Source organism: Paludibacterium paludis (assembly GCF_018802605.1).
GTDB lineage: Bacteria > Pseudomonadota > Gammaproteobacteria > Burkholderiales > Chromobacteriaceae > Paludibacterium > Paludibacterium paludis.
The window spans coordinates 3,192,419-3,247,150 of sequence record NZ_CP069161.1; the positions used below are offsets into that span (position 1 = coordinate 3,192,419).

Genomic DNA, 54,732 nt, shown 5'->3' on the forward strand with positions numbered 1-54,732 from the left:
CCGACCAGGGTGAACGTGGCTCCGCCCTTTGACAGGCTGGCGAAATCCCCGCCGGCAAAATCGAAGGAATAGCTGCCGCCCCCGATATTCGGCATGATCCAGTTTTCCCCTGCGGTGGAGGACAGCACCCAGTCGCCCAGGCGTCCCCGAGAATGCGCTCCGTCACTCCAGGCACCGCTCTTCATCAAAAAAAAGTCCGCACCCCAGGATACCCCGCCGTGGCCTGGCGCCACCTGATTGAGCGGAATGCGGTCCGCCGCGTTGCGGATATGTTCAAAACCGATTACCGCCCCATGCACCGGGAACGCCGCCACGCAAAGCAACAGCGCCGGCAGTGCGTTTGCAATCTTCATCGTCAGATCCCTCGTGATGTCTGCACCACGGATGAGCCGGGATGTCGGGCACCCGACGACACAGATCGCCGTGCAGCGGACGAACCGGGCTGCATGCATCATCCATCTCCGCCGCGAGCCGGGCCGAAATACGGGATACCTGTTGGAGCAGTCATGCCCGGTCGACCGGCCCGAAGCGGGGAGTACTATTCATCATAGAGCCATGGGCACCGTTATGCACGCAATCCACGAATACGGCAGGCCCACTTCCCGGCTCGGCGCGGGCAGGCACCGGCCGCCGCGGTTGGCGACGCCGGAGCGCCGCTAGGGTTATCGGGCAGGATGGGGAAACGCGGGCGAGCGCAGCCGGCGCCTCAGCAGCAGCGACGCCAGGCCAAGCCCCATCAACGCATAGGTTTCCGGTTCGGGTATCGCCGGCGCCAGCATGCGGCTTGTGGCGAGCGGGCTGAGCCGCAGATTGTCCAGAATCAACTGATCCCCGTCGTTCACGTAAATGACGACACCGTTGGTGTTTTTCCAGTTGAAGGCAAAGTACTGCGGATTGGTGCCGACATGGATCTGCTGCGACCAGGTCTGGGCGCCGCTCCTGTAGCCGACCAGAGTGAACGTCGTACCGCCCTGGGAGAGGCTGGCGAAATCTCCACCGGTGAAATCGAAGGAATAGCTGTTGCCGCCGATATTCGGCATGATCCAGTTTTCCGACGCGGTGCTGGCCAGCACCCAGTTGCCCAGCCGGCCGAGGGCGTGAGCGCCGCCGTTCCAGCTATTGCTTTTCTTCAGGAAAAAATCGGCGCCCCAGTTCACGCCTCCATACCCTTGCGCCACCTGGCTGAGCGGAGCGTGATCGTAGGCTCCGGGAACATGTTCGAAATCGGTCAGGGCCCCGTGCGCCGGCAAGGCCGCCGCGCACAGGCATAAGGCAGGTACCACGATTGCAGTCTTCATCGTCAAATCCCTCGTGATGTCAGCACCAAGGATGAGCCGGGGTGTCGGGCACCCGACGACACAGATCGCCGTGCAGCGGACGAACCGGGCTGCATGCTCCATCCATCACCGTCGCTTCTAACCTAGTTGACATACATGCAGGACCATTGACGCGGCAACCATATCATATAAGCCAGTTTTGAAGCATCGACTACTAGTTATCATACAACCATGGTTCCATTTATGCACCAAATCCTTGGCAACGACTTGCCGGCCGAGGCTTTCGGTACAAAAAACAACCCCGGCACCCGCTTGAGCAGTATGCCGGGGTTGCCGAAAACAGCCGAACCGGATCAGGCGAGGCGGGCGGCGGCGGTTTTCTTGCCGCGACGCATCTTCAGCGCGACCGCGACCATGCCGATCCCCATCAGCGCGTAGGTCTCCGGCTCGGGAACCGCGGGAGCCGGGCTAAACCCGGAAAGCTGCACATTGTCGAAGACCAACTGGTGGCCGAACCCCGCCGTCACGGCGCTGAACGATACTTTGTCGACGTTTTTCCAGTTGAACTGGTACAGCAGCGGCAGACGGTCGCCATCGTTGGTCACGTTGACGGTGGAGGTGTACGCGGCCACGCCGTTGCGGTAACCCGTCACGATCACGTTTTCGCTGGAGTACCAGGCCGAGGCCAGGTACAGACCATAGAAGGTGAAACGCTGGCCGGCATTGCTGCCGAACGAGACGGGGTTTCCCGCGCTGCTGAAGCCGACCCAGTCACCGATCGCGCCGAAGTCGTAGCCGGAATTGGGGATATCGCTGGCGCGAACCACACCAAAGGAATCACTCCACTTCAATCCGCCGTAGCTCGGGTTGACGTCCTTGATCATCGCGCCGGAATACGCTCCGGACACGTTTTCAAACCCTAGGGTTACCTGGTGGGTGCTGGCCAAAGCGGCCGTGCCAAGCGAGGCGAGCGAGAGCGCCATCACAAGTTTTGCAAGTTTCATCGTTTTGTCCTTATAAGTTTCCAACAATAACGATGGGCCGGGGTGTCAAGCACCCGACGATTGCAACATCGCCGTGCAGCGGGCGAACCGGGCTGCATGCTCCATCCGCTGTTATCCCATGGGTGGTTCTCTTTATAACGACATGAAGAGGGATAACAGCACCGCGCAAGTTATCACATAGAAAACGACGTACAAATAGAATTCTGGGAACCCGCCCCAAAAAAAGTTGCATTTGTGCACTCAATATCAAATACAACATTCATCTACAAGTCATTACTTTAATTTTGGCGGGAATTGGCCGTTGCAACCCTTGCTTTCCTGACCTTTGTGTCAGGCAAAAAATCCGTCGGCGGGACGCGGAGGAACGGCCGGAGCGAAGCATCAAGGCAGGGGACGGCGCCCGCCCCGAAAGGGGTCGGGGCATGAGTTCATCCGTGCAGACATTTCATGAACACGATGATACCGACCAGCACGATCGATATCGAGTTGGCGATGACCAGCGGCCATGCGCCCAATGCCAGACCGTAAACAAACCACAGCACAACCGTCGCCAGCAATAGCACATTGCTCCACAGCGAGAGACTTTTGGTGTCTTTGGTCCGAATCGTGCGAACCGCCTGGGGAAGCCAGCACAGGGTGCCAAGGACGGCCGCCGCGCTTCCAATCGTTTCGATAATCCAACTGGACATTTTTATTATCACTTTGTCAGTACATTTGGATAATACCTCGCGGATTCGCTCCGGGCCAGCCCGCTTTGCTTTAACGTCCCCCTGCCAAGGCCATGCCTTCGGTACATGGCGATGATAAACCTTGATCAAGCAGGCAGGACTTTTGCTCTGGCCGGAGAGTTCAAAACAGGCCACAGAAGGCGGATGACGGCTTGAGCCGTCACCCACTCATGAATGGATGCGTTCCGGCTTATTTATAATGGTATTATTTTCATACAAAAATTATGCCATAAGCAAAGTCGTTGATATTCATCCTGGCCGGCATTCCTTTAAAGGTGCCCGGCACGAAAACCAGGCAACCCCGTTCCATTCACTCCCCCTGAAAACGGGAACTCACCATGCTCAGACGAATTGTCGTACCGCTAACCATTGTGCTGATGCACTCCACGGCCACCGCGCAAAACGTGCCAAAAGAAACGAGTGCCGCTTCGGCCGTGGTGATGCCGGTCAAACAGATCAGCCTCTACGTCTTGCCCTACTACGAATCGGCCTCATCGCCTGGGGGACGTCCGTCCGTGAATGTCGGGTATGGCATCGCGGATCAACGCCTGCCATCCGGCAAACAGGAGGACATCCTGGCGGTCCGTGACGCCATTGAGGCCAACCCTGAACGCATCACGCCAATGACCATCATGGCATTGGCCTTCCGTCTCTACGACGTGGGCTTGCGTGACGACGCGGTTTTTTGGTTCTATGTGGCGAAAAACCGTTATGCAACCCTGTTGCAGGTACTCGACATGACAGCCCCGGGCCTCGTACAAGCCGCCGAGGCCAGCAACGCCTTTGTCCTCCTCGGGGGCGAAACCATCAATGGCTATGCTTTTTGCGATATCGCCAAGCAGCGCGACATTAAAATGAGAGCGATTGCCTGGGTCGAGCAGCATCCGTACGCACCATTGTTTTTCAAACAGCTTCCCGCCCTGCCCGGCGATCGCGCCGAGAATTTGAAGCAATCCATTGCCAATCTCAAAACGTTCAGCGAAAAAGAACAGCAATTTCTGGATGATGCGAAGAATCTCGAACAGTTTCAGAAAAAGCGCCGGGAATGGCATGCCCAAGAGAAATTCTGCTGGTCTTGAAGAGTCACGAAAATTCAATCAAGGCATTCGCATGAATGCCGGCTGTAAATTACAGATAGGGCCATAAAACAGAGGCTTGAGGAGGACGAACGGAAACACGAACCACGAAAAAGCAAAAACCCTTGTCGGGCATGCCGGACAAGGGTTTCGCATTTGGTTGCGGGGGCAGGATTTGAACCTACGACCTTCGGGTTATGAGCCCGACGAGCTACCAGACTGCTCCACCCCGCGTCAGAAATCTTTCGCCACTTGAACTTGCGTCCAAGTGAGAAGTGCATGATAAAGAAAACCGGAAGCCGTGTCAACAAAACCGTAAAATATACTTATGACATCATAAAGAATACAAAATACCCGCACATACTTATTAACATGTACCTAAGCAAACTACATAGACTGGAAAATAATCTGTTCTAAAGTAAAAACGTAACGAAATAGCGGGCCTGGACAGCCCCGGTTTTCACGAACCGTTTCGTTGCGATGCAACTGCTAGTTTTCCTGTCGTTTCCTTATCTCTCATTAGCAAGCTTGTCGGGCCGCCTTAGCGGCCCGTTTTTTTTCCGGCCGCGCTCGGCCGCAATGCGCCGCTTCGACACCCAGCCATTTCGCAATCGTTACACTTAGACAATTATTAACAGTTGACCGGCACAAAGAAACACTATTGCAATGCTTTCAGGATAAAGTGATGGCGTGCGGGGCGAGTCGGGATCTGGACAATCCCGAAGCCGCAAGGCAAGCCGCGCATTGGCATTGATTGTGCAACTGCCAGTTTTTCCTGTCGTTTCCTTATCTCTCATTAGCAAGCTTGGGCCGCCTTCGCGGCCCTCTTTTTTTGCCCGCGAAAAAGCAAATGGCCTGCCGGAGCAGACCATGGTTGACGGAAAAGAAGCGAGAGGGAATTACGCGGCGGCGTGTACGAAAGCGCTGGCCGGATACAGGGCGCTGCTGACACCCTCGTCGGAACGGAACGTCACCTCGAACATCTTGCCGACAGGCTTGATGTCGACCACTTCGTAATTGATGACCAGACCGCAGTCGCGGTGTTCGATAACGGAATCGCCGGGTTTCAGTTGACTGATTTGCATGATTATCCTTTTTATTATCGATAACAAAACAAGCGTTGCAATGTGCGGTATCTCTACCCGCGGATAAGACTGCATGGGATTTGGAATGGTTCCCGCAGAGTGCCTCATGGCTGGCCACGCCACTCTAGCAAGGCCATGTGAAGCTTTGGTGAAGAAAACAGGGTATGCGGTTTTCTTACACATGGAGATACCAGATAGGTATAGCAGAATACTTACGCGTATTGCAAGAGATTATTGTTTGACAATCATCCAATTGTGATTAATATCAAGCGAGCCCCCCCCCTGCAACGGGCAAAAAAAACCCCGGCACAGACCGGGGTTCGCGTTGTGACGGCATCGTGAGGTCAGCCGATGCGCATGCCTGGCAGAGCGCCTTCGTCGGTATCCAGCAGGAACAATCCCTGGCTGTCATCCTGGCCCGAGGCGCAGACAATCATGCCCGAGGAGACGCCGAAACGCATCTTGCGCGGCGCCAGGTTGGCGACCACGATCACGTTGCGGCCGACCAATGCCGCCGGATCGGCGTACGCCTTGCGGATCCCGGAGAAGATCGTGCGCGTTTCGAAGCCCAGATCCACGGTGAATTGCAGCAGCTTGTCGGACCCCTCGATGAAGTCGCAGGCCAGCACCTTGCCTACCCGCAAGTCGATCTTGGCGAAGTCATCGATCGTAATGGTTTCCGCAAGCGGTTCATGGCTCGCCGACGGCTCGGCAGCCGCCTGGATACTTTGCTTGTTCGCCTCGATGAGCTTGTCGATCAGGACCGGATCGATGCGCTGCATCAGGTGCTGATAGGCGTTGATGCGTTTGCCCAACAACAGCGTTTGCGCATCGCTCCAGGCCAGCGGATCGATGCCGAGGAAGGCTTCCACGCCTTCCGCGAGCCTGGGCAACACGGGCTTCAGATACAGGGTCAGCAAGCGGAATGCGTTGAGCAGCACCGTGGAAACTTCTTGCAGGCGCGCTTCCATGCCTTCCTGGCGCGCAAGCTCCCAGGGCTTGTTGGCATCGACATAGGCGTTGACCAGATCCGCGAGCGCCATGATGTCGCGCAAGGCGCGGGCGTACTCGCGCGACTCGTAGGCCTCGGCCAGCTCCGGCGCCGCGTCCTGCAATCGCTTGAGGATGTCGAGGTCGGACACGCTGGCGGCCAGTTCGCCGCCGAAGCGCTTGGTGATGAAACCGGCGGAACGGCTGGCGATATTGACGAACTTGCCGACCAGATCGGAGTTGACGCGGGCGACGAAGTCGTTCAGGTTCAGGTCGATGTCCTCGATGCGGCCGTTGAGTTTGGCGGCGATGTAATAACGCATCCATTCCGGGTCCAGCCCGCAATCAAGATAACTCTTGGCGGTAATGAACGTGCCGCGCGACTTGGACATTTTCTGACCATCGACGGTCAGGAAACCGTGAGCGAACACGCCGGTCGGCGCGCGCAGCCCCGAGAAGTTGAGCATCGCCGGCCAGAACAGCGCGTGGAAATAGAGAATGTCCTTGCCGATGAAGTGGTACATCTCGGTGTCGGAGCCGCGCGCGAACCAGGCGTCGAAATCCAATCCGTCCCGGTCGCACAGGTTCTTGAAGCTGGCCATGTAGCCGATCGGCGCATCCAGCCAGACATAGAAATACTTGCCCGGCGCGTCGGGAATTTCAAAACCGAAGTACGGTGCATCGCGGGAGATGTCCCAGTCCTGCAGACCGCCCTCGATCCACTCGTTCATCTTGTTGAGCGACTCGGGCTGCAAGTGCGGCTGAACCACGCCGTCCTGGCGCGCCGTGGAACCGGACGTCCAGTCCTTGAGGAAGTCGGCGCACTCGCCCAGCCGGAAAAAATAATGCTCGGACGTCTTGAGCACCGGTTTGGCGCCCGACACCGCTGAGTAGGGGTTTTTCAGCTCGGTCGGATTGTAGGTCGCGCCGCAGACTTCACAGTTGTCGCCATACTGGTCCTTGGCCGAACATTTCGGACACTCGCCTTTCACGAAACGGTCGGGCAGGAACATCTGCTTTTCCGGATCGAAAAGCTGCTCGATGGTGCGGGAGGCGATCTTGCCGTCGGCCTTCAGCGCGCGATACACCTGCTCGGCGAGCTGCTTGTTCTCCGGGCTGTTGGTGCTGTAGTAGTTGTCGTGGCCGATCAGGAAGCCGCGGGAGTCGGCCATGTGCATCTCGCGCACCGACTCGACCAGCGCCTCGGGGGTCACTCCCTGCTTCTCGGCGGCCAGCATCACCGGCGCGCCGTGGGTATCGTCGGCACAGACGTAATAGCACTGATGCCCACGCATCTTCTGGAAACGCACCCATATGTCGGTCTGGATCTGCTCCAGCATGTGGCCAAGGTGAATGGCACCGTTTGCGTAGGGCAATGCGCTTGTAACCAGAATCTTTCGTTGCGTAGTCATCTAGGGGTTCCTTGATCCGTATCTCTTGACCGGTAAGTATAACAGCCTATCAGGCCGCGTCGGCAGCCACATTCCCGCCGGTTTCGCGCTCCGCCATGGCGACCTTGACGAGCGGCCGCGAAACGAGGCGGAACACCACGGAAATCACCAGCGCCAGCACCGCGAAGCCGGCCACGCCGGCGGCCAGCCAGGCATGCTTGAGCGCCTCGATGCCCGCAGCGTAGGCCACCATGGAAATGATGGTCATCGCCGCCGAAACGGTGCCCTTGGCGACTGGGGAAGCCATCAGGGCGAAGCGGTAGAGAACGGCGAACGCGAGTCCTTCGCCCAAAGCCATCAGGCACATGCCGGTCACCAGGAATACCGCGTCGTGATTCGTGAGCAGGGTTCCGGCCGACATCAGCAGCATGCCGCCGATCACCGGCACAGAGCCGACTTTCACGGAATGACCGAGCGGCCAGCGATCCGCCACCCGGACCAGCAGCAGGTTGCCGAGGATGAGGGAGCCGAACACCGGGATCTGGCACAGGCCGTACTGCAGGGTCGTCAGGCCGGCGTTCTCCACCAGCATCAGCGGCGACAGGGCGATCCAGCCGAGCATCGGCAGGGCCAGCAACGGGATACACAGCGCGGAGGCCACGAAACGACGGTTGCTGAACACTTGAACATAATCGGTCAACATCTTGCCCAGCGGTTCGCGGGCGCGATCCGGCGCGACCGTCTCGGGCATGCTGGACACCAGCCCGGCAAAGGCGATAGCCGACAAAACGGCGATGAAAACGAACGAGGCGCGCCAGGGGAGCACTTCGATCATCGCGGCGCCGGCGACCGGCCCCACCAGCGGCGCGATCAGCGCGACGTTGGCCATCAGCGCCGTGACCTTGACCGCGGCTTTTTCTTCATAGGCTTCCTGGATCGTGGCATAACCCACGGCGGAAATGAAGCACAGGCCCATGCCTTGCAATACGCGCAGCAGGGTAAAGCTTTCGATGGAACGGCACAGGAAGGTCGCGAGGCACGCGGCGATGAAAAACACCACCCCGCCGAGCATCACGGGACGACGGCCGACCCGGTCGGAAACCGGACCGACAAGCCAGGACAGCACCGCGCCGCCCAGCAAGAAGGCGGTCATCGCGGACGGCACCCAGGACGCGTCGGCGCCGAATTCGCGCGTCACGGCCAGCATGCCGGGCTGGATCATGTCATTGGCGATATAGACGGCGAATTCGAACAGGACGAGCGCCATCGGAAACAGCAGTGTCGACGGAGTCAATCGGGAGAGCTTTTGCATCGGGTGCCTTTTCTGGTTTAAAGAACAAAGGAGGCCGGTATCCATGTCCCGGATGCCGGCCTCCCGTGCCATGGCGAGCCGCAAGCCAATCGCCATGACATAAGAATTCAAGTCGCTGAATTATATCGGAAAAGCGACCGGAGCACCAGTTGTCTTTATGTAAAAACGACTCGCCACTGCAGCGCCGGCACCGGGTGGGCTATGATTGTCCGGTGCGCGGCGGATGCCCGGCACCGGAAAACGGAGTAAAATTGTCGGCTATTCCCGAACCGGCGGCGTACAGCATGTTTTCCCGACTCACCGAACTGTTTGCAGGCAAACCCTCTTCCCAATCGTCCGAGACCATGGCCCAGATCGAAGCCCTTGTGACGGAAGCCCTCGCTTCCCTGATCGACCCCGATACCGGCAAAACCTATGTATCGGCGCGCGCGGTGCGCAACATCCGCGCCACCGACACCGTCCTGTCGCTCGATGTTGTTCTTTCCTACCCGGCGCGCAGCCGGTTCGCCGATATCGTCGACACCTTCGGCCATGCACTGGCGGATGTCGCTCAGGGACGGCGCATCGACATCACGGTATCCAGCCAGATCACCTCGCATGCCGTGCAACGCGGAGTTCCCCTGCTGCCCGGCGTCAAGAACATCATCGCCGTGGCATCGGGCAAGGGCGGCGTCGGCAAGTCGACCACTGCGGCCAACCTCGCCCTGGCGCTCGCCGGCGAAGGGGCCCGGGTCGGCATCCTGGATGCCGACATTTACGGTCCGTCGCAACCCTTGATGATGGGCCTGCAAGGCCGGCGCCCAACGGTGACCGATGGAAAGTCCATGCTGCCCGTCATCAATCACGGCATCCAGACGATGTCGATCGGCTACCTGGTCGACACCGACCAGGCCATGGTATGGCGCGGTCCGATGGTCAGCCAGGCGCTGCAGCAGCTGCTCAACGACACGCAGTGGGACAATCTCGACTACCTGATCATCGACCTTCCCCCGGGCACCGGAGACATCCAGCTGACCCTGGCGCAAAAAGTCCCGGTGACAGGCGCTCTGATCGTCACCACGCCGCAGGACATCGCCCTGCTCGACGCCCGCAAGGGCCTGAAGATGTTCGAGAAGGTCGGTGTGCCGATTCTCGGCCTCATCGAGAACATGGCCATTCATATCTGCTCCTCGTGCGGCCACGAGGAACACATTTTCGGCGAGGGCGGCGCGGCGCGCATGGCTGCGGACTACCATGTCGACGTACTGGGCTCCCTGCCGCTGGATATCGGCATCCGCCTTGCCGCCGACGAGGGCATCCCGACGGTTGCCGCCGATCCGGAAGGACGCATCGCGTCCATCTACAAGGCCATTGCCCGCAAGGTCGCGGTCAGGGTCGGAGAAAAAGCCCAGGACTTCTCGGGGAAATTCCCCAAAATCGTTATCCAGAACAACTAGCATCATGATCGGAATGTTTGATTCGGGGCTGGGCGGCCTGTCCATCTGGCAAGCCGTGACCCGTGCCCTGCCCGACTGGCCCGTCACCTATCTGGCCGATCAGGCCTACTGTCCCTACGGTCCGCGCTCCCAGGTCGAAATCGCCGCGCGCACGCTCGCCATCTGCCGCTACCTCGCCGATCAGGGTGCCAGCCTGATCGTCATCGCCTGCAACACGGCGACCAGCGCCGGTGTCGATCATGTCCGGGCCGCGCTGTCCATTCCGGTGGTCGGCGTGGAGCCGGCCATCAAGCCCGCGGCGGCGGCGAGCCGCAGCGGGCGTATCAGCGTGCTGGCGACCGAGGCCATGCTCAAGAGCCGGCGCTTCGAGTCTCTGGTTCGGCGTCATGCGGGGGATGTGGACGTGCTGCCCAGACCGGGCGTCGGCTGGGTGGAAAAAGTCGAGGCCGGCGATCTGACCAGTCCGGATACGCGACGGCTGATCAGCGAAGTGGTCACGCCGCTCTTGAGCGAGAATGTCGACCACATCGTGCTCGGCTGCACCCACTACCCATTTCTGGCTCCCCTGATCCGGGAAATGGCCGGCGACGGCATCGTGCTCGACGATCCGGCCGAGGCCATCGCCCGCCGCGTAGTGACCCTGATCAATGGAAAGACTCCATCCGCCACGGCTGGCGCGCCTTACCGCTTTCTGACGACAAGCGGCGATCCGCATCCGATGGCCGCCGTTTTACCGGCGCTGATCGGTCACCGGTACGCCGTCGAAAGCCGCCCCCTGCCCTGACCAGTCATGCCATGCCTGCCGCCGCCGCGCCCCGGCGTCCGGCGGGCATGTTCGCTTTTGAAACAAAAAAGTTCGCAATCAGAAGAGGACAGTACCGTCCCGGTTCATTATAATGCCGTCCATGTCCGGCCGCTGGCAGGGCCTTCCTATTGCCACGTCGGACTTTGCCGATAAAACAAACAAGAATAACAACGACATATGACAAAATCATCGGCAGACAACGCCGTTGCTGACGCCATTCACCTCATTTCAGAAATGATCGAAATGGATAACGATCCGTTTCGAATGTGCAATGGAGCGGCAATGAGGAATCAAACGCTCTCTCGACAATTCTGGAACACCTTATGAAGTCATCAAAACTGACGACCTGGATCCTGATCGCCATGGTTCTGGGCATCCTGACCGGCTATGCCGTTCGCTCGCTGAACACGTCTCCCGATGCCGTCAAATCCTTTGCCGACAACATCAGCATTCTGACCGACATCTTCCTGCGACTGATCAAGATGATCATCGCGCCGCTGGTTTTCGCCACGCTGGTTGCCGGTATCGCCAAAATGGGCGATGGCAAGTCGGTCGGCCGCGTCGGCGGCAAGACCATGCTGTGGTTCATCACCGCCTCGCTGATTTCCCTGCTGCTCGGCCTGGTGATGGTCAACCTGCTCAAGCCGGGCATCGGCCTGTCCCTGCCCCTGCCCGATATCCACGCGGCAACCGGCATCGAAACGACCAATCTGACCTTCAAGGAATTCATCACCCACGCTTTCCCGAAAAGCGTGTTCGAAGCCATGGCCAAGAACGAAATCCTGCAGATCGTGGTGTTCTCGGTATTCTTCGGCAGCGCCGCCGCCGCGCTCGGCCCGCGCGCCAAGCTGCTGGTCGACATGATGGATGTCGTCGGCCACGTGATGCTGAAAGTCACCGGCTACGTGATGAGCCTCGCGCCGATCGCGGTGTTCGCGGCCATCTCCGCCGTGGTGGCCAAGCAGGGCCTTGGCATCCTCGCCAGCTACGGTACCTTCATGGGCGAGTTCTACCTGTCCATCGCCATCCTGTGGGGATGCCTGATGCTGATGGGCAGCCTGTTCCTCGGCCGCCGCGTCATCACCCTGATGCGCTCGGTGCGCGAACCGTCGCTTCTGGCGTTCACCACCGCCAGCTCGGAAGCCGCCTACCCGAAAACCCTGGAACAGCTGGAACGCTTCGGCTGCTCCAACAAGATCGCCAGCTTCGTGCTGCCGATGGGCTACTCGTTCAATCTGGACGGCTCCATGATGTACTGCACCTTCGCGACGATTTTCATCGCGCAGGCCTATGGCATCCAGCTAACGCTCAGCCAGGAAATCTCCATGCTGCTGATTCTGATGCTGACCTCCAAGGGCATGGCCGGCGTGCCGCGCGCCTCGCTGGTGGTGATCGCCGCCACCCTCGCGCAGTTCAACATCCCGGAAGCCGGTCTGCTGTTGCTTCTCGGCGTGGATCACTTCCTCGACATGGCCCGCTCGGCCACCAACGTGGTCGGCAACTCCATCGCCACCGCCGTTGTCGCCAAGTGGGAAGGCGAGCTCAAGCATTGACGCACGCAGGGCTGACACACACTTTTCGCGCCACGGCATGCCGTGGCGTTTTTGTTTTATGGAAACCGTAAAGTAAAGCAAGGTCAGTGTTGACAAGCCAAACGACCCTATTTACAATGCGCTTCTCTGATCGCGGAGAGGTGCCGGAGAGGCTAAACGGCCCTGACTCGAAATCAGTGGGTGGAGCAATCCACACGGGGGTTCGAATCCCCCCCTCTCCGCCAGCCAAACCCAAGCCCTGCAAGCCTTTGCGGGGCTTTTGGTTTTTTCGGGCGGGACGATTATATTGCTTTCCGCTATTCTAATATTCCGGACTCTGTTCTAATATTTTTTCAGCCGAAACCGCGTGAACAACGGCAAATCAAGGGCTCTTGGCTCGATGGCAGTTCCATCACTGGGGGTGTCGGGTAGCGGTAACGCCCCGGCGGTCTGAGGCCGTAGGAGCACCCCCACCCACGATGCATTCTGCTTGACGATGGGAGGCGAAGGCATTACGCTGGAATCTCTCAAAAGCCGTTGCAGCAACCCGCGACTGTATCGCGGTATTTTTACGCCCTCTTTCTTGGCACACGAACGTCTGTGCGCGTGCAGCATTGATCAAGGGGGGTGTCGGGTATCCGCAAGGCCCCGGGCGGTCAACGGCCGCTGAGAGCACCCCCACCCTATTTTGGTGGTTTTTTCTCTCAAATCCGTTGGAGCCCATCATGGCTAAAGTTCTCCGCGCGCTGGCGCACATCTTCCCGGCAGTCGCCTGCCCTATCGCACATTTCCCGCTTGAAATTGAGGCCATCGGCTTCGCTCGCAGCTATCTCGCCCAAACAGGCAGCCGCGTCACGGTGGTGCCAGCCGAGGCCGGATTTGCCGTAGTTCGCGTTGGAGGACTGTGATCATGGCCACCCCCAACCTTTGCCACTTGCTGAACGTCCAGACACGCATGGAGCGGCTGCGCGGCTTGGATAGCGATGTTCTGAGGGCCGCAGGGTTTGATGAGATGCTGGACGAGCTGCAGGCCGTCGCATCCAATCTCTCGACGCTGCGCGATGTGGTATCCGAAGTTGCCGGCATCGATGAAGCCATTGCGCTGCTGCTTGGCCTTTTGCAGTCCGCCGAGGACAAGCCGTTGCACGCCGCCAGCCTCAAGCACCTGCTGGAACCTCTGCATGGCAGCCTTCACCAGCAAACCGAACGGCTCGGCGTATTGATCTGATGAAATCCGGTGCCGATATGGCACCACAACATATACATAGTGATATCATTACTTTTGATATCACTTGCTATCGAAGGATAAATCTGATGTCTATTATTCTCATGGGTGTTGAAAAAGGCGGTTGCGGCAAGTCGACCATGGCAACGAACATGGCTGTAGTGCTGGCGCAGCGGGGGTTGGATGTGATGCTGCTGGACGCCGACCCGCAGGGCTCGGCCAGCAACTGGGTAGCAAGACGCAACAGCCGCGGGCAGGATCTGCCAGTGGTGAACTGCGTGCAAAAAACGGGCGAAGTCTTCGCCACACTGCGCGACCTGGCCAACCGCTACGACGTGGTGATTGCCGATGCAGGTGGCCGCGATAGCAAAGAACTTCGATCGGCCATGGTGGCCGCCGACGTCCTGCTGATGCCATTGCAGGCCAGCATCGCCGATCTGGAAACGATGGATCGCATGGCCAAGGTGATCGAGCTGGCCAAGGCAATGAATACGACCCTGCAGGTGCAGGGCTTTGTGAGCCGGGGCTCCACCAACATCACCGGCCGCGAGACGCAGGAAGCCCGGGCATTCCTGGGCGATTGCGATGGGGTAAACGTCCTGGACACGGTAATTCGTGACCGCAAGATATACCGCGATGCCCTGCTTGAGGGGCTGGGTGTAACGGAAATGAACAACAGCAAGGCGCGCGCCGAAGTGCAGTTGCTGGTAGACGAAGTGTGGAGAACCCTGACATGAGCGACAACAAGTTTCGCAAGGCGCTGGCACGGCCGGAAGTAGACCCGGCACAGCTGGCCAAGTTTGTTGGCAACAGCAGCGACCAGGTCGACGTCCCGACGCCTGCCGGCACGGGACAGGAGGAGCCAAGTTACGGCTATGTCTCGCTGCCGGAGCAGGAGCAAGGCGGCAAGCTGACCGACAGCGTGCTGTTCCGCTGCACGCCGGCGGTGCTGGCCGAGCTGGACTTTGTGTTCAAGCACTGCACGGCCAAGAGCCGGCAGAAGATGCTGGAGTCGATCATCCTGCCGCAGATCAACGAGCTGGCGAAGAAGATCAGGGGGAGCGGAAGCAATGGCGAATAGACATGAATCTATCAACCCGCGAAAGTCGAAGCGGTCCAGCCTGCGACGGGCAAGATCCAGAAAGCTGGAGTGGGACAAGGCGATGCGGGAAAAGGCCAACCAATACACCATGCTGCTGCAGGTTGAAACGAACTATGGTGTCCGCTTCAACCTGCATTGCCTGCTTGGTCTGTGCAACAAACACCTTGGTATTGAAACGCCACCCCTGAGCACATTCGGACTGAAGGAGCCGGTATGAGCATGCTGATCCAAACCATTAAGCGCCCCGAGGGTGACCTAGTTGATGCCCGAACCCTTCACGCAAAACTAGAAGTCCAGACTCGGTTCAACGATTGGATAGAACGCCGAATTGAAGAGTATGGCTTTGAAGAAGGGACGGACTTCTGGACAAATTTGTCCGGAAGTAACGGAGGCGGCAATCTTGATTACTCAAATTTGAGTAATCAAGAACGACGTCATGGCGGTGACCGACGAAGCATGGACTATCAGCTGACCCTGCGCATGGCGATGGAGCTGGCCATGGTTGAGCGCACAGAGGTTGGCCGCAAAGTACGCCGATACTTCATCGAGATGGAACAAAAAGCCCGCGAGCTGCTTGAAACCAGGGCCAATCGCACACTGTCGGTGGAGCAGGTAAAAGCGAAGCTGAAGGATACGCCAAGCCTGCGCACCATGGTCAGCATGCGCAATCAAGCCATTGATCTAGCTAAGAAACTTGACAACGCAGAGGGAGAAAACGAGCGGCGTGTCATCTACTCGATACTCTGCTATGTGCTCGACACGATAGGCCAACCAGCACCTGAGCTGCCCACAAAGGCTGGGCAAGCGAAACACCTGGACGTCTGAGCTTAGCGACACATAAAGCCCCGAGCGATCGGGGCTTTTTTCATGCACGAAAGATACCTCACGCATGCGCGCCCTTACGCGTGTAGGACGGCTGTTTTTCAAAGTCATGGCTGGGGTAGAAAAAATAGTAACATCGGTAACTTGGAACGAACAATCAGGCTAAAACCTATGCCAGACAAGGATTCCAGCGGTTTTGAAAAAAGTAACATCTGGGTAACTTTGAGGTAATCATGTTACCTTTGTAGAAGTAACATTCACTCATTTTCACACCTATACAAATCAATGACTTACATGCATGTTACCTTTTGTGTTACCTCTAATTACCTGTTCCGGTAACATTTTTTTCCATTCAATATCAACAGCTTAAATATCACAGCGTGCCGTATTTACTGCTGGTTACCATTTCAGGATGGCCCTACCCAGCTTGGAAAGCGCGCGCATGCACTTGGGTGCATGAATCCGCAAGCCTTTGAGCTTGCCATCACCCGCCGACACCGCCAGCACTGGTGGGCTTTTCAGCAGTCATGCGCCTGCAGCGTAAGCCACACATTTAGCGCGCGGGCGTGGCGGGGTCACGAGCGCGCGCGCTGGGGTCTGGCAGGGGTAGGAGGTCGGGTCGGGTCGGGTCGGGTCGGGTCGGGTCGGGTCGGGTCGGGTCGGGTCGGGTCGGGTCGGGCATAGGATGGTGGCACCGAGGCGACGGGCTGAAAGCCTAGCGCCCACCAAACGGCACCACGTAGAATGGACAGATCATTACCATCGAAGTGGAACAGAAACATCATGGCAATCGCAAATGCAGCCAAGGCATACACCCTCACACTATCTGAGCTTGAGGCCAGCGCCCTACTCGGGGCGCTTGGATGTGTTCAGTTCAGCGAGACGACCGCGTTTCAGGCTTGCGAGGATATCTGCGAAGCGTTATATGGCGCAGGGGCAAAAGAATGGGGGGCGGATGGAGCGGTGTCGTTTGCAGGCGCGCATACTCTTCCTGAATAAGTGAAGGAGCCGCCTTTCGGCGGCACACGTCACGCATCGTTCACGGAGGGTATCGCCAGGGAATACGGATCGAACGCCACCACTTCCTCGCCGATCCACTCGTTGAGTTCCTGGAAGCGCGCTTGCAGCGGTTTGATCTCGTTGTGGAAGAAAACCTCGGCCGCTTTTGCCGCATCCCCGAATCCTCCAGTGTTGCTCGGGATGATACCCATCAGTTGTGGCGGCACCCGATGCGCGGCCAGTACGTCGTCACGGGTCACATTCTTGATGTTGAAGAACTCGTCCTTTGCCGCCACTTCGCTGATCGGGATGATCTGTATGCCGTCCTTTTTGCCGTTCGGCGAATACATGAACAGGTTGCGGAAGTTGCCCGGCCCCTTGCTGTCCTTCAGCGCCTTGCGCAGCGCATCAACATCGTCCTGCTGCTGGGCCGGGTCCGTCATGTACAGGATGAAGCCGGCGTGGGAGCCATTCAGGTAATATTTTCGCCGGAACAGAGTCGCCGACTCGTTGAGCCATGCCGAATTGAGCGCGGCCAGGTATTCCGGCAGACCGTATATCTCCTGGTTGATGTCGTGCTCGAGCAGGTGGAACACCTCCCCGAGTTCCCGTTCCAGGCTGGTACCCGGCACCCACCAGTATGCGGCATGATCGTCAACGCCGCGCCGGGTGAACTTCGCCGGCGTCGGATTCACCCGCAGTACCGTTCCCAGGCGATTCTTGATCTTCTCGCCGTACAGATTCCCGAAAATCAGATAGTCCAGTGCCATCTGCGAGAATGCCGAGCGCGTCAGCCACGGGTGCGGCTTGAATGTCGAGACCAGAACGTTGCGCTTCACCGCAATGGCACTTGAATGGTGGGGAGAGGCCCGCCAGCTGCGCGCCAGCCCCTCCCAACTGATCGGCGGGTTATACCAGCGGCCCATCGTCAGGCACTCCGCGTAATCGAGGATTTCCCGCCTGTCGAGTACCGGCACCGGCTCGCCAAAGGTAAAGGCTTCAATACCAGCAGCGACGGCTGGCTTTTCCTGAGTGGTGGTGCTCATGAGTAGATCTCCATCATGCTCGAGTTCGAGGCGGTCTGCCCTTCGAGCGGTTCGTTATAGAGGGCGTGCATCGTTGCCCACGCGATGTCGGCATGGCTCGTCTGCTCAGAGCGGCCGGCCTGGTACGTTGCTTGGCGCTGGGATGGGGTGAGGGTTTTCTTGATCGACATGAAACTGGCTGCGATATCGGTGTGACCGGCGTCATACTCAAGACGGCCATTGCCCAACACGTTCAGCGCCTTGAGCACCATCTTGGTTTTCAGCTCGACGTTGTAGCTGAACGCCACCGTATCGGGGCGGAACTTTTGCACCAGTTGGTAGACGGCTGACCCGAGCCCGCTCACGTCCATGCCGATGTAGGTCACATTGAAACGATCGCAGGTATCACGGATGAACTTTGCCTGGGCTTCATAATCGGCGCCCTGGAACTGATGGCGCTCCAGAATCCGGAACTTGCCGCCCGGCACCAGTGGTGGAGCCAGCACGACAAGTGCCGCCTTGTCACCGGTGTTCGACGGATCGTAGCCGAGCCATACCGGCCGGTTGGCAAACGGCCTCAGCGTGAACGGCTTCCAGTCTTCCCATACCTCCCAACTGTCGACCATGCCGCGCTGCATCAGCGCAAAACCGAAAACCGATTCCCCGTCATCGATAAACTGGCACATGAACAGCTGAGCGAATTCCTGCGGCGTGTTTTCCAGCTTGAGGCGCTCGAGGTCGAAAAGATCGCACCCGCCCTTCATTGCGTCCAGGATCGTCACGATTTGGCGCCACTGCCCGTCTGGGCAGCGCAGGCCGGCTTCGAGCGCGGCATGGCTGACATCCAGTCGGATATGATCCGACCGCGGCCGGCCATCGTTGAAGGCCTCCCCGGTCCATACCCGGTATGCCTCATGGCTCATGGCGGAGGGCGTCGAGAAGTGGGTCTGACGGTACTGCTTTTGCGACGCCATGCCGCCAGCCAGCTTCTTCAACTCGCGGTAGCGTGGGATCCAGAAATACTCGTCAAGGTATAGGTTGCCGTGGCGCCCCTGGGCGGTACGGGAGTTGGTGCCGAGGAACATCAGTTCGGCGGCATTCGGCAGTTTGATCACCTCGCCCTTCAGCTCGACATCCGCCACTTCTTTGGCGAAGTCGATGATGTAGCTGCGGAACTGGAATGCCTGCGCCTTCGAGGCAGACAGGAATATCTGATTGCGCCCGGTCTTCAGCGCATCGATGAACGCCTCGTGAGCGAAGTAGTAGGTAGCACCGATCTGCCGTGACTTCAGGATATTGCGGATCCGTTCCTCGAGGCCGGCCCGGTACCAGTGTTTCTGGTAGCCGAACATCCGGTCGAGGAATGCCTCCTCCAGCTTCTGCTGCTGCTCCTCGCTGATGGCATTCTTTTCCGGCTGACGCTTCGGCGCCGCGTTGCGCCGTTCGATATTCGGGTTGAGGTCGGTCTCTCGCCCGGTTTTCTGGTATCGGTCGACCCGGGCCATGCGCTCGACTTGCCGTCCGAGCAAGTCGATTTCCTTGAAGTCTTTCCCCTCCTTGTCTTCCTTCAGGATCAATTGCTGCAGCCGGGATTCGATCGTCGATGCGATGCGCTCCGCCGGGTCCGACTCGTCCCAGGCATCGCGGCGCTTCCAGCTGTGGATAGTGGCCGGTTTTACACCAAGCTGCTCGGCGATACGCGCGATACGCCAACCCTGCCAATACAGGGAACGGGCATGACGTCGCGGATCGGCGTCATGGGTGGGGAGTGGGGATAGATCGCTCATGCCCGCCAGTCTGCCCCGCCGCTTGCCACGCACGGACGCATTCCAGTTGTCGCCCGTTCCGACACAACGCCGACGTGTTGAGAGAAGGCCTCCCCGGTTTCAGGATGGGCGCATCACGCCGATCAAACGAACCGCAGAGGACAACATGGCTGGCAAATCGAAAGCGTTTTGCGTGGCAACCGAGGGCGCCACGACGGACGGCCGCATCATTGAGCGCAGCTGGATCACCCAGATGGCCGCAAACTACGACCCGAAGGTCTATGGCGCACGCGTCAACCTGGAGCACATCAAAGGCTACACCCCCGACAGTCCGTTCAAACGCTATGGCGATGTTTTGTCGCTATCTACCAAAGATGGCGATGACGGCAAGTTGCGCCTGTATGCCGTGATCGATCCGACCGAAGAACTGATCGCGATGACCAAATCGCGTCAGAAAGTCTACACCTCGATCGAAGTGAACCCGAAGTTCGCGGATACCGGAGAGGCCTACCTGGTAGGGCTCGCCGTCACCGATGACCCGGCCAGCCTCGGTACCGAAATGCTGACCTTCGCGTCGACCGCAAAATCGAACCCCCTCGCGGCACGTAAGATCGCACCGGAGAATCTGATCTCCGAGGCCATCGAGTTCACCCTCGAGATCGACACCCCGGCAGACAGCCTGCTGGAAGGATTCAGCAACAAGATCAAGGGACTGATCAGCGGATTCAAAAAAACCAGCGATAGCAATTTCTCCGAAATCCAGACGGCTATCGAAATCATCGCCGACAGTCAGCGCGAGCTGCTCGAAAAATTCAGCCAGATCAAACCTTCGCCGGATATCGCGCCGCTACAAGCGCAGCTGACCAAACTCAGCGATGACCATCACGGCCTGGTCAAGCGGCTCAGCGAGCAACCCGCAACCGAGACGCGCACGCTGACCGCCGGCGGCAACGGCTCCAGCCTCGAAACCGACTGCTGATCGCAACCACCCAAGAAAGAGATACCGATGCGCAACGAAACCCGTCCCTACTACGAAGCCTTCGTAGCCGCCATTGCCAAACTGAATGCCGTTCCCTCGGCAGAAAAGTCGTTCACTGTCAGTCCGTCGATTCAGCAAAAGCTGGAAACCCGCATCCAGCAATCGAGCGAGTTCCTCTCCAAGATCAACATGGTTCCCGTTGTCGATCAAGAGGGTGAGAAACTCGGCCTGGGTGTCATCGGCACCATCGCCGGTCGGACCAAAACCACGCCCGGCAATCCCCGCCGCCCCCGCTCCATGGCGGACTTCACGTCCGGCAAGTACCGGTGCGAAAAAACGGATTTCGACACGGCGCTGCCGTATGCCCAACTCGACATGTGGGCGAAATTCTCCGACTTCCAGATCAAGCTGCGCGACGTGATCATCAAGCAGCAAGCGCTCGATCGCATCATGATCGGCTTCAACGGCATCACCGTCGCGGAAACCACCGACCGCACCGTCAACCCGCTGCTGCAGGATGTCAACAAAGGCTGGCTGCAGCAGTACCGCGATAACGCGCCGGCCAGGGTGATGAAAGAAGTCAAACCCGGATCCGGCAAGGTCAAAGTGGGCGCTTCTGTCGTACCGGCTGACGGGTACAAGAACCTGGACGCGCTGGTATTCGATGCAACCAGCAACCTGATTCACGAGGTGTTCCAGGAGCATCCCGATCTGGTGGTCATCGTTGGGCGCGATCTGCTGGCGGACAAGTACTTCCCGATCCTGAACAAGGACAACGTGCCGACGGAGCAACTCGCCGCCGACATCGTCATCAGCCAAAAACGCATCGGCAACCTGCCCGCAGTGCGTGTGCCGTTCTTCCCGGCCGGCAAGATGCTGATCTCCACGCTGTCCAACCTGTCGATCTACTTCCAGGAAGGCGCTCGTCGCCGCCACATCCGTGAAGAGCCCGATTACAACCAGGTAGCGAACTACGAGTCGTCGAACGACGCCTACGTGGTCGAGTGCTACGAAGCCGGTTGCCTGATCGAAAACATCGAACTGGTGGTGGCCTGAGATGACTAGCCCCGCACGCGCACATTTCCAGCGCGTTGCCGCTGCCGAGGCCTCCGCCTCGGCAGTTTCTGGCCAGACGCTGGAAGGCTGCTCTCAGTACGAGCTGATGCTGATCAAGCTCGCCGAAGACCGCCGCCGTCTCAAAACTATCCAGTCGATGGAAGCCAAGGCCGAACTCAAGCGCCAACTGCTGCCCGACTATGCGCCATGGGTTGAAGGCGCGCTGACCGCTGGCCAGGGCGCCCAGGACGACGTGCTGATGACCGTGATGCTCTGGCGCATCGATGCCGGCGATTACGCCGGCGCACTCGACATCGCCGAGTACGCCATCCCCTACGCGCTGACCATGCCGGACCGCTATCAGCGCACCACCGCGACCACCGTGGCGGAAGAGCTGGCCGATGCCGCGAAACGCGCACGAGATGGCAAGCAGCCATTCGATGTCGCCACGCTGCAGCGGGCGGCAGAGCTCACGACCGCGGAAGACATGCACGACCAGGTGCGCGCCAAATTGCACAAGGAACTCGGCCTGCTGCTCGAGCCGACCAATCTTGACACGGCACTGTCGCACCTGACCCGCGCCAAGGCACTGCATGAAAAGGTTGGTGTGGTGAAAGACATCGAGCGCATCGAAAAGGCTATCAAGAACAGCGCCGCCGGACAGTCCGGCAGCTAACCGAGCGTACCCCGCGCACCAGGGCGGCAGGGGGCGGCGACAGCACTGCCTGATCAAAGCCCCCTCCACCGCCCCCATTGAGGAATCATGATGCTGATCCCAACCGCCAACCCCTCCGCCGGCACACCCACCCCAACGCCGATCCGATCTGGGTCGTTCTGGCCGGAGCTCGACCCCGCCATCGCCCGGTCTCAGATGCGCCTGGACGGAACGGTGACCGACGAGCGTCTGCGCGCGGCGTTGATCGAAGCAATCGCCTCGGTGAACAGCCAGCTTGCCGAGTTCCGTCGCCAGCGTCAGGCAGGCGGTGTCGCGTCGCTCATGGCCATCACGGCTGACGAAGTCGACGGCCAGTCCGTGCTGGTCAATCGGTGGTACCGAGCCGTGCTGTGCCTGGCGGCCGCCAACCTCACCGAACGCTACCGGAGTTTCGACAGCACCGGTGCTGGCGACAAAAAGGCGGCGGATCTCGATACCACGGTCGATGACTTGCGCCGCGATGCGCACTGGGCCATCACCGCGATTCAGGGCGTCCCACGCACCACCGTGGAACTGATCTGACATGAAAGTCATGGCGCTGCAGGGCGATACCGTCGACCAGCTGTGCGCTCGGCATTACGGCATGACCGCCGGCGTCACCGAGGCGGTGTACCTGGCCAATCCAGGACTCGCCGAGCTGGGCGCCGTCCTGCCGATCGGCATGATGGTTTACCTGCCGGAAATTTCTACTACCGAAGCTGCTCAGGAGCAGCAGCTCATCAATCTATGGGACTGAATCATGGCTGAACCGACCACCACTTCCGCCGCTTCGATCGCGCTGACCGGCGCCAGTATCGTCGCCCTTTTCCCCGGCGTCGATGCCGCGCAGGTCCTCGGGGCGTTCGCTGGCGCGGCCGTCTTCGTGATGTCCAGCCAGGACATGAGCACCCTGCGAAAACTGGCCTTCCTCGCGCTGGCTTTCTTCGCCGGCATCCTGGCCGCCAAACCGGTGGCGGTGCTGCTCGACACCCTGCTGCCCGAGCGCGTCGACGTGCCGGCCAGTGTCGGCGCGCTGGTCGCCTCGGCCATGGCCATCAAGGTCCTGCTGGCGCTGATCAATCGCGCCGACACCCTCAATTTTTCCGGAGGCGACAAGTGAACACGGTTCTCATGCTCGATGCCCTGATCTGCGGCGCGATCTGCGCACGTCTGATCCTGTACCGCCGCCGCGGGGCGGATCACCGTCCGCTGGCCAGCGCCATCGCCTACCTGCTGATCGTCGCCGCCGGCGTGATCCCGCTGCGCGCGTTATTCGGGCTTCCCCATCCCGTCAGCGTGGCGCAGCTGATCCTCAACGCCGTGCTGTGCCTCGCTGTTTTTTCGGTTCGCGGCAATGTCGTCGACCTGTTCCGTTGCAGCGACGCGTTCGCCGAATCGCGGTGGATGCGCATCCTGAGGAGAAAATCATGGTTCTGAAAAAGGGAGATCACGGCAGCGCCGTCCAGGAGCTGCAGGTCAAACTCAACACGCATGGTGCCAAACTGGCGGTGGACGGATGGTTTGGCGAGGCGACAGAGGCCGCGGTGGCGATGGTGCAGCGCCGTGCCGGCCTGGTTGTCGACGGCATGGCCGGCCAGAAAACCATCGAGGTCCTGCGCGGCGACCGCGACTCTCGACGGCTGCAAGAAAAACATCTGCAGGCCGCGGCAGACCGCCTTGGCGTGGAACTGGCCGCCATCAAGGCCGTTAACGCCGTCGAATCGCGCGGCTCCGGTTTCTTGGACAGCGGCAGCCCGGTGATTCTACTGGAGCGCCATGTGGCCTTCCAACGCGCTGGCGCCGCCGGTTTCGACACCGACCTGCTGGCCGCCCGTTTCCCCAATCTGGTCAACCGGACCCGGGGCGGATATGCCGGCGGTCAGGCCGAGTGGGCGCGTTTCGACAATCTGCGCAGCGTCACCAGCCAGGCCATCGCCATCGAATCCTGCAGCTGGGGACTGTTCCAGATCATGGGATACCACTGGGATCCGCTGGATTACCCCTCCGTGGATGAATTTCAGTGGGCGATGGCAAGCGGCGAGCCGGCACAGCTTGATGCCTTCGTGCGCTTTCTGGAGCTGGAACCGGCGCTGGTCAAGGCGTTGAAAAGCAAGCGATGGGCAGAGTTCGCCCGGCTCTACAATGGCCCGGCCTACAAGGAAAACCTCTACGACGCCAAGCTGGCTCAGGCGTTCGCCACGGCGGAAAGGCTCGCCGCATGAACATCGACCTGCGCCCTCTTCTGCTCCTGCTGCCTGCCGTCGTGCTGGGCGTCGTTGTTTGGGTGAAGCATGCCCAGGTCACGCGCCTCGAGGACAAGTTGACGGTAGCCAACACCATCGCCACGCATAACGATGAACGGATCCGCCTCGCCGCGGCGGATATCGCTCAGCGTGATGTCCAGATCGCCGCGCTGACGGCTGAAAACAGCAAACAAGCTGCCGATTTTTCCGCCTACATCGAACGCCTTGATGCCATCAACCGTGACACCCTCAACCGCGCCGAGGCGCTGGGGAGACTCCTCAATGAATCCGAACCTGCCCGTGCTTGGGGCGCTGTGCGTCTTCCTGACGTTGTTGCCAGGCTGCTCGAGTACCACGCCGACACTGCCGGCACCGCGTCCGTTGCTGATCCGCTCATGTCAGCCGGTGAAGCGCTGCGTCCTGCCGCCGCTACGTCCGACATTGAACCGCGAACTGGCCTCGGGACTCCAGACGACCCGCGCCGCCCTTGAGGCCTGCGCCGCCGAGGTAGACCGCATCGCTATTTGCCAACAGACGACCACACCATGACCGATATTTTTGACCGCGCCCAGGAACTCGAGCAGCGCCAGCGTGACGCCGCCCTGGCAGCGCAGGCCGCGCGCAGCCATCGAGGTATCAGCCTGAGTCATTGCAAGGATTGCGGCGAAGCGATTCCGGAGGCCCGCCGCGTCGCCGTGCCGGGTTGCTCGCGCTGTTTCGATTGCCAGACCATTGCCGAATAGAGGGGACACCATGTTGCGAGACCGCTACCCTGACCCGCGCGCCAGGGACACCGATGCCGAAGGAAACCGCCTGTTCTCCGGGGTGCGCTGCGTGAAACGCGTGGCGTTTTCCGATCCCGCTGTCAACCTCGCCGAATGGACCCTGTCTCAGCAGGGTGGCGCGACCGCTGCGCTATCGGGTAGCGCCATGCAGCTGTCCAGCGGCACCGCCGCCGGGGCGGCAGCCTCCGCCACGCTTGGCACCGTATCCGGCAAGTCGCCGCTGCGCGTCGCCGTCATCGCGAAATTCAGCCAGATCAATCCGGCCGGCACCGACGCCGCCATTGAACTGGTCGACGCCGGCGGCAATGTCGCGGCCGCCATCGCTTTCCCGGGAGGCCTTTCCGCCAGCCAATGCCGCGTTCAGACCTTTGATCCGGCCGGTAATGGCGCTCCGGAAAACTCAGCCAACGTGAACTACGTGGACCGCGTCGCCGCGTTCAAGGCCTACGAAATTCTGGTCTTCCACGACGAAATCCGCTTCTACGCGCGGGATACCAACTCCGGCGCCGTGCGCGCATCGTTGTCACTGCGCACTATGTTCCTGCCGGACCCCGAAGCCGATCTCTCCGTCCGCCTGCGCATTCTGAACACCGCGGCCGTCGCCAGCTCGACAACCCTCATGGTTCACAGCGTGCTGGTGAACGACATCAATGAACTGCCGGTGGACATGACCAACACCGGCGGCGTCACGCCGGCGGAGTCCATTCCGGTTTACCCGATCTCGACACTCGTGTGTGCGAGCTACCCGGCCCAGCGCTCCGACATCGGCTCATACACGCCGTTGCACCAATCTACTCTCGCCGCCAGCACCAATTCCACACTGGTGCGCAGCTCGCCGGTCAATCTCGGCGGCGGGATGATCTATAACCCGAGCGCGGCGGATATCTGGTTGAAGCTCTACAACAAGACATCCATCCCGGTGCCGGCAACCGACACCCCGGTCCTGACCGTGCGGGTACCGGCCAATCAGCAAGTGAATTTATCGGCCCTGCTGCCGGCCGTTGGGCTGCGGTTGCCGAGCGGCCTCGCGTATTCCGTTACTGCCGCCGCGGCAAAAACCGACGCGACCGCCATCGCGGCCGGCGCCATCATTGAACTGCATGGAGTCTGATATGGCCGACCTGAAACCATGGACCGCCTGGGGATGGGATGCCACGGCCCCGTTTGAACAGCGCGGCGTCTGGCAGGGTGAAGCGGAACCGGCTGGGCTGCCTGACCGCATTACCTTCGATCCACCGCCTCCGGCCCTGCCAGGGAAGTGCATTTGCCGCGACACCAAGGCGGCGTGCTGGGTGTACAAGGAGAGTGTGTAATGCAGAAGCCGGCCAGTTTGCGCGCGGCCCTCGAAGCGGCGCTGCCATCATTGCGGGGGAACCCGGATCGCATGCTGATGTTCATCGAATCCGGGAAAATCGCCGCCGGCATGGGCAAACCGAGTTTCGAATACCGCTATACCGTGTCGATTGTCCTGATGGATTTCGCCGAGCATCCCGACACGGTGATGATCCCCATTCTGCAATGGCTCAGGGTGAACCAGCCCTCCGTGCTGCAGTCGGGCGAGAACAGTGCCAAGGCGATTCAGTTCGAGGCGGAAATCCTCAACCACGAAACCATCGATCTGCATCTGAAAGTGGAGCTGTCCGAGTGCGTCAAAGTCGACGTCCAGAATGGAACCGCGACGGCGACCCACTTGCCGGAGCCGCAATTGGCCACCACCTTGCCGATCGGTGCGGTACAGGTGGCGTAGATGACTCGTTACGAAGACGAACTGTCCGGGCTGCTGATGAAACTGTCTCCACCACAGCGCCGCAAACTCGCACGGGAAATCGCGACAGCTCTGCGCCGCGAGACTGTAAAGCGGATCGCTGCGCAGGAGAACCCGGACGGCAGCCCGATGGATCCGCGCAAACCCCAACTGCGCAGTCAGAAAGGGCGGATTCGCCGCAGCATGTTTGCCAAACTGCGCACCGCCAAGTATTTGAAGACCGACGCGACCCCGAACAAAGCCGTGGTTGGCTTCGTTGCCCGTGTCGAGCGCATCGCCCGCGTTCACCAGGAAGGCCTGCGTGACAGGGTGCGTCCTGACGGCCCGACCTATCAGTACCCGCGTCGCCAGTTGCTGGGCTTCGCTGACGAGTCGGTGGCGATGGTTTCCGATAGGCTTTTAAATTTCATCACCAAATGACATACTTTTTCATCATCAAAACGTGAAGGCAGAGAAGATGAAGCCTATCTGGTGGGAAAAAACCGTCGAGTATAAATTTGTCAGAGAGTATCTTTGCAACGAGATCATCGCCCCGTTCGATGGCACGCATGAACTGGCCGGTGATGCGGCACTGAAAAACGAACTTGGCTGGATCCTCATCGAGTTCAAAAAAGACGAAAAGTGTCTCGAGACCGAGAAACGCAAATTCAAAAACTGGGACCAGGCAGAAAAACTGCTGTCTGGGCGAGACCAGCACCATTTCCTGATTTATGGCGCTCTCAAACCTAAACTGGATTTTGATGCAGACTTCGTTTTGTGCGGTTGCACCTACTTTTCTCGGAAGGATCTTAAAATTGAAGAACTGAGATCCTCTGCCGCTTCCTTAGCCGTATTCAAAGACTACCTTGCCGACTTCATTTCCCAGAAGAAGACAGCGGAGAGCAGTTCCGGCGGCATTTCCCCTGAATCCTATGCGCAGGTAATGGGAGTGGATGGCAAAGGCAAAGTCGTCCAATGCAGCACCCTTGAAGAGTTCAACCTTGAACATTCTCTGAACCTGCGACTTGGCTACACGCACACCCGTAAACCGAACGGACCATCCCTCGGATAAGTAATCCGGTTGTGCTGATCATCGGCACAACGCCCCACATCCCGCCTCTCCCCGTCCATGCTGCACACTCGCCGCATGGACGATTTCTCTGACATTCTCCGCCGCCTCGAATCGATGATCCGCATCGGGACCATCGCCGAGGTGCGTCTTGGTAAACCTCCCAGGGTACGCGTCAGCTCCGGAGGCCTGACATCCGACTGGCGGCCGTGGTGCGCCGTGCGTGCCGGCACGACGTCGGACTGGTCTCCGCCAGTTAAAGGCGAGCAGGTGCTGATGCTGTCGCCCAGCGGCAATCCGGAGTCGGCGCTCATCATCGGAGGAATCTTTTCCGATGCGTTCCCGGCACCATCCGACAGTGCCGATCTGTGGCTGCGCAAATTCCCGGACGGTGCGGTCATCGAATACAACCACGTCACGGGGGCCTTGTCCGCCACCGGCATGAAAACTGCCACCGTCCAGGCCTCCGAGCACTGCACCGTGGACTGCCCGGAATCCGACTTCACCGGCAACGTCACGATCAAGGGAAACCTGACGGTGATGGGGACAGGAACCGTCACGGGCTTGTTCAGCTACCTGGGCGGGATGGCCGGCCGTGGCGGACAGGGTGCGCGGACGGTTATCGAAACCGCGATCGAGCACCGCGGCGACTTTACCAACAGCGGTACGCTCAGTAGCAACGGCGTGACACTGCATACCCATACCCACCCTGACTCACACGGCGGAAACACGGGAGGCCCCAAATGATGGCTATGGGCATGTCAGCGAAAACCGGTACCGCGCTGGGCGAGATCGATCACATTCGCCAGTCGCTGCACAAACTGTTCACAACGCCGATCGGATCGCGAGTGATGCGCCGCGAGTTCGGCAGCGCGATCCCCGATCTCATCGACCAGCCGCATCACGGCGCCACGCGCTTGCGGCTGATGTCAGCTGCCGTCATGGCCATCGCGGCGTGGGAGCCGCGCGTCTCGGTCAAGAGCCTCATGGTCGATACGCTGGGAGACGGTTCGGCAGCGGTCTTTGATCTTGAGCTGGTGCTGCGAGAAGGTCCAGGGGCCGGCACTACCACGCGGATTCAGGTTCCGATGAAAGGATAACCATGGCCATCGATCTGACTCAACTGCCGCCGCCGACCGTCGTCGAGGATGTGTCCTTCGAAGATCTGCTGGCTCTGCGCAAAGCGCGGCTGCTCGCACTGGTCCGGCCTGATGACCGTGCCAGCGTGTCTGCCGCTCTCGCGCTCGAGACCGAACCTCTGACCATTCTGCTGCAGGAGTCCTGCTACAACGAGATGATCCTGCGCCAACGCATCAACGATGCCGCCAAGGCCGTGCTCCTCGCGCATGCCCAGGGCGCCGACCTGGACAACACGGCCGCCAACGTCGGCACGTCCAGACTGACCATCCGCGCCGCCGATCCAACCGCGACACCGCCGATAGAACAGGTGCTGGAGGACGATGACAGTTTGCGCTTGCGCGCCTCGATGGCCTTCGAGGGATTGTCCGTTGCCGGACCCAGGGAAGCCTACCGCTTCCACGCCCAGTCCGCCGACGGCCGCGTCGCCGATGTCGACGCGTACAGTCCGGCCCCCTGCGAGGCCGTGATTTCTATTCTGTCCCGGGATGGCGACGGCACGGCGACTCAGGATCTGATCGATATCGTCGCACGGGCACTCAACGACGAGGATATCCGACCCGTAGGCGATCGCGTGCAGGTGCGCTCAGCCGGCATCGTCCCGTACCAGGTCATCGCCACCTTGCACCTCTACCCCGGCCCCGAATCGGAGCCGATCCGCACCGCGGCTGAAGCCTCGCTGAAAAGCTACATCAGCAAGACGCGGCGCATCGGCCGCGACATCAATTTGTCCGCGCTGTATGCCGCCCTTCATGTAGAAGGGGTGCAGCGCGTCGAACTGACCGAACCGCGCGCCGATATCAAGTTGCAGCATGACCAGGCCGGCTACTGCACCGCCTACGCCATCACGGTGGGGAGCAGCGATGACTAAACCGTTGCTGCCATCCGGATCCACGCCGCTCGAGCTCGCGGCCGCCGAGGCGCTGGCCGACGCCATGACATTGCCGGTGCCGCTCCGGACACTGACCAATCCCGACACCTGTCCGGTCAATCTCTTGCCGTACCTCGCATGGGCCTTGTCGGTCGATCGCTGGGATCAGGACTGGAGCGAATCGACAAAACGCAAGGTGATCAAAGCGTCCTGGTACATCCATAAGCACAAGGGGACCATCGGCGCGCTGCGTCGCGTGGTCGAGCCGCTGGGCTACCTGATCGAAGTCATTGAATGGTTTCAGCAAAAACCGGCCGCGCCGCGCGGCACATTCCGCTTGCGCGTCGGCGTCCTTGACACGGGTATCACCGACGCGATGTACCAGGAGCTCGAGCGGATGATCGATGACGCCAAGCCGCTGACCCGCCACCTTGTCGGCCTGGCGATATCGCTGGAAGCCCGTGGTCAAGTCACCATCGCCGCCGGCGTGTATCTCGGCGATCACCTGACCATTTACCCCTACGTCCCGTCGCTGGTTGAAGTCACGGGCAAGACTGGATCCGGCGGGTCAATTCACATCATCGACACCCTTACCATTGCAGGGAGGCAGTAACCCATGGCACAGACCTATTTCGCCATTTTGACCGAGGTCGGGGAAGCGAAGCTGGCCAACGCGACGGCCTTGAAGCGCGCGATCGAACTCACGCACATGGCCGTCGGCGACGGTGCAGGCGTGACGCCGCTGCCGGACAGGAAACAGAAAGCGCTGGCCCGGGAAGTACATCGAGCTCAGCTGAACGACTTGTTTCAGGACCCTCAGAATCCGAGTCAGCTCATCGCTGAGCAAGTCATTCCGGAGGACATCGGAGGCTGGTGGGTCCGAGAGGTAGGCTTGTATGACAAGGACGGTGATCTTGTTGCTGTGGGTAACTGTGCTGAAACCTACAAGCCGCTGCTTTCGAGCGGGTCTGGACGCACTCAAGTCATTCGAATGGTGCTGATCGTAGCGAATGCCAGTTCCATCGAGTTGCGCATCGATCCAAGCACAGTCGTCGCCACGCGCCGCTACACGGATGAAAAAATCGCCTCTGAAATCGCCAAGCTGGATAGCAAGCAATCGGCGAAAGCCGCCAGCGCCGGAAACCTGGTCCTGTCAGGCCTACAGACGGTGGACGGTGTCGTGCTCGCCGCGGGAGACCGCATTCTCGTCAAAGACCAGGCGGCCGCAGCAGAAAACGGCATTTACACAGTATCGGCTGGGGCATGGTCGCGCGCCCCGGATGCGGATGCTGCGATCGAGCTCACGCCAGGGTGTTTTGTTTTCATTGAACAGGGCATAACACAGGGTGATTCGGTCTGGGCATTGACGACGGATAGCCCCATCACGCTGGGATCGACACCGCTGACATTCGAGATGCTATCCGGGCCGTCCGGTGTATCTCCCGGCGTATACAACCAGGTCTCCATCGACCGCCGCGGCCGCATCATTGGCGCCAGCACCATATCGACCCCGCCTCAGTTCGACAAGTCGACCCGGGTGGCGACGACGGAGTTTGTGCGACAGGCCGGGCTGCAATCGTCCGGGTGGTTCGCCTACAACGCCTCTGCGACTTTGCCCCCGAATGTGATCGGGGGGACGGTGGAGCTGTATGGGTCAACGCAACTCACGATGGTATTGCCATTGTCGTCGGCTGTGCTTGGTGGGCGACTTGAGGTGTACAACTATGCGTCCGTGCCCTGCGTGCTTACGCGGCAGGGGGCAGACCTGATCAATGGCAATGCGACCAATACGCCGACATCGCTGCTGCTCCAGCCGGGTGATTGTGTGACGCTGCAGGGTGGATCCAATGCCTGGTTTGTGCTGGGTGGATCGGGCCAGCTGCAGTTTTCTGGGACGTTTGCTGGGGTAATGAGTGGCAACGGCTGGCAGCGCTTGCCGAGCGGACTGATCATTGAGTGGGGGTACAGCGCAGTGGCCGCAGGCATAACTACTATAACCATGCCCTTGGCGTTTCCGAATGCCTGTTTGGGATATACAGTGAGCTCAGCGAATGGTGACTCGACGGCCTCGCCAGTCTCCATTGCCACCGTCTCAGGAACCCCTCGAGCGACTATCCGTGTCCGGTCCGAACTGGCCGGAGGGGTTTTTTATACTGCGATTGGGTACTGACAGGAGCCTGACAAATGCTTTTCTCTAAATCGACAGGCGGATTCTACGACCGCTCCATCCATTGTGCAGCTATCCCCTCCGACGCCGTCGAACTAACCGATGCCCAGTACCGGGCTCTCTTGGACGGCCAGTCGGCCGGGAAACGGATCGTGGCCGGTGCGGACGGGAAGCCGGTCTTGGCCGATCCGCCTGCGCCGACTGCAGATCAATTGGCCGTGCAGGCCCGCGCCAAGCGCGATGGTCTGGTGGGTTCAACAGACTGGGTGATCGCCAGACATCGCGACCAAGTCGAGACGGGAGTAAAAACCAGCATCACGGCGGGGCAGTACACAGAGCTTATGCAGTACCGTCAGGCGCTGCGCGATGTGCCTACCCAGAAGGGATTCCCGTCGTCGATCGACTGGCCGAACATTCCCGCGTTCGCTCTGGCGCTCATGTAACGAAAATGGGTGGCCAGGTGCGCTAACACCTGACCACCCTCTTCCAACCCACTGACGAGACCAGTGAGCCGAAAGCCTGAAGGCTCACCATGCAAACCGAAATTCGTTGCTGCCATTGCAACAAGATGCTGGCAAAAGGCCAGATCATCCGCATCACGATCAAGTGTCCGCGTTGCCGGTCACTCAACACCCTGAGCGCCTCGAGCGCCAAACCACAAGGAATGGATCTGCCATGCAGACAAACCCCATCATCCCGTGGCTTGGCGGTAAGCGCCGTCTGGCCGACAAGCTGATGCCGCTGTTCCCTCCGCACGAATGCTATGTGGAGGTGTTCGCCGGCGGCGCCGCGCTCTACTTTCTCCGTCCGATACCGGCGAAAGTAGAAGTCCTGAACGACATCAACGGCGACCTGACCAATCTGTACCGCGTGGTCCAGCATCACCTCGAGGAATTCGTCCGCCAGTTCAAATGGGCGTTGTCATCACGGCAGATTTTCAAATGGCAGCAGATGACCCGTGTCGAAACCCTGACCGACATCCAGCGCGCCGCTCGGTTTTTCTACCTGCAGCAGCATGCCTTCGGCGGAAAAGTTGCCGACCAGACATTCGGCACCGCCACAACCGGCCCGGCCATCAATCTTTGCCGTATAGAGGAAAACCTCTCCGCGGCTCACCTGCGCCTCTCCGGCACCTATGTCGAAAACCTGCCATGGCAAGAGGTGATGCGCCGTTATGACCGTGGGCACACGTTCTTTTACTGCGACCCGCCCTACTGGGAGACTGAAGGCTACGGCGTCGACTTTGGATGGGATCAGTACCAGCAGCTGGCGGAATTCATGCGCACATGCAAAGGCAAGGTCATGGTGTCAATCAATGACCATCCCGACATCCGCGCGTGCTTCTCGGAATTTCACATGGAAAGCCTGGGAATCAAATACGCCGTGGCCAACGTCCACGGCGAAGCTCAGGAAAGCCGCGAGCTCGTGATCATGAACTGGCAGCCAGACGCACTGGGTCAGCTCTTCTAATCGGCGGTTTTATCGGCTGGTCTTTGATCTGCTCAGACTCATAGGCCAGCGCCGCTGCCACTGAGCAGCAGAAAAACGCGATCGACGCGTCATCATGCCGTGTTGCGAATGTCTCCCCAAGCCTCGTCAGACAGATATTCAGATTTTCGAGGGTATCGGCCGTGTTCATCCCGATGAGAGGGTTAAAGCGGGCTATGTCATTCCGGGTCATACGTAGTGCTCCGATGATGCCAAACGAAAAACATACTGCGTCAAACCATACGAATGACATGGTATTGATTATTAACAAATACTTACATGGACAAATGTCGCAGGTTTTCAGGTGGAAACTACGTAGTGCGCGGCAGAGGAAAGTTGACGCCGGACAGTGAGGCGATCAGCTGGGCCCGGCTGCTGACACCATACAAGTTCTTGATATCACCAATCTTTCGCATCACAGTGCGCGGCGCCAACCCAACCATCTTTGCGGTTTCATCGTCGGTCAGACCCGCCGCCATGTAATGCAGGATTGTGCATTGCTGGTCGGTAAGCCCGACCAGCCGCGGCATGGACAACACCCGAACTATCACCATGGCCAACTTCGGCATCAATGCCGAAAGGACGGCGTGCAGCCGCACATCGCTCTCCGTGCTTTCGCCGGACAGGCTGAGGTAAACCCGCACTGGACCATCCTCTACGATGTACGTGATACCTCGATACATGTCGTGTGCCTTCGCCGCCTGGATAAAGCGCGCCACATCGCGCCCGGCTCGCGCTTCATACTCGAGCGTGCGCGACCAGATAACCAGTCCTGGCGCCGCATTCGCTACCGGGTCAACCGCGGCGAACTCTTCGGCGACATAGAAATTCAGCCAGCGCTGGCTCCAATTGATGTTCAGGATATTGTCGAGCGTGTCACCGCGTCGCTCCGCAACGGTCATGCGAGCGTCCGGGCAGACGCGAGCCTGCATTCGGCGCAGGAACGCGAGCAACGTCGTGCGGTCTTTCACGGCGACCAGGTCATCGAGCAAAACCACCAGGTCATTGAGAGAGCTTGAGAGAGTTTGGACATCCATGCGTGCTTCCTGTTTGTTTCGTTGTAGGCGGTGCAGGCACAACCCGCCACCCCACCGTGCGGCGCGCGCGCGTGCCACCATCGGCCTGCACCCCAATCTCCGGAGCTACGCATGCCGACCGATTACCACCACGGCGCGAGAGTCCTCGAAATCAACGAGGGCATCCGCCCCATTCGTACTATTTCCACCGCTGTCATCGGCCTTGTCGCCGTCGCCGAGGATGCGGACCCGACTGTTTTTCCCGAGGACACGCCGGTCCTGATCACCGACATCGATACCGCGATCGGCAAAGCCGGGGTCAAGGGCACGCTGGCGTCGAGCCTTGACGCCATCGCCGACCAGGCAAAGCCGGTTGTGATCGTCGTTCGCGCCAAGAAAGGCGCCACCGATGCCGAGCAGACCAGCAACCTGATCGGCACCACCAACGCCGCGGGAAAACTGACGGGCATGAAGGCGCTGATGAGTGCCCAGGCCAAGTTCGGGTTCAAACCGCGAATCCTGGGCGTCCCCGGGCTCGACAACCTGCAAGTCGCCACCGAGCTGGCAGCAATCGCCAAGCGCCTGCGCGCCTTCGCATACGTCAGCGCGTTCAACTGCAAGACCAAGGAAGAGGCCAACACCTATCGCCAGAATTTCGGCCAGCGGGAAGTGATGGTGATCTGGCCGGACTTCGTGAACTGGGACACCGCGACCAACGCCGAAGTTGTCGCGCCGGCCGTCGCCCGCGCGCTGGGGCTGCGGGCCTACATCGATGAGACGGTCGGATGGCACAAGACGTTGTCCAACGTGCCGGTGGAGGGCGTGCAGGGTATCAGCCGCGACGTGTTTTGGGATCTGCAGGATCCGGCCACCGATGCCGGCATCCTCAACGCCGCCGGCGTCACCACGCTGATCCGTCGCGACGGTTTCCGTTTCTGGGGTTCGCGCACCTGCTCGGCTGATGCGCTGTTCGCATTCGAGAGCGCCACCCGCACCGCTCACGTGCTGGCTGACACGATCGCCGATGCTCAGTTCGCGATGATTGACCTGCCGATGCACCCGACCCTGATCCGCGACCTGCTGGAAAGCATCAACGCCAAAGGTCGCGAGATGGTCAGCAACAAGCAATTGCTTGGCTTCTCCGCCTGGGTCGACGAGAGCATCAACACACCCGACGTGATCAAGGCCGGCAAGTTCTACATCGACTACGACTACACCCCGGTTCCGCCACTCGAGAATCTGATGCTGCGCCAGCGAATCACCGATCGGCATCTGGTCGACTTCGCCAAGAAAATCTCCATGTAATGCAACCGCCCCGGCTCCGGCCGGGGATTAGAAAGGAGCCAGACACATGGCACTCCCACGTACCCTCCGCCTGTTCAACGTGTTCGTGAACGGCACGGAGTTTGTCGATGAAGCGCTGGAGCTCAAGCTGCCGAAAATCGCGATGAAGACCGAGGACTACATCGGTGCCGGCATGCCGGGCACCGTCAAGCTGTTGAAAAGCATCGAGAGCATTGAACTCGAGCACACCTACAACGGCCCCCTGGAAGTCCTCATCGCCGACTTCGGCGCAGAGAAACACGATGCGAGTCTGGTGCGCTTCATGGGGTCCTACTCCGAAGAAGGCAGCGGCACATCGCAAAGCGTCGAGATCATCGTGCGCGGCCGCCACAACGAATTCGACGGCGGCGATGCCAAGGGCGGCGAGAACGGCAACTGGAAGGTCAAGACCGACTGCACCTACTACAAGATGTCTGTCGACGGCAAGGAATGGTTGGAGATCGATGTGGTGCACAAGCTTTTCAAGGTGATGGGCGTAGACCGGCTGGCCCCGCACCGCAAGAACGTAGGAATGCTGTAACACCAAGGCGTGCCAACGGCATGCCGTTTAACCACCAAGGAAATGACCATGCAAGACCCGATTACCCTGGATGAACCGATTACCCGCGGCGACCAAAAAATCAGCGCCGTCACGTTGCGTAAACCCGGCGCTGGTGAACTGCGCGGCGTCAGCCTGATCGACTTGATGCAGATGGACGTCGCGTCGCTGATCAAAGTCGTGCCGCGGATCTCCACACCGACCCTGACTGAGCAGGAGGTCAGCCGCTTGGACCCGGCCGACCTGGTGCAGCTTGGCACTGAGGTCTCCGGTTTTTTGCTGCCGAAGCGCGTGAAATCGGAGGTATCCCTGCCCGAGTAGAGGATGCGATCGCCGATATCGCGGTGATTTTTCACTGGCCGCCGGCGGCATTCGACACCATGCCGCTGGCCGAACTGATGACATGGAGAGAGGCCGCGCGCGTGCGGAGTGGTAACGACGAATGAGTGATATCCGGAACCTGAGACTCGAGGTGGTACTGGCCGCGATCGACAAGGCGACCAAGCCGATTCGCTCGGTCATGACCAGCACCTCCGGCCTCTCCAAGCAGCTGAAAGAAACCCGCGATCGCATCAAGGAATTGAATGCGTCGCAGGGCAATATCTCGGCATTCCGCCAGTTGACACGGGATGCCAAGGAAACCGGTGTCAAACTGACGGATGCCCGTCGAAAAGTGCGTGAGCTGCAAGAGCAGATGGCGGCAGCAGGCGCTCCCACCGAGCAAATGGCCAGGAAGCTCAAATCCGCCGAGATCGCCGTGGAAAAACTCACCATGGCGAACCGGCGCCAGATCGATGCCGCCAAGGACATGCGTAGCAAGCTCGAGGCATCTGGCATCAGCGCAGCCAAGCTCGGGCAACATGAGCAGGATCTGCAGCGCAAGATCGAGGCGGCTACAGCGGCGATGAACAAACAGCAACGCGAACTGGCACTGATCTCTGACAAACAGAATCGCATGCGGTCGGCGAAGAGCGGCTACGAACACGGCATCGAGAACAGGGATAGAGTGGCTGGCGCTGGGGCGGCGACGGCCGGTGTCGGCAGCGCCGTCGGCCTGCCTATCGTGAAGATGGTTCGCGACTACTCCGCATTCGAAGACGCCATGCTCGGCGTCGCGCGCCAGGTCGATGGCGCCAAGGATGCCAATGGCCGCCTGACCAAGACCTACTACGAGATGGGCGACGCCATCAAGAAAATGGCGGAAACCACACCGATGGCCACCACTGAAATCGCGGCGCTGGTAGAGGGAGCCGCCCGCATGGGAATCCAGGGCAAAGATAATCTATTGGCGTTCGCCAAGACCGCCGCCATGGCAGCTACCGCCTTTGACCTTCCCGCGGACAAGATCTCCGAGGATCTGGGCAAAATCGCCAACGTCTACAAGATCCCAATCAAGAACATTGAGGCACTGGGGGACACCATAAACTACCTTGATGACAACGCTCAATCGAAGGGCGCCGATATCATCAATGTGATGCAGCGTATCGCTGGCAACACAGGCAGTATGGATTTCAAACAGGCTGCCGCCCTTGGAAGTACGTTCCTTTCTCTTGGCGCAGCATCAGAAGTTGCCGCCAACGCAACCAAGGCTATGGTTCGCGAACTTGCCATTGCAGAGAAACAGCCCGAGCGCTTCCGAAAAGGGCTAAAAGAACTTGGGATGAATGCCAAGAGTGTCCAGGCGGATATGGCCAAGGATTCGACAGGGACAATCCTGAAGGTCATGGAAGCAGTTAGAAAACTCCCCAAAGCGAAACAGATGGGAGTGATGGTTGATCTGTTTGGCAAGGAATACGGCGACGATGCGGCCAAGCTCGCGGATAACCTTGGGGAGTACCGCAAGCAACTCGCCCTGGTCAATGATGAAAAAGCCAAAGGCAGCATGAAACGCGAGGGCGACTCGAAAAATGACACCCTCTCCGCACGGTGGTCAATGACGAAAAACAAGATTTTCAACGAGTCGGCAACACTCGGTCAGGCACTCCGCGAACCGCTGATCAGCGTCATGAACACCATCGGGACTGTCATGGCGGCCATCAGCCGTTGGACAAAAGCCAATCCGGCATTGGCCGCTACGATCGTCAAGATCGTGTCCGGCCTTGCCATCCTGCTGACGGTGATCGGATCGGTGCTGCTGGCCGCAGCAGCCTTCATGGGGCCGATCGTCGCGCTGAAGTTCGGCATCACCGCGCTTAGCATCGGCCTGAGCAGCGGCATAGGCATCCTTGGATCGCTCGGAACGGCATTGGGATTCGTCGGCAAAGTGGCGTTTATGCTTGGCCGAGTCTTCTTGATGAACCCGATCGGGTTGGCCATCACCGCTATCGTGGCCGGCGCCTATCTCATCTGGAGCAACTGGGGAACACTCGGGCCGAAGTTCGCGGCGTTGTGGACTGCGATCAGTCAGGCATTCTCCACTGGATGGGAGTGGATCAAAAACAGCACCTCGGCCGCATTCAACTGGTATTTGGGTCTCCCCAGCCGATTCATGACTCTCGGCAGCCAGATCATGCAGGGATTGGTAAATGGCATCGCTGGAGGTCTGGCCAATGTAAAAGCCGCCATCGTTTCAGCTGGCGAATCCACGATTGGTTGGTTCAAAGAAAAGCTGGGCATCCACAGCCCATCCCGTGTGTTTGCCGAGCTTGGCGGATTCACCATGGAAGGGCTGCACCAGGGTATCGCAGCCGGGCAGTCCGGGCCGCTTGGAGCCGTAATGGGCGTCGCAAAACAACTCACGGCAGCAGGAGCGGGGATCGCTATCGGCATCGCCTCCGGAGCAGCAGGCGCTGGCGTGCCCATTGATCGCCGGCCGCCCATTTCAGCACAACAACCGGCTGCAGCACCGGCTGCACCGGCCCCAATCATGATCAATGTCCACCCGTCTCCAGGGATGGACGTACAGATGCTAGCCCAGTTGGTCGCCCGGGAGGTAGAGCGCATCGAGCGCCAGAACGCGGCCCGCGGCCGCAGCAAAATTTCAGATAGGGATTGACATGTTCTCGTTACCGATGATGGCTCTTGGCCTGTTCGTGTTCATGCTCGACACCATCCCCTACCAGCAGTTGCAGCATAAAGTCGGCTGGCGGTTCCCAAGCAATTCGCGGATCGGCGCGCGGCCAGCGTACCAGTTCCTCGGCGCAGACGAAGAGACCATCACCCTCAGCGGCACGCTGCTGCCCGAGTTGACCGGCGGCGACACCGCACTGACGCTACTCAAGTTGATGGCAGACCAGGGCAAGGCCTGGCCGCTGATCGAGGGGACTGGCGGCTTCTACGGGTTTTTCGTCATCGAGAGCCTGGACACCACGCGCAAAGACTTTTTCAGCGACGGCAAGGCGCGGCAGATCGATTTCACCATCACCCTCAAGCGCACCGACGAGAGCATTCTGGAAATGGTCGGGGCCGTCACGCGCGGCGTATTGGACCTGGTACGATGAATCTGCCCAACATCGATGGCCTGAAAGGCCAAGCCACCGGATTAATGGACAAGGCCTCAAGCATGGTCGACAAGGCGTCAACCATGGCACAGGGGATCAAAGACCAGGCAGCGGGGATGGTCGATGGTTTGGCCGATGGGCTGGCGGACAAGCTGGGTGTCGAGCCTGTGCTGGCGCCAGTCTACAAAGTCGAGCTGCTCCCAAAAATCCTGCCGATTCCGGTCGACAATTCAGCGCTCCAAGCCGAGTTCGAGTCGGTGAAGCGCGCATGGAACGCCGAACTGGACAAGCAGGTTGCGCTGCTCAACCAGCGTTCGGAATGGCGCAGTAAGCGAGATGCCGCCAACGCCAGCGGCAATGCGCCGGCAGCTGCCGCCGCCGAGCGGGAAATGAAGCGGCTTGGCGACAAAGCCGATGCCATCCAGAAGGCAGCGAAAGCCAAGTACGAGCCGCGCTACGACAAGCTGAAAGCCAAGCTGGAACCACCGCCAGAGCCGCGCAAGGACATCACGAAGAAGTTTGCCGGCCGTTTGATCTCGCTGAAGATCACTGACAACCGCGGGTTTGAATCGGATCAACTCGACTTGTCGCTGGATGACAGCGACGGACGGCTGGACATCCCGGAGCGCGGCCGGCGCATTTCGGTTTCGATCGGGTGGAAAGGTCGGCCGCTGATTGACAAGGGCGTTTTCGTTATTGACGAGATCACCCATGAAGGCGCGCCGGACATCATGACCATCCGCGGCCGTGCCACCGACTTGCGTGCTGGCATCAGCACCAAGCGGGAAAAATCCTGGCACAAGACCACGGTAGGCAAGATTGTTTCAGCAATCGCCAAGGCCAACTACCTGACGCCGGTCATCTCCAGCTGGCTGGCCAGCCGCCCTGTCGAGCATATGGACCAAGCCAACGAGAGCGACGGCAACCTGCTGACACGGCTCGCCCAGCAACACGATGCGATCGCCACTGTCAAACAGGGCAAGCTCCTGTTCATCAAGGCCGGGGACGCCACCAGCGCAACCGGCAAGCCCTTCCCTACAGTGATCATCAAGCGCAAGACCGGCGACCGTCATCATTTCAGCATGGCGGACCGCGATGCCTATACCGCAGTGAAAGCCTGCTGGCACAACCTCGACAAGGCCACACGCGGGGAAGTGATGGTCGACAAAGACACGCTGTTCGAGCGCCGCTCGGTCGTGACAAAGCGCGGCAAGCTGTCAAAGCGAAAGCACATGACCGCGCGCCAGGGCACGCCGGACAAGGCACTTTCGCCCAGCGCGTCGAACGTCAAGGTGCTCCGGCATGTCTACGCCTCAGAGGCGACAGCGTGGCAGGGTGCCAAGGCGGCATGGGAAAAGCTGCAGCGCGGCGTCGCCGAGTTCAGCTACACCCTGGCGATAGGCCGGCCGGAGCTGTTTCCGGAAATCCCGGCCAAAGTTGTCGGCATCAAGCCGATCATCGACCGACAGCCCTGGGTAATCAGCAAGGTGACCCATGACCTGAGCGACAGCGGGATGACAACCTCTCTCGAACTGGAGATGAAACTTGAAGATATCGAGTAGGGTTATCCACAAAATGTGTGGGTAACCCCATACGCATGGCACCAGATAGCCAAGCACCAAGCGCTCCGTGTTGTAGCGCTCGTTTTTTACACAGACTGCAGTATCCGAGCCTTTTGCTCAGTGAACTCCGCCTCCGTGATCAGTCCTTTCGACAGCATGGCGGACAGTTTCTCCAGGCGAGCAACAGGGTCATCCGCCTGCGCGGCACCGATCGTATGCTTACCATGCTTGCGGTTGTTGATCGCATCACGGACAAGATTTGTGAACGGGACAACAGTTCGCTTCGGAACGTTATCGATCGTGCGGTTCGATGCGCCATCTTGGATGGAGATCTTTCCGAAGAAGACGCCAGTCTCACCACTGATCGCATTGACCTTATCCAAGTCGATGGCACTCTGCTTGAGACCGAACAACAGGCCTTTGTCCAGGAAGATGATGCGTTGGTCTGTCAGTGTAATCAGCCATGTCGAACTGTCCATCAGCCCGGAGCAAAATGCCAAAATCTGCTCTCCATCCGCCAGAACGGCAGGAAGGTGGGCCAATTCCTTTTTGGTGAAAAACTGGTCATCGCCAATCGCTTGCGCGATGCGGCGATACTCGTTTTTGAGAGCCTCTGGAGAGGCGTTCTTGTAATCAAATGCCATGTTACCCCCTTATCAATCTTCTTTTCTGACGGCCTTGCCATAGGCCCGGTAAAACGCCAACCAGGCGCTGCGCAGCTCCTCAGGACTATCACGCCAGCTGCCAAGCAGCATCATTTCATCCGGCGTCAGCGTCCTGTCAGTGCCTTGTCCGGTGATCACATACAACACGTCGACACCTATCTTGGCCCACAGCTGAAGCGCGTCTGCCTTGGGCATGCTTTCCCCTTTTTCGTATGAGCAATAAGTGCTCATGCCGACTCCACCCCGTTTTGCCATCTCGGTTTGGGTGAAGCCAAAACGGGTGCGCTCACGCAACAGACGCAGACCAATTTCTTGATTTCGAGTATTCATGCTTTACTTTTAGTCGATTTCGACCAATAATCGGTTTGTGTATTTCGCAATTACACTAATGATGCCAGAAAAATCATGACAACCTCTAAACGACGTACTGCACGTGGATTGGCGAGCAACCTGCCAATCGGCCTACGCCTCCGACCTGAAGAACGCGACGAACTGATCTCGTTCAGCGATGAACTGCTTTGCTCGAGGAACAGCTTCGCCAGAATGGTCTATCTAATCGGCCTCGAAGAATGGAAGCGCAAACGGGGCACGCTGTAACGATAGCCCGGGGCGAATTCCCAGAAAACCACCAATTATCGGAGAAACAAGTGGAAATCGAGCAACGAATCATCGGCAGCCTGCGCATGATGGCGCGCGCCATGAACGGCGGGTGGAAAGGCATGGCCGAGGCGCTGGATACCACGGTCCTCAAACTGCAGAACCGGGTCTATTGTCGCAAGGGTCAGGAACCGACCGTGTCGCTCGCGCTGCGCATGCAGCAGGCCAGCGAGACGACCTATTTCGCCGAAGCGGTCGCCGTGGCCTCGGGCGGGATTTTCGTGCGCATGCCTGCCGTTGAGGATCTCGGCAATGAAGAGATCCAGGAGAAGTTCCTCGAGCTGCTCGAGACCGTTGGCGAGCATGTCAGGGCATACCGCGAGGTGACGGCGGATGATGAGATCAACGACCAGGAGCGCCGGCGTCTCGAAGGGATCGCGCACTCCATTTGCCAGCTGGTCACCAATATCAACTGGCTGACATTCCGAATCTACTGCAAGCAGGTGTAACCATGGCAACGAAATGCGCCCACTGCGGGCACGTCGCACATATCCGCTCGAGCCGGTATCTCTCCGAGGTCACGCAAGAGGAGTATTTCCAGTGTTCGAACATCGCCTGCGGTCATACGTTCACCGCCATACGCGAACATCGGGAGACGTTGTCGCCACCTGCCGTACCGAATCCGCGTGTGCACCTGCCGTTGGCGAGCCGTGCAAAGCTGGTTGCAGCGCGCATTGCAACATCACGCCGGGCCGAGGACCAAATACCCCTCGACATTGACGCCGAACACGCCGGCTAAACACTGACAACCCCATTACTCACGCATCACGCCTTTTCAGGCTGTGAGGGCACCGCTTTACCTACGGAAACGTAATCATGGACGCTCGACTACATCAAGCCATCACTGAACGACTGGAGCGCGACTTCAGTCTGAAGCGCAAAAAAGAATGGCTGCAGGCCGGTGAATGCCCGTCGTGCCGGCAGAAAGAGCTGTATACCAACGCGGATCACCCATGGATCTTGCGCTGTAACCGCACCAACAAATGCGGCTACGAAGAGCACGTGAAGGAGTTATACAGCGATCTTTTCGAGTCCTGGAGCGAGCGCTTCCCGAAACAGCCTGAGAACCCCAACGCGACCGCCGATGCGTACATGGAGTCGGCGCGCGGTTTCAGCCTCGACATCGTCAAGGGCTGGTACGCCCAGGAGTCCTATTTCGACCACGAGAAAAATATCGGATCCGCGACGGTGCGCTTCACGCTCCCGGGCATAGGATACTGGGAACGGATCATCGACCGCCCTCACCGGTTCGGCAAGCGCAAGGCCACGTTCCGTGGCAACTATGGTGGAACGTGGTGGCAGCCCCCGAGCCTTTCCTGGGCTGATCTCGAGGAACTGTGGATCGTTGAAGGGATATTCGACGCCATTGCCCTGCTGCACAACGGCATCAGCGCGGTATCCACGCTGACGACCAACAACTACCCGTCGACGGCGCTGGACGGTCTTCTGCAGCAACTCGGCGGCGCGCAACGGCCGCGCCTGGTCTTCGCCTTCGACGGCGATAAGGCAGGACGAAAGTTCACCGAGAAGTACGTCACCCGGGCCCGCCAGGAAGGCTGGGATGCCGTCGCAGCACAGATTCCCCAGGGCAAGAAAAAACAGGACTGGAACGACCTGCACCTGGTCGGCCGCCTGCAGGCCAAGAACATTGAGGAGTACCGCTACCATGGCGACCTGCTGATGGCTGGCAGCGCTGCGGAAAAAGCCAATCTCATCTACCTCAAGAACTGCTGGCAGACGTTCCCCTTCGATTTCGACTCGAGGCTGTGGTGGTTCAAGCTCGATCTTGAGCGATTCGGCAAGGCCAGCGACGACATCCGCGAGAAATCCCCCGATCTCTCTGACGATGAAATCCGCGAGCGCGCGATTCTCGAGTCGGGAACCGTCAGCGAAATCGCCAACTGCTTGCCGGTGCCGCTCTACAACCTGCGCAGCGATGTGACGGACGAGTCATGGTACTACTTCCGCATCGAGTTCCCGCACGACGGCCCGGCGGTCAAGGGCACGTTCACTGCGGGACAAATCACCAGCGACAGCGAGTTCAAGAAACGTCTGCTGCACCTGGGCGCCGGCGCGTACTGGTTCGGTAACAAGGGCCAACTGGACAAGCTGGCCAGCCGCTGGACCTACAACATCAAGACCGTACAGACGCTGGACTATATCGGTTACAGCATCGACCACCGCTGCTACGTGTGGAACGAAGTCGCGGCGGCGGGCGGACAGATCTACACGATCAACGACGAGGATTATTTCGACATCGAAAAGCTGTCGATCAAGTCGTTGTTCAAGTCCATCCGGCTCGATATCAATCCGGATCTGAAAGCCTACCGCACCGACTGGTTCGAAAAGCTGTACCTATGCTTCGGCCCGCGCGGCGTCATCGCCCTGGCGTCGTGGTTCGGCAGCCTGTTCGCCGAACAGCTCAGAGCCGATTTCGAGTCCTGGCCGTTTGTCGAGATTGTCGGCGAGCCGGGGGCCGGTAAGTCCACGCTGATCGAGACCATGTGGAAACTGCTCGGCCGCAATGGCCACGAGGGCGACGATCCGATGAAGGGGTCCATGGTCGGCCTGATGCGCACGATGGCGCAGGTATCCAATCTGCCGGTGGTACTGATCGAATCTGACCGAGAGGAAAGTCCGACATCGAGCGTAGGCCGAGCCAAAGCCGCGTTCCACTGGGATCAGTTCAAAAGCCTATTCAACGGCGGTTCGCTGCGCACCACCGGTGTGAAATCCAGCGGGCTGGATACCTACACGCCTCAATTCCGCGGCGCGCTGTTCATCAGCCAGAACGCCCCGGTGAGCGCGTCCAAGCCGATCATGGAGCGGATTGTCCATGTCTGGTTCGACAAGGCACGCCAGAGCCAGGAGGGCCGGGAAGCCGCCTTGGCGCTGGGGCGAATGACGGCATACGAGCTGTCCGGATTCATGGTCAAGGCCACCCGCAACGAGGCAGCCGTACTGTCAGCCATGGAAGAGCGCCTGCGCGATTACGAGAAGGCTGTCCAGTTGGTCGGCGTGAAGAATCTGCGGGTACAGAAGAACCACGCCCAATTGATGGTGATGATCGACTGCCTCTCGATGGCGTGCCCGATCAGCCCTCAGCAACAGCAGGAAGCCAAAGAACTGATGCTCGAGCTGGCGATCGAGCGAGAGCAAACCCTCGAGGCCGACCCGCCCGTCGTCGCCGAATTCTGGGATCTGTACGAATACCTGGAAGGCCTCGAGGACGAAGCAGTCCTCAACCTCAACCACAGCCGCGACAGCGATCAGACCATCGCGATCAACCTCAATCATTTCATCGAAGTGGCGACAGATCGCCGGCAGAAGATTCCCGATCTGCTCGAGCTGAAGAAGCTGCTGCCGCACAGCAAGCGCCACAAATTCATCGAAGCCAACAAGGTGGTCAACAGCGCCATCAATGCCGCATTCAATGCGCGTGTGGGATCTCATACCCCCAAGCGCGCCAGCACCGTCAAGTGCTGGATTTTCGAAGCAAAGCGAAGTTCCTAAACCCTCAGAAGGAGTAGTGCCATGCAGAAATCACAACTGGATTACCTGGACAAGATCGCCAGCGATGTCAAAAACGGCATCGAGGATGGGGTCGGAGTTCTCAGCACAGGCGAGGGTCTGTACGTCGCGTTGGCGGCAAACCGTATGGATCTCGTACCCGGCTACAACATCGCCCAAGCGCTGAACCGTCTGGACGACGGCGACATCGAGGAATTGATCAAGCGCTGGAAGTACGCGTAAGGGAGCCGAGCATGCAACGAACACGACTTCACACCCAGGCCGCGATGGCGATCATGACCATCTGCCAATCACAGCTCGCAACGCTGAATAGGGCGGTGCCTCTGATCGAAGAGGCAGAGGGCATTGCCGACGCGCTGACTGCCGCTGGGCTGAAAACTACCGCTCATTACTCGCTCGTCCATGGGGTATCGCTCAGAGCCGAGGTACCGATCGATCTGCTCCGAAATGCGATGAATACCGTGCATGACATCGCCGCGGATTTTGGCCGAACGGCCATCAGGGAAGAAACAGGACGGATCATCCTTGTGCAGAAACGGCACGAGGAAATCAACCGCACTATCGAAATGACCATTGAGGAGATTTGATTATGGAATGCGATTGCAAACAAATAATTTCCGACAAGCTGCTGGAACGATTCAAGGAACAACACCCCGGATCGACAGATCACCGTTTGGACTTAGGGGGATATGCGCTCGTATTCGGAGACACGCTAGAGAGCGTACCGTACCTGCCGGTAACGACCGAACACACAGTAACGGCGAAGACTGGACGGAAGATGACCAAGAAAGATTCGTTCAACATGTTGGCCAACTACTGCCCTTTCTGCGGGATGAAGGTCAAGAAAGAAACCGCCTGAAACCACACCGCCATAGGCGGTTTTATTGGAGAAGAACATGAACAGTCTCTATTTCTTGATCGAAGGCGGAAAAGCTCTCGATCTGGTGAAGGAACACATTGCAGAGAAGAAAGCCGTCCGCACCGCCGTGCGTGAGATGGCCGCTGAGCTTGGCATTGAACAGGGAGTGACATGCAGGCTTGGCGGAAACCTACTTGGAGCAATCTTCCATGGCACTTGTCATCCTGATTTCACGAAGCCGAACCGCAAGGGCCATAGTTTTCCGAAAAAGAACACCGAGTGGGAGAAGCGTTTTGCCGCCGCGCCGAGGCATAACCCGGTAACGGAGGTTATCGCCGACGCAATGAACATCCCGTGCACGCTGGAATACACGAGTGGCACGAGCCACGGCTGGAGGCACATCGGATACCCGCTCTCAGAATGCGGTTTCCTCTACCTGAGTGAAAACGGACCGTACGCAATGTGGATTCCGGATGTGCAAGCAGAGGTGTCCGCCATGGAGGCTGATGGCTATGCGGTGGCAGAACCAGCCAAGTCGTTCGTGCCGGCGTTCGATGGCTGCCGGCGCATCGAGAAAGAGGAATGGGAATTTCTTGTAGCCCAGCACAAGTTAGAGCAAAAGCGCGCCGCGATGGAGCAAACAGCATGAGCCTACCAGGCTACTGAACGCACCCGATCACAAAAGGAAAATTTTATGACAAAGCTTAAGCGTGACGATGACGAAACTCTTTTCACCGAGTACACAGCCGATGAAGCGATTGCAGAAAACATTGCTCGAATCCGCCGCTATCACACCGACATAGATGTCTACGCATCCACATCACAGAAAATCATGATCGGCCTTGCTTTGTGTCGCCACGAACTACTGGATAGTGCTGGATACCCTGCTCGCGACATAAAAATTGCATGGCAGCGACTGGATGACAACCAGCGTTCAGCAATTATCGCTTGGTGGAAAGACTAGGAAGGGAATGAGACATGAGAAACCTACGCAGGGTAATCGGAACAGGCATTGCAACTGCAGGACTCTGGATTTGCAAGGCCGGTCTGTACATCGCTGGAAACCAATCATCATTCATGGGGGCAAGACGATGAAGATACGCTTGAGCATGGAGGCATCGTGCCTCCCTGAACGGTTTATTTCGAGGCTTGGCCGGTTTCCCCACAAACAGGCTACCGTCGTGGTGGATGGCAGCACACCGCGGCTGCGCTACTTTGCACTGGTGGAAGGTGATGACCTACATTTGCTTGCCGATAAAAGAACCGGGCAGTTGTACCGTCTTGACGATGGCAGGTGTTTGAGTAGCTCGCGTTTACGGATCGATTTGAGCACTATCCAGTAACTCACCTGGCCGGGGATGCCCCGGCCATCCACTCCATGGAACTGATCATGGTCATGGGCATGTTTCTCACGGCAACCGAAGTGGTTGAATTGACTGGCCGAACTCGTACCAGCGGCCAGATTCGATGGTTACGCGATACGGGGTGGCTGTTCGAAGTGAATGCGGCTGGACGTCCTATAATCGCCCGCTCATATGCGGAACGGCGCATGTGCGGAACGCGCACAGATACAGTCATAGGTAGCAGCACAATAGAACCAAATTTTGCAGCATTGAACCGGTAAAATGGGCAAACGACGGAAAAAAAATCTCAGCCTTCCGCAGCACATGCATAAGAAGGGCAACAATTACTACTATGTCGCCCGCGTCGACGGAAAAAACAAATGGACTGCGCTGGGCAACGATCTGGTAACGGCACGCCTGGAATGGGCAAAGCTGGAGAATGTGGCTTTCAATGCTGGTGATTTGGTGACATTTGACGTCGCGGCGCAGCGCTTCGAGTTCGAGGTTATTCCACACCTCGGGAGTCGCACGCAACTGGAATACACCCGGCAACTGAAAAAACTCAGGGCCGTGTTTGGCAATGTCCCACTTGACGCCATAACCCCGTATTTCATCAACAAATACGTCAGGGAACGCACAAAAAAAATCGCGGCAAATCGGGAAAAAGCGCTGTTCTCGACAGTGTTCAACCATGCCAGAGTGTGGGGGTATACATCGGCACCCAACCCGTGCGCCGGCGTCAAGGGCAATAAAGAGACGGGGCGGGACAGATATATCGAGGATGACGAGTTTTGCAGGGTCATGGAACAGGCATGCCAGCCTCTACGCGTCACCATGGAACTGGCCTACTACACCGGACAACGACCATCAGATGTGCTGAAGATTTTGCGATCCGATATTAAAGATGGCGCACTGTGGATCCGACAAAACAAAACACGCACGCCGATCCGTATTGAGCTTGAGGGGCCACTTCTGGACATCATCATCCGCATCACAACAGAGATGCCGCCGCTGCGCCCAGGCACGATGCGAACCAAGCACCTGATTCAAAATGAGCATGGACAAGCGGTAACGTATGGCAGCCTCAAATATCGCTTTGCAAAAGCCAGGGAAAAATCAGGCGTGGAGAACATTCAGTTTCGTGACATTCGGGCGAAGTCCGCTACTGACACGGACGATCGCTCGACCATCAGTCATGCGCAAGATCTGCTTGGACACAAATCACGAAAAATGACCGAACACTACATTAAAACCCGGATCGGCAAGCGGGTATCTCCTGCACCAAAAATCATGAAAAACCGTTCTAATACACGGACAACGACCTAGTATTTACAAGGGTTTCAGCTGTGCCAAAAATATTTTTATTAGAACATTTTACATAACAACACATTGATTTAATTGATTTTATTCAATGACTCGAAATCAGTGGGTGGAGCAATCCACACGGGGGTTCGAATCCCCCCCTCTCCGCCAGCCAAACACAAGCCCTGCAAACCTTTGCGGGGCTTTTGTTTTTTCCGGGCAGGTTAATTTCACCGCCCTCCGGTATCCCGGACTCTTCTGCTCCACTATTTCCTTGGCCAAAGCCTCAAAATCCATGGGAGGAAAACCACACGGGTTCGAATCCCCCTCCCCACCGGAATGCTCCGAAACCCATTGCCGCCAGCGCGTTCGGCGGGACAGAAAAAAACCCGGCGCGAGGCCGGGCTGGTTCGGGCGCGAACAACCGGTCCGCGATACCACTTGCCTTGAATTCTCCCGCTTTCCGGTCGCCAGTGGATCCGGCCCGACACTTGTGGGCCGGTCCGGTGAGTCAAAAACGATAGGCGGTATTCAAGCGCACCGACTGGCTGGAAAACGCCGAGCCGAATGCATACGCGTAGAACAGGCCGGCATCCCAGCGGCCACGCGAAGCCAGGTGACAACCGGCTTCAATATACCCCTGCTCACGCGCCTCGCTGGCGTACGCCACCCTGTACAAACGGGTTGAACGGTTCGAACCGTTCGATTCGCGATAACGGATCCCCGCATCCTGGGTCTGTTCGAAACGACGCAGGTATTCGGCACGAAGGGAGGGGGTCAACGACATTCCCGCCATCCGCCACATGCGCTCCCAGCGCACGCCCAAATGCACTGTCGAAGAGCGCAGCGACTGCGATTCATACGTCAATGCGCTTTGCCGGTCGGATGCGGATTCCCCGAACCGCCCCAGATTTGTCCACACCCTGTCGACCGAGGCGTACGGACTGAACAGGGAGTCGGCGTTGCGATAGAGGTATGAAGCGCTGAGCGATCCGAACCATTGCCGGCCGCTTCGTTTCCCGCTGGCGCGGTCTCCTCCGGCAAAACTTCGGCTCGTATTGAAATCGAGCCAGCCATAGCCAAGAACCGCATCGACAAACATCCGTCCGCCCGGGCGCAAACCTGAATACACGGCGAGGTTCTTGTAGCGGTTTGTCAGATGGCTTCCCGCATTGCCCACATCCGTGCGACCGTATCCGAGGCCTCCAGCCAGGCCGAACGTCGCGGAGTCGCCAAGCCGGTAGTCCGCGCCAAAACCGATCCCGTCGGTACGAAAACGGCCGTCGCTCTGTCGGGAGGATGCGTCGCGCCGGCCCCACGCCACTGAGCCATCAATCCAGAAAGCCAGCTCACGGGGAAACGCATCGGGCGATGAACGATCCGCAAAGGCTCCGGTCGGCAAAGACTGGCCTGAAACCGAAAGGGACACTCCTGCGCTATTGCGTCCGTAACCACTCTCATGCAAAGTCGCCAACCGGCGGCCGAGCAGGCCGAGTTGCGTTCCGGCCCCGCGCCGCGCCGCATCGGCTTGCGCCGACAGCAGGCCCTTCACATCGCGATCGGCCGACGGATCGCGGCGCTCGGCGACGCCCACCGTCAGTTGATAACGTTGCGTCACCGCCCCGCTCGGGCCGGCAACCGCCGCCTGGGTGGCGATGATCTGGCAAGACCCCGCCGCCACAGGCGTCACAAGACCGGTTGCCGCATCCACGGTGGCGACCGAGGTATCGCTGCTGGCATAACGGATCGGACCATAAACGGGCCCGCTCACGCTCGATGTGGCGGGATTGGCCAACGTCGTGCCAAGCAATGCCGAAACCGGCCCGGGCGTTTTAAACGTCAGGACACCGGCCGGAGCCGCCACGACGGTCACCGCGTAGCTTTGCGACGCCGCCTGGTTGATACCGGGAACCGCCGCCTGGGAGGCGGTGATCACGCACGACCCTTCCGCCACGGGAGTCACGGCGCCGGTGATCGCGTCCACAACGGCCACGGACGGATCGCTGCTGGTATAGCGGATCGCGCCATAGCCACCCCCGGCAAGAGACGATGTTGCCGGGTTCAACAAAGCATCCCCCAGCTTCACCGTGGCGGAACCGGGCGTTGCGAAGCTGATCGATCCGGTCAAACCATTGGCCTGCAAAACCAGCGTGGCCAGCTTCTGAATATTGTAGTCCGAGAGGGTTCTCTCATCCTCCAGCACTCGGCTTTGATACAGCAGGATTTGCCGATCGGTTGGAACACCCTCTTTATCCAGAATTTGTGTTTTGACGTCCAGAATACTGTCGGAGGCCTCGACATCGAGGGTGATGGTTCGATGGGTGAGGGTCGTAACGAAAATCTGCATCGCATCGGCGCCAGATGGCAGTGCGAATGCGCAACAACACGGCAGAACAATATGGAGAAAACGCAAAGGCCGCATGAATCAAGGAATCCGAAACGTGGTCGCGGTTCAGTCATCAGGAAAAAAAGCATCCCTTTGCTTCCGCAAAGACACGTTGAGGCAATGGAATTCACCCCATTGCGACACCCTTTAACTGCGCCGCCTCATGATAAATAAGAAAAGGACGGCGATATTCCCATAAATTTTTATGCTTTTCAATTCCATCCTTTTAAAGCAATTTTCCTGATGGCATTTATCCTCATGCCGTCCATCTTGCCGTGAACCCGTTGTCTGTTCGCATGTCCTCCCATCGAGTCGCGCCATTCCCCAACCCGTCCGGCAAACACCACCCAAATGAGTTTTTACCTGCGGCCATGAAGCCAAGCCGCTCTCCTGGCTTCATGTTCATGCTGTCTTTCCGCTCAGAAGTCCATCGTGGCCGACAGCTGGTAAGTACGTGGCGCGCCCAGCGCCAGACTGGACAAAAGCGGCATGCCCCAATACGCCTTGTTGGTCACATTGAGGATGCTGGCCCGCAACATCAATGGACGACCGGCAACCTGTGTTGCATAGCGCGCGCCTGCGTCATAGGTTGTCCGGCCCGGGACAGCCAATGAGTTGTCGGCATTGATGTATTGCCGGGAAACCGCTGTCGCATTGCCGGTCAGGGTCAGCCCTTGCACCGCGGGAACGTCCCATTCCATACCCAGCTTGCCCTGGAGTTTTGGAATGCCGGTCGCCTGTTTGCCCTGCCCGCCAACAACCGACGTTCTCGTCACCTCGGGGTCGACATAGGCCGCGCCGCCCATCAGGCGGACCCCCTTCGCAGGAACCCCGAAGAAGCTCCACTCCACGCCCCGGTTGCGCTGTTCGCCACCGAACGAAAACACATTGGTGACCGGATCGGTAAAACTGCCGGGACGCCGGATTTGAAACAGGCTGACAGTGTGGGTGAATTCCCCCGAGTCGACTTTGAGGCCGATTTCCTTCTGCCGGGTCTTGTAAGGCGAGAATAGCTCCCCCGCATTGGCCGCGGTGACAGGAGCCGTTTGCCCTTTGCTCAACCCTTCGATGTAATTGACGTAGAGAGAGACATTTTCCTTGACCTTGACCAGCAAGGCGGCGGCAGGCGAGGTGGCGCCAGCGTCATACCGGCTGCCGAGCGCGCCTGTCACGGGATTGAAACTGTCGGTAAGCACCTGCTGGCGACGCGCGCCCACGGTCAGTTGCACCTTGTCCTGTGCGAATGACACGGTATCCGCCAGACCATAGCTGACAAGACGCGTTTTCGTGTGAAGGATCGGCGGCAAAACGAGATGAACGGACGGACCCCAGACCGGATGGTAGAGGTTGGTCGTCCAGTCGGCGCCCGGGACGGCCCGGCGGCCGTAGTCCCTTTCGTTATCCGTGTAGTAGGTGGCGTTCAGGGCCCACTGGTGCTTGACCCCGCCGGCTTGAAACTTGCCCCTGAGCCCGGCTTCGCCCGATGTTTTTTCCAGGTCGATACGCAATTGGCCTGTCGTCGTCCGCAAGTCGCCCGCCGTGTTGAGCACCTGAGCCGAGACGGCGCCATTGTAGGTGTATTCGGACTTGCTGGTGCCGATGGCCGCGTACGCGATCAAATTGTCATTGACGTCGAACTCACCGCGAACGATGACACCTTTATCCTTGTTGTGCACGGCGGACCAGTCAGGGTTGAGCAGGGTATCGGGTTTGGGCGGCTTGGGGACGCCGACGCCAGGGGCCAGGTTGATGCCCCGTATCACACCGCTCACCCGGTCGTCGCTGTCATAGAAATCGGCTGACAGACGTGCGTTTTCGCCGCGCCAGTCCAGCCCCAGAGCGGCCAGTTGAACCTTCTTTTTCTGTTTGTTGACCGCGCCCTCGCCATCGCGGTAAACACCGTTGAACCGGATGCCGAACTGCTTGTGTTCGCCGAAGCGCCGCCCCACATCGATATGCCCGCCAAACTGCGCGTCGGACAGGTAAGTCGCCGTCAGTCGGGTCAACGGTTCATTGCCTGCGCGCTTGGGTACCAGATTGATGGCCCCTCCCACCGAGCCCCCCGGCGGCATGCCATTGAGCAGGGCCGACGGCCCTTTCAGGACCTCGATGCGCTCGAACATTTCGGGCGTGGTGCGGTAGTACGGGGCCATGCCGGCCAGCCCTCCCACCGTGACATCGGTCGTGCTGGAACTGAAGCCGCGAATCGAGTAGTTCTCGCTCCATGCGCCGGTGACACCGTTGCTGAACACGGCGGGATCGGTTTTGGCGATGATGTCGG

The 54,732-nt window shown here is 59.2% G+C and carries 65 protein-coding genes and 2 tRNA genes (2 of these 67 only partly in view); 51 read left to right on the forward strand and 16 right to left on the reverse strand.

All coding sequences use genetic code 11. From position 1 onward, the window contains the following. From JNO50_RS14600 to JNO50_RS14615, 4 genes are all read right to left on the reverse strand, one after another. A protein-coding gene (locus JNO50_RS14600) for a PEP-CTERM sorting domain-containing protein (RefSeq protein WP_189530408.1) crosses the window boundary here: on the reverse strand, window positions 1-455 show its 5' portion. The gene continues 259 nt to the left of window position 1, outside the view; the window shows 455 of its 714 coding nt (coding positions 1-455); the start codon lies at window positions 453-455; its stop codon lies off the left edge, out of view. A 207-nt stretch (window positions 456-662) separates the two neighbouring features. Then, a complete protein-coding gene (locus JNO50_RS14605) occupies window positions 663-1,298 on the reverse strand; it encodes a PEP-CTERM sorting domain-containing protein (protein ID WP_189530406.1) in 636 nt (211 codons plus the stop codon). A gap of 332 nt (window positions 1,299-1,630) precedes the next feature. Continuing rightward, window positions 1,631-2,281 (reverse strand): PEP-CTERM sorting domain-containing protein, encoded by a 651-nt coding sequence (locus JNO50_RS14610; RefSeq protein WP_189530404.1) that lies wholly within the window; start codon window positions 2,279-2,281, stop codon window positions 1,631-1,633. A 428-nt stretch (window positions 2,282-2,709) separates the two neighbouring features. Next, window positions 2,710-2,970 (reverse strand): SemiSWEET family sugar transporter, encoded by a 261-nt coding sequence (locus JNO50_RS14615; protein WP_189530401.1) that lies wholly within the window; start codon window positions 2,968-2,970, stop codon window positions 2,710-2,712. Window positions 2,971-3,347: 377 nt separating this feature from the next. Between JNO50_RS14615 and JNO50_RS14620 the strand changes: the two genes are divergently transcribed. Beyond that, a complete protein-coding gene (locus JNO50_RS14620) occupies window positions 3,348-4,088 on the forward strand; it encodes a hypothetical protein (RefSeq protein ID WP_189530400.1) in 741 nt (246 codons plus the stop codon). A 154-nt stretch (window positions 4,089-4,242) separates the two neighbouring features. Here JNO50_RS14620 and JNO50_RS14625 read toward each other — a convergent pair. From JNO50_RS14625 to JNO50_RS14640, 4 genes are all read right to left on the reverse strand, one after another. Then, window positions 4,243-4,319 (reverse strand) — tRNA-Met (locus JNO50_RS14625). Between the two features lie 665 nt (window positions 4,320-4,984). Further along, a complete protein-coding gene (locus JNO50_RS14630; RefSeq protein ID WP_189530398.1) occupies window positions 4,985-5,170 on the reverse strand; it encodes a hypothetical protein in 186 nt (61 codons plus the stop codon). A 344-nt stretch (window positions 5,171-5,514) separates the two neighbouring features. After that, entirely contained in the window at window positions 5,515-7,572 is a 2,058-nt protein-coding gene (metG, locus tag JNO50_RS14635) for a methionine--tRNA ligase (protein WP_189530396.1), read from the reverse strand. Window positions 7,573-7,621: 49 nt separating this feature from the next. Then, on the reverse strand, window positions 7,622-8,863 hold the full coding sequence (locus JNO50_RS14640) for an MFS transporter (RefSeq protein ID WP_189530387.1): 1,242 nt from the start codon (window positions 8,861-8,863) through the stop codon (window positions 7,622-7,624). 344 nt (window positions 8,864-9,207) lie between these two features. On the opposite strand from JNO50_RS14640, the gene apbC reads away from it, so the two are divergent. The 10 genes from apbC to JNO50_RS14690 all read left to right on the forward strand — a co-directional run bounded on the left by apbC (window position 9,208) and on the right by JNO50_RS14690 (window position 15,788). Then, on the forward strand, window positions 9,208-10,299 hold the full coding sequence (gene apbC, locus JNO50_RS14645; protein ID WP_189530869.1) for an iron-sulfur cluster carrier protein ApbC: 1,092 nt from the start codon (window positions 9,208-9,210) through the stop codon (window positions 10,297-10,299). 4 nt (window positions 10,300-10,303) lie between these two features. Continuing rightward, the gene (gene murI, locus JNO50_RS14650; protein ID WP_189530385.1) at window positions 10,304-11,083 is read left to right on the forward strand and encodes a glutamate racemase; all 780 of its coding nucleotides are present in this window, start codon (window positions 10,304-10,306) and stop codon (window positions 11,081-11,083) included. A 344-nt stretch (window positions 11,084-11,427) separates the two neighbouring features. Further along, entirely contained in the window at window positions 11,428-12,657 is a 1,230-nt protein-coding gene (locus tag JNO50_RS14655) for a dicarboxylate/amino acid:cation symporter (RefSeq protein ID WP_189530383.1), read from the forward strand. 134 nt (window positions 12,658-12,791) lie between these two features. Then, a tRNA-Ser gene (locus JNO50_RS14660) sits at window positions 12,792-12,881 on the forward strand. A gap of 480 nt (window positions 12,882-13,361) precedes the next feature. Continuing rightward, window positions 13,362-13,544 carry a hypothetical protein gene (locus JNO50_RS14665; RefSeq protein WP_189530380.1) on the forward strand — a complete coding sequence of 61 codons (183 nt, stop codon included), beginning with the start codon at window positions 13,362-13,364 and terminating at the stop codon, window positions 13,542-13,544. 2 nt (window positions 13,545-13,546) lie between these two features. After that, on the forward strand, window positions 13,547-13,864 hold the full coding sequence (locus JNO50_RS14670; RefSeq protein ID WP_189530378.1) for a hypothetical protein: 318 nt from the start codon (window positions 13,547-13,549) through the stop codon (window positions 13,862-13,864). Between the two features lie 86 nt (window positions 13,865-13,950). Then, window positions 13,951-14,598, forward strand: coding sequence for an AAA family ATPase (locus JNO50_RS14675; protein ID WP_189530376.1), 648 nt, complete (start codon window positions 13,951-13,953; stop codon window positions 14,596-14,598). After that, a complete protein-coding gene (locus JNO50_RS14680) occupies window positions 14,595-14,942 on the forward strand; it encodes a hypothetical protein (protein ID WP_189530374.1) in 348 nt (115 codons plus the stop codon). The genes JNO50_RS14675 and JNO50_RS14680 overlap by 4 nt, the downstream gene beginning before the upstream one ends. Then, a complete protein-coding gene (locus JNO50_RS14685) occupies window positions 14,932-15,180 on the forward strand; it encodes a hypothetical protein (RefSeq protein WP_189530372.1) in 249 nt (82 codons plus the stop codon). Before JNO50_RS14680 ends, JNO50_RS14685 begins: the two co-directional genes overlap by 11 nt. Then, entirely contained in the window at window positions 15,177-15,788 is a 612-nt protein-coding gene (locus JNO50_RS14690; protein WP_189530370.1) for an antA/AntB antirepressor family protein, read from the forward strand. The genes JNO50_RS14685 and JNO50_RS14690 overlap by 4 nt, the downstream gene beginning before the upstream one ends. A 1,025-nt stretch (window positions 15,789-16,813) precedes the next feature. Here JNO50_RS14690 and JNO50_RS14695 read toward each other — a convergent pair. Both JNO50_RS14695 and JNO50_RS14700 read right to left on the reverse strand, forming a co-directional pair. Then, complete coding sequence (locus JNO50_RS14695) at window positions 16,814-17,830, reverse strand: phage portal protein (RefSeq protein ID WP_189530368.1); 1,017 nt, start codon at window positions 17,828-17,830, stop codon at window positions 16,814-16,816. Continuing rightward, entirely contained in the window at window positions 17,827-19,596 is a 1,770-nt protein-coding gene (locus tag JNO50_RS14700; RefSeq protein ID WP_189530365.1) for a terminase ATPase subunit family protein, read from the reverse strand. Before JNO50_RS14700 ends, JNO50_RS14695 begins: the two co-directional genes overlap by 4 nt. On the opposite strand from JNO50_RS14700, the gene JNO50_RS14705 reads away from it, so the two are divergent. From JNO50_RS14705 to JNO50_RS14740, 8 genes are all read left to right on the forward strand, one after another. Then, window positions 19,595-20,554, forward strand: coding sequence for a GPO family capsid scaffolding protein (locus JNO50_RS14705; protein ID WP_229804417.1), 960 nt, complete (start codon window positions 19,595-19,597; stop codon window positions 20,552-20,554). The genes JNO50_RS14700 and JNO50_RS14705 overlap by 2 nt on opposite strands. Window positions 20,555-20,581: 27 nt before the next feature. Further along, a complete protein-coding gene (locus JNO50_RS14710; RefSeq protein WP_189530363.1) occupies window positions 20,582-21,610 on the forward strand; it encodes a phage major capsid protein, P2 family in 1,029 nt (342 codons plus the stop codon). 1 nt (window position 21,611) lies between these two features. After that, on the forward strand, window positions 21,612-22,286 hold the full coding sequence (locus tag JNO50_RS14715) for a phage terminase small subunit (RefSeq protein WP_189530361.1): 675 nt from the start codon (window positions 21,612-21,614) through the stop codon (window positions 22,284-22,286). Between the two features lie 87 nt (window positions 22,287-22,373). After that, window positions 22,374-22,847: a head completion/stabilization protein gene (locus JNO50_RS14720; protein ID WP_215796390.1), complete on the forward strand. Its 474-nt coding sequence runs from the start codon at window positions 22,374-22,376 to the stop codon at window positions 22,845-22,847. A 1-nt stretch (window position 22,848) separates the two neighbouring features. After that, window positions 22,849-23,061: a tail protein X gene (locus JNO50_RS14725; RefSeq protein WP_189530360.1), complete on the forward strand. Its 213-nt coding sequence runs from the start codon at window positions 22,849-22,851 to the stop codon at window positions 23,059-23,061. Between the two features lie 3 nt (window positions 23,062-23,064). Then, a complete protein-coding gene (locus JNO50_RS14730) occupies window positions 23,065-23,424 on the forward strand; it encodes a putative holin (protein WP_189530358.1) in 360 nt (119 codons plus the stop codon). Beyond that, window positions 23,421-23,741 carry a phage holin family protein gene (locus tag JNO50_RS14735; RefSeq protein WP_189530355.1) on the forward strand — a complete coding sequence of 107 codons (321 nt, stop codon included), beginning with the start codon at window positions 23,421-23,423 and terminating at the stop codon, window positions 23,739-23,741. The genes JNO50_RS14730 and JNO50_RS14735 overlap by 4 nt, the downstream gene beginning before the upstream one ends. Next, a complete protein-coding gene (locus JNO50_RS14740) occupies window positions 23,732-24,526 on the forward strand; it encodes an N-acetylmuramidase domain-containing protein (protein WP_189530353.1) in 795 nt (264 codons plus the stop codon). The genes JNO50_RS14735 and JNO50_RS14740 overlap by 10 nt, the downstream gene beginning before the upstream one ends. Here JNO50_RS14740 and JNO50_RS19300 read toward each other — a convergent pair. After that, the gene (locus tag JNO50_RS19300; RefSeq protein ID WP_215796391.1) at window positions 24,490-24,741 is read right to left on the reverse strand and encodes a hypothetical protein; all 252 of its coding nucleotides are present in this window, start codon (window positions 24,739-24,741) and stop codon (window positions 24,490-24,492) included. The two genes, JNO50_RS14740 and JNO50_RS19300, sit on opposite strands and share 37 nt — an antisense overlap. 88 nt (window positions 24,742-24,829) lie before the next feature. On the opposite strand from JNO50_RS19300, the gene lysC reads away from it, so the two are divergent. From lysC to JNO50_RS14820, 15 genes are all read left to right on the forward strand, one after another. Further along, entirely contained in the window at window positions 24,830-25,096 is a 267-nt protein-coding gene (gene lysC / locus JNO50_RS19305) for an Rz1-like lysis system protein LysC (RefSeq protein WP_215796392.1), read from the forward strand. Then, a complete protein-coding gene (locus JNO50_RS14755) occupies window positions 25,093-25,290 on the forward strand; it encodes a TraR/DksA family transcriptional regulator (protein ID WP_189530349.1) in 198 nt (65 codons plus the stop codon). The genes lysC and JNO50_RS14755 overlap by 4 nt, the downstream gene beginning before the upstream one ends. 10 nt (window positions 25,291-25,300) lie before the next feature. Beyond that, a complete protein-coding gene (locus tag JNO50_RS14760; RefSeq protein ID WP_189530347.1) occupies window positions 25,301-26,443 on the forward strand; it encodes a hypothetical protein in 1,143 nt (380 codons plus the stop codon). 1 nt (window position 26,444) lies between these two features. After that, on the forward strand, window positions 26,445-26,645 hold the full coding sequence (locus tag JNO50_RS14765; protein WP_189530345.1) for a hypothetical protein: 201 nt from the start codon (window positions 26,445-26,447) through the stop codon (window positions 26,643-26,645). Further along, window positions 26,645-27,079, forward strand: coding sequence for a phage tail protein (locus JNO50_RS14770; protein ID WP_189530343.1), 435 nt, complete (start codon window positions 26,645-26,647; stop codon window positions 27,077-27,079). Before JNO50_RS14765 ends, JNO50_RS14770 begins: the two co-directional genes overlap by 1 nt. Beyond that, window positions 27,080-27,517, forward strand: coding sequence for a phage virion morphogenesis protein (locus JNO50_RS14775; RefSeq protein WP_189530341.1), 438 nt, complete (start codon window positions 27,080-27,082; stop codon window positions 27,515-27,517). A gap of 37 nt (window positions 27,518-27,554) precedes the next feature. Then, window positions 27,555-28,148, forward strand: a complete 594-nt coding sequence (locus tag JNO50_RS14780; protein ID WP_189530339.1) for a hypothetical protein — start codon at window positions 27,555-27,557, stop codon at window positions 28,146-28,148. Between the two features lie 75 nt (window positions 28,149-28,223). Further along, window positions 28,224-28,892, forward strand: coding sequence for a phage baseplate assembly protein V (locus JNO50_RS14785; RefSeq protein WP_189530338.1), 669 nt, complete (start codon window positions 28,224-28,226; stop codon window positions 28,890-28,892). Between the two features lie 11 nt (window positions 28,893-28,903). Next, a complete protein-coding gene (locus JNO50_RS14790) occupies window positions 28,904-29,245 on the forward strand; it encodes a GPW/gp25 family protein (RefSeq protein WP_189530335.1) in 342 nt (113 codons plus the stop codon). A gap of 2 nt (window positions 29,246-29,247) precedes the next feature. Then, a complete protein-coding gene (locus tag JNO50_RS14795; RefSeq protein ID WP_189530334.1) occupies window positions 29,248-30,153 on the forward strand; it encodes a baseplate assembly protein in 906 nt (301 codons plus the stop codon). Beyond that, window positions 30,146-30,766 carry a phage tail protein I gene (locus JNO50_RS14800; RefSeq protein WP_189530332.1) on the forward strand — a complete coding sequence of 207 codons (621 nt, stop codon included), beginning with the start codon at window positions 30,146-30,148 and terminating at the stop codon, window positions 30,764-30,766. Before JNO50_RS14795 ends, JNO50_RS14800 begins: the two co-directional genes overlap by 8 nt. A 3-nt stretch (window positions 30,767-30,769) precedes the next feature. Beyond that, window positions 30,770-32,323, forward strand: a complete 1,554-nt coding sequence (locus JNO50_RS14805) for a phage tail protein (RefSeq protein ID WP_189530330.1) — start codon at window positions 30,770-30,772, stop codon at window positions 32,321-32,323. Window positions 32,324-32,337: 14 nt separating this feature from the next. Continuing rightward, a complete protein-coding gene (locus JNO50_RS14810; RefSeq protein WP_189530328.1) occupies window positions 32,338-32,763 on the forward strand; it encodes a phage tail assembly chaperone in 426 nt (141 codons plus the stop codon). A gap of 125 nt (window positions 32,764-32,888) precedes the next feature. Beyond that, the gene (locus tag JNO50_RS14815; protein ID WP_229804455.1) at window positions 32,889-33,056 is read left to right on the forward strand and encodes a Com family DNA-binding transcriptional regulator; all 168 of its coding nucleotides are present in this window, start codon (window positions 32,889-32,891) and stop codon (window positions 33,054-33,056) included. Continuing rightward, window positions 32,996-33,790 carry a DNA adenine methylase gene (locus tag JNO50_RS14820; protein WP_189530325.1) on the forward strand — a complete coding sequence of 265 codons (795 nt, stop codon included), beginning with the start codon at window positions 32,996-32,998 and terminating at the stop codon, window positions 33,788-33,790. The genes JNO50_RS14815 and JNO50_RS14820 overlap by 61 nt, the downstream gene beginning before the upstream one ends. A 329-nt stretch (window positions 33,791-34,119) precedes the next feature. On the opposite strand, the gene JNO50_RS14825 is transcribed toward JNO50_RS14820, so the two are convergent. Then, window positions 34,120-34,845, reverse strand: a complete 726-nt coding sequence (locus JNO50_RS14825; protein ID WP_189530323.1) for an autoinducer binding domain-containing protein — start codon at window positions 34,843-34,845, stop codon at window positions 34,120-34,122. Window positions 34,846-34,956: 111 nt separating this feature from the next. Between JNO50_RS14825 and JNO50_RS14830 the strand changes: the two genes are divergently transcribed. Genes JNO50_RS14830 through JNO50_RS14860 form a run of 7 tightly spaced genes read left to right on the forward strand, consistent with a single transcriptional unit; the run spans window position 34,957 to window position 41,708 of the window. Then, window positions 34,957-36,129 carry a phage tail sheath protein gene (locus JNO50_RS14830; protein WP_189530321.1) on the forward strand — a complete coding sequence of 391 codons (1,173 nt, stop codon included), beginning with the start codon at window positions 34,957-34,959 and terminating at the stop codon, window positions 36,127-36,129. 46 nt (window positions 36,130-36,175) lie between these two features. Further along, complete coding sequence (locus JNO50_RS14835; RefSeq protein WP_189530319.1) at window positions 36,176-36,688, forward strand: phage major tail tube protein; 513 nt, start codon at window positions 36,176-36,178, stop codon at window positions 36,686-36,688. A gap of 48 nt (window positions 36,689-36,736) precedes the next feature. Then, window positions 36,737-37,027 (forward strand): phage tail assembly protein, encoded by a 291-nt coding sequence (locus JNO50_RS14840; protein WP_229804415.1) that lies wholly within the window; start codon window positions 36,737-36,739, stop codon window positions 37,025-37,027. Window positions 37,028-37,086: 59 nt separating this feature from the next. Next, complete coding sequence (locus JNO50_RS19310) at window positions 37,087-37,152, forward strand: GpE family phage tail protein (protein ID WP_244976388.1); 66 nt, start codon at window positions 37,087-37,089, stop codon at window positions 37,150-37,152. Then, window positions 37,149-39,701: a phage tail tape measure protein gene (locus JNO50_RS14850; protein ID WP_189530316.1), complete on the forward strand. Its 2,553-nt coding sequence runs from the start codon at window positions 37,149-37,151 to the stop codon at window positions 39,699-39,701. Before JNO50_RS19310 ends, JNO50_RS14850 begins: the two co-directional genes overlap by 4 nt. Before the next feature lies 1 nt (window position 39,702). Further along, a complete protein-coding gene (locus JNO50_RS14855; RefSeq protein ID WP_215796393.1) occupies window positions 39,703-40,146 on the forward strand; it encodes a phage tail protein in 444 nt (147 codons plus the stop codon). After that, on the forward strand, window positions 40,143-41,708 hold the full coding sequence (locus JNO50_RS14860; RefSeq protein ID WP_229804413.1) for a phage late control D family protein: 1,566 nt from the start codon (window positions 40,143-40,145) through the stop codon (window positions 41,706-41,708). The genes JNO50_RS14855 and JNO50_RS14860 overlap by 4 nt, the downstream gene beginning before the upstream one ends. An 86-nt stretch (window positions 41,709-41,794) precedes the next feature. Here JNO50_RS14860 and JNO50_RS14865 read toward each other — a convergent pair whose 3' ends face one another. Continuing rightward, window positions 41,795-42,352, reverse strand: coding sequence for a PH domain-containing protein (locus tag JNO50_RS14865; RefSeq protein WP_189530314.1), 558 nt, complete (start codon window positions 42,350-42,352; stop codon window positions 41,795-41,797). Window positions 42,353-42,364: 12 nt separating this feature from the next. After that, the gene (locus tag JNO50_RS14870) at window positions 42,365-42,703 is read right to left on the reverse strand and encodes a helix-turn-helix domain-containing protein (protein WP_189530312.1); all 339 of its coding nucleotides are present in this window, start codon (window positions 42,701-42,703) and stop codon (window positions 42,365-42,367) included. 317 nt (window positions 42,704-43,020) lie between these two features. Between JNO50_RS14870 and JNO50_RS14875 the strand changes: the two genes are divergently transcribed. The 10 genes from JNO50_RS14875 to JNO50_RS14920 all read left to right on the forward strand — a co-directional run bounded on the left by JNO50_RS14875 (window position 43,021) and on the right by JNO50_RS14920 (window position 50,089). Beyond that, a complete protein-coding gene (locus JNO50_RS14875; RefSeq protein WP_189530310.1) occupies window positions 43,021-43,479 on the forward strand; it encodes a YmfL family putative regulatory protein in 459 nt (152 codons plus the stop codon). A 2-nt stretch (window positions 43,480-43,481) separates the two neighbouring features. Next, complete coding sequence (locus JNO50_RS19315) at window positions 43,482-43,769, forward strand: Ogr/Delta-like zinc finger protein (protein ID WP_189530308.1); 288 nt, start codon at window positions 43,482-43,484, stop codon at window positions 43,767-43,769. 77 nt (window positions 43,770-43,846) lie between these two features. Beyond that, on the forward strand, window positions 43,847-46,543 hold the full coding sequence (locus JNO50_RS14885) for a toprim domain-containing protein (protein WP_189530307.1): 2,697 nt from the start codon (window positions 43,847-43,849) through the stop codon (window positions 46,541-46,543). A 21-nt stretch (window positions 46,544-46,564) separates the two neighbouring features. Beyond that, entirely contained in the window at window positions 46,565-46,783 is a 219-nt protein-coding gene (locus JNO50_RS14890) for a hypothetical protein (protein WP_215796394.1), read from the forward strand. Between the two features lie 11 nt (window positions 46,784-46,794). Then, a complete protein-coding gene (locus tag JNO50_RS14895) occupies window positions 46,795-47,148 on the forward strand; it encodes a hypothetical protein (protein ID WP_189530305.1) in 354 nt (117 codons plus the stop codon). Window positions 47,149-47,150: 2 nt separating this feature from the next. Continuing rightward, window positions 47,151-47,420: a hypothetical protein gene (locus JNO50_RS14900; protein WP_189530303.1), complete on the forward strand. Its 270-nt coding sequence runs from the start codon at window positions 47,151-47,153 to the stop codon at window positions 47,418-47,420. A gap of 37 nt (window positions 47,421-47,457) precedes the next feature. Next, window positions 47,458-48,069 carry a hypothetical protein gene (locus tag JNO50_RS14905; protein ID WP_189530301.1) on the forward strand — a complete coding sequence of 204 codons (612 nt, stop codon included), beginning with the start codon at window positions 47,458-47,460 and terminating at the stop codon, window positions 48,067-48,069. Window positions 48,070-48,114: 45 nt separating this feature from the next. After that, a complete protein-coding gene (locus JNO50_RS14910) occupies window positions 48,115-48,384 on the forward strand; it encodes a hypothetical protein (RefSeq protein WP_189530300.1) in 270 nt (89 codons plus the stop codon). A gap of 438 nt (window positions 48,385-48,822) precedes the next feature. Further along, the gene (locus tag JNO50_RS19320) at window positions 48,823-49,044 is read left to right on the forward strand and encodes a DUF4224 domain-containing protein (RefSeq protein ID WP_425325370.1); all 222 of its coding nucleotides are present in this window, start codon (window positions 48,823-48,825) and stop codon (window positions 49,042-49,044) included. 1 nt (window position 49,045) lies between these two features. Then, entirely contained in the window at window positions 49,046-50,089 is a 1,044-nt protein-coding gene (locus tag JNO50_RS14920; protein ID WP_189530295.1) for a tyrosine-type recombinase/integrase, read from the forward strand. Window positions 50,090-50,576: 487 nt separating this feature from the next. Here the strand turns inward: JNO50_RS14920 and JNO50_RS14925 are convergent, their stop codons facing one another. After that, window positions 50,577-52,412, reverse strand: a complete 1,836-nt coding sequence (locus JNO50_RS14925) for an autotransporter domain-containing protein (RefSeq protein ID WP_215796395.1) — start codon at window positions 52,410-52,412, stop codon at window positions 50,577-50,579. Window positions 52,413-52,870: 458 nt separating this feature from the next. After that, window positions 52,871-54,732, reverse strand: the 3' portion of a protein-coding gene (locus tag JNO50_RS14930; RefSeq protein ID WP_215796396.1) for a TonB-dependent receptor. The gene runs 355 nt beyond the window's last position; only the last 1,862 of its 2,217 coding nucleotides appear in the window; the start codon falls outside the window, past its right edge — the gene reads right to left on this strand; the stop codon is at window positions 52,871-52,873.

Bases quoted from the DNA above. Each gene is read 5' to 3' on its own strand.
- JNO50_RS14605 (WP_189530406.1), bottom strand. From the start codon at position 1,298: ATGAAGACTGCAATCGTGGTACCTGCCTTATGCCTGTGCGCGGCGGCC.
- JNO50_RS14610 (WP_189530404.1), bottom strand. From the start codon at position 2,281: ATGAAACTTGCAAAACTTGTGATGGCGCTCTCGCTCGCCTCGCTTGGC.
- JNO50_RS14615 (WP_189530401.1), bottom strand. From the start codon at position 2,970: ATGTCCAGTTGGATTATCGAAACGATTGGAAGCGCGGCGGCCGTCCTT.
- JNO50_RS14620 (WP_189530400.1), top strand. From the start codon at position 3,348: ATGCTCAGACGAATTGTCGTACCGCTAACCATTGTGCTGATGCACTCC.
- JNO50_RS14630 (WP_189530398.1), bottom strand. From the start codon at position 5,170: ATGCAAATCAGTCAACTGAAACCCGGCGATTCCGTTATCGAACACCGC.
- metG (WP_189530396.1), bottom strand. From the start codon at position 7,572: ATGACTACGCAACGAAAGATTCTGGTTACAAGCGCATTGCCCTACGCA.
- JNO50_RS14640 (WP_189530387.1), bottom strand. From the start codon at position 8,863: ATGCAAAAGCTCTCCCGATTGACTCCGTCGACACTGCTGTTTCCGATG.
- apbC (WP_189530869.1), top strand. From the start codon at position 9,208: ATGGCCCAGATCGAAGCCCTTGTGACGGAAGCCCTCGCTTCCCTGATC.
- murI (WP_189530385.1), top strand. From the start codon at position 10,304: ATGATCGGAATGTTTGATTCGGGGCTGGGCGGCCTGTCCATCTGGCAA.
- JNO50_RS14655 (WP_189530383.1), top strand. From the start codon at position 11,428: ATGAAGTCATCAAAACTGACGACCTGGATCCTGATCGCCATGGTTCTG.
- JNO50_RS14665 (WP_189530380.1), top strand. From the start codon at position 13,362: ATGGCTAAAGTTCTCCGCGCGCTGGCGCACATCTTCCCGGCAGTCGCC.
- JNO50_RS14670 (WP_189530378.1), top strand. From the start codon at position 13,547: ATGGCCACCCCCAACCTTTGCCACTTGCTGAACGTCCAGACACGCATG.
- JNO50_RS14675 (WP_189530376.1), top strand. From the start codon at position 13,951: ATGTCTATTATTCTCATGGGTGTTGAAAAAGGCGGTTGCGGCAAGTCG.
- JNO50_RS14680 (WP_189530374.1), top strand. From the start codon at position 14,595: ATGAGCGACAACAAGTTTCGCAAGGCGCTGGCACGGCCGGAAGTAGAC.
- JNO50_RS14685 (WP_189530372.1), top strand. From the start codon at position 14,932: ATGGCGAATAGACATGAATCTATCAACCCGCGAAAGTCGAAGCGGTCC.
- JNO50_RS14690 (WP_189530370.1), top strand. From the start codon at position 15,177: ATGAGCATGCTGATCCAAACCATTAAGCGCCCCGAGGGTGACCTAGTT.
- JNO50_RS14695 (WP_189530368.1), bottom strand. From the start codon at position 17,830: ATGAGCACCACCACTCAGGAAAAGCCAGCCGTCGCTGCTGGTATTGAA.
- JNO50_RS14705 (WP_229804417.1), top strand. From the start codon at position 19,595: ATGCCCGCCAGTCTGCCCCGCCGCTTGCCACGCACGGACGCATTCCAG.
- JNO50_RS14700 (WP_189530365.1), bottom strand. From the start codon at position 19,596: ATGAGCGATCTATCCCCACTCCCCACCCATGACGCCGATCCGCGACGT.
- JNO50_RS14710 (WP_189530363.1), top strand. From the start codon at position 20,582: ATGCGCAACGAAACCCGTCCCTACTACGAAGCCTTCGTAGCCGCCATT.
- JNO50_RS14715 (WP_189530361.1), top strand. From the start codon at position 21,612: ATGACTAGCCCCGCACGCGCACATTTCCAGCGCGTTGCCGCTGCCGAG.
- JNO50_RS14720 (WP_215796390.1), top strand. From the start codon at position 22,374: ATGATGCTGATCCCAACCGCCAACCCCTCCGCCGGCACACCCACCCCA.
- JNO50_RS14725 (WP_189530360.1), top strand. From the start codon at position 22,849: ATGAAAGTCATGGCGCTGCAGGGCGATACCGTCGACCAGCTGTGCGCT.
- JNO50_RS14730 (WP_189530358.1), top strand. From the start codon at position 23,065: ATGGCTGAACCGACCACCACTTCCGCCGCTTCGATCGCGCTGACCGGC.
- JNO50_RS14740 (WP_189530353.1), top strand. From the start codon at position 23,732: ATGGTTCTGAAAAAGGGAGATCACGGCAGCGCCGTCCAGGAGCTGCAG.
- lysC (WP_215796392.1), top strand. From the start codon at position 24,830: ATGAATCCGAACCTGCCCGTGCTTGGGGCGCTGTGCGTCTTCCTGACG.
- JNO50_RS14755 (WP_189530349.1), top strand. From the start codon at position 25,093: ATGACCGATATTTTTGACCGCGCCCAGGAACTCGAGCAGCGCCAGCGT.
- JNO50_RS14760 (WP_189530347.1), top strand. From the start codon at position 25,301: ATGTTGCGAGACCGCTACCCTGACCCGCGCGCCAGGGACACCGATGCC.
- JNO50_RS14765 (WP_189530345.1), top strand. From the start codon at position 26,445: ATGGCCGACCTGAAACCATGGACCGCCTGGGGATGGGATGCCACGGCC.
- JNO50_RS14770 (WP_189530343.1), top strand. From the start codon at position 26,645: ATGCAGAAGCCGGCCAGTTTGCGCGCGGCCCTCGAAGCGGCGCTGCCA.
- JNO50_RS14775 (WP_189530341.1), top strand. From the start codon at position 27,080: ATGACTCGTTACGAAGACGAACTGTCCGGGCTGCTGATGAAACTGTCT.
- JNO50_RS14780 (WP_189530339.1), top strand. From the start codon at position 27,555: ATGAAGCCTATCTGGTGGGAAAAAACCGTCGAGTATAAATTTGTCAGA.
- JNO50_RS14785 (WP_189530338.1), top strand. From the start codon at position 28,224: ATGGACGATTTCTCTGACATTCTCCGCCGCCTCGAATCGATGATCCGC.
- JNO50_RS14790 (WP_189530335.1), top strand. From the start codon at position 28,904: ATGTCAGCGAAAACCGGTACCGCGCTGGGCGAGATCGATCACATTCGC.
- JNO50_RS14795 (WP_189530334.1), top strand. From the start codon at position 29,248: ATGGCCATCGATCTGACTCAACTGCCGCCGCCGACCGTCGTCGAGGAT.
- JNO50_RS14800 (WP_189530332.1), top strand. From the start codon at position 30,146: ATGACTAAACCGTTGCTGCCATCCGGATCCACGCCGCTCGAGCTCGCG.
- JNO50_RS14805 (WP_189530330.1), top strand. From the start codon at position 30,770: ATGGCACAGACCTATTTCGCCATTTTGACCGAGGTCGGGGAAGCGAAG.
- JNO50_RS14810 (WP_189530328.1), top strand. From the start codon at position 32,338: ATGCTTTTCTCTAAATCGACAGGCGGATTCTACGACCGCTCCATCCAT.
- JNO50_RS14815 (WP_229804455.1), top strand. From the start codon at position 32,889: ATGCTGGCAAAAGGCCAGATCATCCGCATCACGATCAAGTGTCCGCGT.
- JNO50_RS14820 (WP_189530325.1), top strand. From the start codon at position 32,996: ATGCAGACAAACCCCATCATCCCGTGGCTTGGCGGTAAGCGCCGTCTG.
- JNO50_RS14825 (WP_189530323.1), bottom strand. From the start codon at position 34,845: ATGGATGTCCAAACTCTCTCAAGCTCTCTCAATGACCTGGTGGTTTTG.
- JNO50_RS14830 (WP_189530321.1), top strand. From the start codon at position 34,957: ATGCCGACCGATTACCACCACGGCGCGAGAGTCCTCGAAATCAACGAG.
- JNO50_RS14835 (WP_189530319.1), top strand. From the start codon at position 36,176: ATGGCACTCCCACGTACCCTCCGCCTGTTCAACGTGTTCGTGAACGGC.
- JNO50_RS14840 (WP_229804415.1), top strand. From the start codon at position 36,737: ATGCAAGACCCGATTACCCTGGATGAACCGATTACCCGCGGCGACCAA.
- JNO50_RS14850 (WP_189530316.1), top strand. From the start codon at position 37,149: ATGAGTGATATCCGGAACCTGAGACTCGAGGTGGTACTGGCCGCGATC.
- JNO50_RS14855 (WP_215796393.1), top strand. From the start codon at position 39,703: ATGTTCTCGTTACCGATGATGGCTCTTGGCCTGTTCGTGTTCATGCTC.
- JNO50_RS14860 (WP_229804413.1), top strand. From the start codon at position 40,143: ATGAATCTGCCCAACATCGATGGCCTGAAAGGCCAAGCCACCGGATTA.
- JNO50_RS14865 (WP_189530314.1), bottom strand. From the start codon at position 42,352: ATGGCATTTGATTACAAGAACGCCTCTCCAGAGGCTCTCAAAAACGAG.
- JNO50_RS14870 (WP_189530312.1), bottom strand. From the start codon at position 42,703: ATGAATACTCGAAATCAAGAAATTGGTCTGCGTCTGTTGCGTGAGCGC.
- JNO50_RS19315 (WP_189530308.1), top strand. From the start codon at position 43,482: ATGGCAACGAAATGCGCCCACTGCGGGCACGTCGCACATATCCGCTCG.
- JNO50_RS14885 (WP_189530307.1), top strand. From the start codon at position 43,847: ATGGACGCTCGACTACATCAAGCCATCACTGAACGACTGGAGCGCGAC.
- JNO50_RS14890 (WP_215796394.1), top strand. From the start codon at position 46,565: ATGCAGAAATCACAACTGGATTACCTGGACAAGATCGCCAGCGATGTC.
- JNO50_RS14895 (WP_189530305.1), top strand. From the start codon at position 46,795: ATGCAACGAACACGACTTCACACCCAGGCCGCGATGGCGATCATGACC.
- JNO50_RS14900 (WP_189530303.1), top strand. From the start codon at position 47,151: ATGGAATGCGATTGCAAACAAATAATTTCCGACAAGCTGCTGGAACGA.
- JNO50_RS14905 (WP_189530301.1), top strand. From the start codon at position 47,458: ATGAACAGTCTCTATTTCTTGATCGAAGGCGGAAAAGCTCTCGATCTG.
- JNO50_RS14910 (WP_189530300.1), top strand. From the start codon at position 48,115: ATGACAAAGCTTAAGCGTGACGATGACGAAACTCTTTTCACCGAGTAC.
- JNO50_RS19320 (WP_425325370.1), top strand. From the start codon at position 48,823: ATGTTTCTCACGGCAACCGAAGTGGTTGAATTGACTGGCCGAACTCGT.
- JNO50_RS14920 (WP_189530295.1), top strand. From the start codon at position 49,046: ATGGGCAAACGACGGAAAAAAAATCTCAGCCTTCCGCAGCACATGCAT.
- JNO50_RS14925 (WP_215796395.1), bottom strand. From the start codon at position 52,412: ATGCAGATTTTCGTTACGACCCTCACCCATCGAACCATCACCCTCGAT.